The organism is Pseudomonas sp. FR229a (genome assembly GCF_030209115.1).
GTDB lineage: Bacteria > Pseudomonadota > Gammaproteobacteria > Pseudomonadales > Pseudomonadaceae > Aquipseudomonas > Aquipseudomonas moraviensis_A.
Window position 1 is genome coordinate 225,378 of sequence record NZ_JARVSP010000021.1, and the last position, 56,142, is coordinate 281,519.

Below are 56,142 nucleotides of genomic sequence, written 5' to 3' on the forward strand. Positions count from 1 at the left end.
GTGCACATCGAGCAGTTGCAGGGCGACCTGATTGACCTCGGTAACGCGCATTTCCGCGAGCAATTGCTGGCGCTGCTGCGGTTGGTCGAGCCAGGCCTTGAGCTGGTCGCTGGTCTGGATCTGCGCCTTGTCGAACATCTGCTTGAGCCCGGACAGGTCAAGCACGCACAAGGCCACGCCGGTGCCTTCGAAAATATCCTGATAACGCCGCCGGCCTTCATGCACCTGGCGCTGGCGCCGACGCATGTTGAGCAGGGCAATCACCGGCAACATCGAGAACGCCAGGCCGAGCAGGCATTTGCCGATGAACGCCGGCAGCAATTCTTCCAGCACGCGCTGGCGGTCGAACAGCCCGCGCAACTGCCAGTCGCTGCTGCTCAGCGGCACGGTCAGCACGGTGTTGGCGACATCGTCGGGGGTCAGCCCGCCAGCCTTGGCCGAGGGCAATCCGGCTTCGCGGCTGATGATCTGGTGATTGAGGCGGTTTTCCACCAGCCACAATGGGCGCAGGGCGGTGGCGTCCTGTTTGGTCAGCGAGTCGAAGAACGTCGGCGTCAGCCGCAACGCCCAGTAACCGCGGCTGCTGCCGCTGGCCTGATGCAACAGCAGGTGCACCACCGAGCCGTCATCGGCGTTGCTGAAGTAATGCGCCTGGGCGCGGCTGCGGCGTACCAGTTCGGTCAGGTAATCGGCGTCGGAGCTGTCGCTGGCGCTGTCGCTGATGATCCGGCCGGAGGGCGAGAGCAGGGCCATGCTGCGCAGATCGGGCAGCGAGCGCTGCAGTTTGCGCAAGAGCATCTGCTGTTCGTCGGCGGTTTGCGGTTGTTCGACGATCGGTAGCAGATTGAGGGCAATTTGCGCATTCAGCGCCATGTTCAGGCTGACTTGCGCGGCAAGGTCGGCGGTGTAGTCGATGGTGTACTGGCGCTGGTTCTTCTGGGTTTCACGCAATTGATCGAGCAGTTGCCAGAACAGCAACGCGAGCAATAACAGCACGAGGGTGGCCAGCGCCCCCTTCAATGTCCCGCGCAGGGGCGAGCCGGGCGCCGGTGGGGTGCTGCTCACAGAGGCTGGCGGAGTGACATTGGTCAAGCTGTGATCCTGCGATTTGGCTGGACTGGCGCGACGTGCACTATAAGCCGGACGCCCGAAGGGCGGCTAGCATGCCTTGAGTTGTGGCGAAGTGCCAGCCCCTCTCGGCTGGACTGCCACCGGTCATTCAGGTAGCTTTGCCGGTTAGACGGGGGCGTTCCAGCCCCTACAATCAGACTTTTTCCAGCGCGCACGCATTGATCGTGATCAAGTGAACGACGCGCACAGTCTGGCCAGGCATCGCCTGCGCTCCAATCATTCATCTGTCACTGACCCAAGGTTCTCCATGGCTCAATACGTCTTCACCATGCATCGGCTGGGCAAAGTTGTTCCGCCGAAGCGGGAAATCCTCAAGAACATTTCGCTGTCCTTCTTCCCCGGCGCCAAGATCGGCGTGCTCGGCCTCAACGGTTCGGGTAAATCCACGCTGCTGAAAATCATGGCCGGCGTCGATACCGAGTTCGAAGGCGAAGCCCGTCCCATGCCGGACCTGAACATCGGTTACCTGCCGCAAGAGCCGCAGCTCGACCCTGCCAAGACCGTACGTGAAGTGGTCGAGGAAGCGGTCAGCGTGATCAAGGATGCGCAAGCACGCCTGGACGAGGTCTACGCCGCCTACGCCGACCCGGATGCCGACTTCGACAAGCTCGCCGCTGAACAGGCCAAGCTCGAAGCGATCCTGCAGGCCAGCGACGGTCACAACCTCGAGCGCCAGCTGGAAGTCGCCGCCGATGCGTTGCGTCTGCCCGCCTGGGACGCGAAAGTGGAACACCTGTCCGGTGGTGAAAAGCGTCGTGTCGCCCTGTGCCGTCTGCTGCTGTCCGCCCCGGACATGCTGCTGCTCGACGAACCGACCAACCACCTGGATGCCGACTCCGTGGCGTGGCTGGAGCATTTCCTCCACGACTTCCCGGGCACCGTGGTCGCGATCACGCACGACCGGTACTTCCTCGACAACGTCGCCGGCTGGATTCTGGAACTCGACCGCGGCGCGGGCATTCCTTACGAGGGCAACTATTCGGGCTGGCTCGAAGCCAAGTCCGATCGTCTGGCCCAGGAGTCCAAGCAGCAGTCGGCTCATGAAAAAGCCATGAAAGAAGAACTGGAGTGGGTGCGCAAAGGCGCCAAGGCCCGCCAGTCGAAATCCAAGGCACGTCTGCAACGCTTCGAAGAAATGCAATCGCAGGAATTCCAGAAGCGCAGCGAAACCAACGAGATCTATATCCCGGCCGGTCCGCGCCTGGGCGACAAGGTCATCGAGTTCAAGAACGTCACCAAGGGTTACGGCGATCGCGTGCTGATCGACAACCTGTCGTTCTCCATGCCGAAGGGCGCCATCGTCGGCGTGATCGGTGGTAACGGTGCCGGTAAGTCGACGCTGTTCCGCATGCTCATGGGCAAGGAAACCCCGGATTCGGGCAGCATCGAAATCGGCGAAACCGTGCAACTGGCCTGCGTCGACCAGAGCCGCGAAGACCTCGACGGCAGCAAGACCGTGTTCCAGCAGATCTCCGACGGTTCCGACCAGATCCGCATCGGCAACTACGAGATCCCGTCGCGCACCTACGTCGGCCGCTTCAACTTCAAGGGCGGCGACCAGCAGAAGTTCGTCAAGGATCTGTCCGGCGGTGAGCGCGGTCGTCTGCACCTGGCGCTGACCCTGAAGGAGGGTGGCAACGTCCTGCTGCTCGACGAACCGTCCAACGACCTCGACGTGGAAACCCTGCGTTCGCTGGAGGAAGCCCTGCTGGACTTCCCGGGCGCCGCCATTGTGATCTCCCACGACCGGTGGTTCCTTGACCGCGTCGCCACGCACATCCTGGCGTACGAAGACGACTCGCAAGCTGTGTTTTTCGAAGGCAACTACACCGAGTACGAAGCCGATCGCAAGAAACGCCTCGGCGAAGCAGCGGCCCAGCCACACCGGGTACGTCACAAGAAACTGGCCTGATATCGGGTTGGTTGCAGAAAGAGCGGAGCCTTCGGGCTCCGTTTTTTTTGCCCGGTTTTTTTCAGCGGGACCGAGGTGTGGCCATCGCGAGCAGGCTCACTCCTACATTTGAAATGCGTTCCCCTGTAGGAGTGAGCCTGCTCGCAATAGCTGTATAACTGGTGGTGCATTGCTTGAATCCAGACTCCCCACTCAGGTGCAAAATCAGCTCAAAAAACCGCCTGATTTATATCCTGTGCACCATTTAATTTCATAACTGCGACATTTTGCTCTGTTCCTGTGCGCAACTCGTTTGTTACAGTCCGGCCCAATCTCCTCCAACGACAATAAATTTGCCGAGACTTTTCCCATGATCGAATCCGTCGAATCCTTCCTTGCGCGCCTGAAAAAACGTGACCCGGACCAGCCCGAATTTCACCAGGCTGTCGAAGAGGTCCTGCGCAGTCTGTGGCCGTTTCTCGAAGCCAATCCGCATTACCTGACCTCGGGGATTCTCGAGCGCATCTGCGAGCCGGAACGCGCCGTGGTGTTCCGCGTGTCGTGGGTCGATGATCAGGGCAAGGTGCAGGTCAATCGCGGCTTCCGTATCCAGATGAACAGCGCAATTGGCCCGTACAAGGGCGGCTTGCGTTTTCATCCGTCAGTGAACCTTGGCGTGCTGAAATTCCTCGCCTTCGAACAGACCTTCAAGAACTCCCTGACGTCGCTGCCCATGGGCGGCGGCAAGGGCGGTTCGGACTTCGATCCGAAGGGCAAGAGCGATGCCGAAGTCATGCGCTTCTGCCAGGCGTTCATGAGCGAGCTGTACCGCCACATCGGCGCCGACGTTGACGTGCCGGCCGGCGATATCGGCGTCGGGGCGCGGGAAATCGGTTTCCTCTTTGGTCAGTACAAACGCCTGAGCAACCAGTTCACCAGCGTCCTCACCGGCAAAGGCATGACCTACGGCGGCAGCCTGATTCGCCCGGAAGCCACCGGCTTCGGTTGCGTGTACTTCGCTGAAGAAATGCTCAAGCGCCGCGGGCAGACCGTGGAAGGCAAGCGTGTGGCGATTTCCGGTTCCGGTAACGTCGCGCAATACGCGGCGCGCAAGGTCATGGACCTCGGCGGCAAGGTGATCTCCCTGTCCGACTCCGAAGGCACGCTGTATTGCGAAGCCGGTTTGAGCGAAGAACAGTGGCGGGCGCTGCTGGAACTGAAGAACGTCAAGCGCGGGCGCATCCGCGAACTGGCGAGCGTCTATGGTCTGGAGTTCCGCGCCGGACAGCATCCATGGTCGCTGCCCTGTGACATCGCACTGCCTTGCGCGACGCAGAACGAACTCGATGCCGAAGCCGCGCGCACGCTGCTGGGCAACGGCTGCGTGTGCGTTGCCGAAGGCGCGAACATGCCGACCACGCTGGAGGCTGTGGATATCTTTATCGAGGCGGACATTCTCTTTGCGCCGGGCAAAGCTTCGAATGCCGGCGGCGTGGCCGTGAGCGGTCTGGAGATGTCGCAGAACGCCATGCGCCTGCTGTGGACAGCGGGAGAGGTAGACAGCAAGCTGCACGCGATCATGCAATCGATCCACCACGCTTGCGTGCATTACGGCGAAGACAACGGTCAGGTCAATTACGTCAAGGGCGCGAACATCGCCGGTTTCGTCAAAGTCGCCGATGCGATGCTGGCGCAAGGCGTGGTTTAAGCCGGTTCGATGCGGATCACTTCGATCAGTTGATCGCCGGCAGGTCGCTGCCACAACACTTCATCATTGAGCCGGGCGCCGAGCAAGGCCCGGCCCAGCGGTGAGGCCCAGTTGATCAGGCCCTGACTGGCGTCGGCCTGATCCTCACCGACCAATCGCACGCGGTGTTCTGTGTCGTGCTCGTCAGCAAAAGTCACCCAACTGCCGATCTGCACCTTGTCGGTGGAAGTCGCGGCGACAGCCACTTGGGCGCTGCTCAGGCGTTGAGTGAAATACCGCAGATCCCGTTGCAGATCCGCCAGTCGTTGCTTGTCGGCCTGCTCGCCCTTGGCCGTTTGCTCGGCATGCAGGCTTTGCAGTTCGGCGACCTTCGCCTGCAACTGCGCCAGGCCCTGCGGCGTGACGTAGTTGGGCTGCGTGCTGACCTGGCGTTCGACCGGCTGATCGGCCTGCGCGGCGGCGTTGTCTTCGTTGACGAATGCGCGACTCATGAAGTCCTCCTGTTAAAGGATTTGGGCCATGGTTGCCGGCATTTGGTTTCAACGGATGTCTGCAAGCGACCTATCGCGAGCGATAAGCCCGCCCGACGTCCTGATCCTTCTGCTGCTGCCAGGCGCGTTCGCGCTCATCCCAATGCTCGTTGCGGTATTGCTCGCGATCCTTGTTTTCCAGCATCGCCTGGCATTGGCGAAAGCCATCGATCCAGCCTTCGGCGTATTGCTGGTCCTTGAGATAGCGCGGCACGTTCTTGCGAAACTCGCCGCTGATCGAACCCGCCGCTTGCCGGCCACTGACGCAACCGTCATCGAAGCCGTCGGCGAAGGCCGGTGGATAACCCTTGGCGATCAAGTCTTCATGAGTGGTCTGGCAACCGCCCAGCGCCAGGACAACGCCCAACAACCCCACGCACCGCCACATCGCACTCTCCCGCGCCGGTTTTCGGCTGATACGGGAAGTCTAGAAGGGTATTGGTCAGGTGTCGGTGAAAGGCGTGTGAGTAATTCGTTGAACAGCACAGATCCCCTGTAGGAGTGAGCCTGCTCGCGATAGCAATCTATCAGTCGATGATAGAGCGACTGGAATACCGCTATCGCGAGCAGGCTCACTCCTACAGGGGCATGTCCGGGATCAGTAGTGATACCACTTCACTTCGAGCATGACTTCAGTTTCGGGTGTGGCGAGGTGGCTGAACTCGCGCTGCGCGCTCAAGCGCATACCGAGGTTGCGCGACAGCTCCCATTGCTGGTTCAGGCTCAGGCTGCGGCGCACTTCGCCGTTGAAGAAATAATCGCCCTTGGCCTCCAGGCTCAGGTTGCCCAGCGGGTTTTTCCACAGCACGCCGGTGTTGAAGCCGCCGGCCGGGGAAACAAACTCGGCGAAGTCATTGTTGTGTTCCACCCGTACCGTGCCAAGGGCAAAGCCGAGCACGTCTTCGCCCAACTGCCACGTACCGCCGCCGCCACCGTTGACGTGGCTGACCAGTGTTTCGTCATCATGCTTGCCCGGCACGCGCTCGAGGCCGCCGGTGACCTGCCAGGACAGCGGCTGCAGCAGCTCGTTGCGCGGTGTCAGCGAACGAATGGTTGCCAGATCCAGTTGCTGCAACTGCCAGTCATTGCCTTCGTACTGACGCAGCTTCAGTTGCAGGATCTCGATCTGTGCGCCGAGGGGAAAGCTTTCGGCGTTGTCGTTGAGGTCGTGATAGGCCATGCGCAGGCCATATTCGCCAAAGGCGCGATCACCGCGGGTACCGAGGCCGGCCTGCCAGGTGCGGGACTCGTGGCCATCTTCGGGCAGACCGGGTTGCGGAATTTCCAGCTCCGGCGCAGGGTTCTTGTTGATCGCGCGCAGCAGTTCGAAGCTGCGCTGCGCTCTCTGCGGGTCGCGTTCCTGGCCGTTGGCGCGGTAGCGCTCCAGACGATAGGCGGCATCGACGATCAACGCCTGACGCGCGCGCGGCAGCGCTTTGAACGTTGGCTCTTGCAGGACTTTTTGATCGGCGCTGACTTTCAGTACCCATTGCTGTTCTTCATCGCTCAACGGCTCGGCGCGGCTGAGCAGTTCACGTTCGCGGGACGGGCGATATTCGATGTGCTCGACCAGCCCGGCCTCTTTCACCGCTTTGACGGTGTCGGTGGGGATCGCGGTCAGCGGGAATTGTTCGGTCAGGCGCAGGCTCGGCCGCGCCACTTGCAGCAGCTCAAGCAAGCGATACGAGCAGTTTTCGTCGAAGAAGAAATAGTCGAACTGGATCTGCTTGAGCTCCCACACATGCTCGACCATGCGTGCGGTTTCTTCCTGGGTCAGGTTGAGCCGGTATTCCCACAGGTCGCGGTTTTCCAGGCTGCGGTATTCAGAGAGCTTTTCCTGATACGGCACGAGCGCAAACAGCCCCGGGTAGCCGCCCATCAAGCCTTTCCAGGCATACAGAATGCTGTTGTCCGAGCCCTCGATGTAGGCGCCGAAGTTGATCGCGTAGCTGAGCAGCGAGGTCTTGTCTGCCTGCACGTCCGCCTGGTCAATGCGCAGCAAGGTGTGGCCGAACATCGACGAAGGGCTGTTTAGATACGCCGCCGGGAAAATCATCACCGCGCTGTGCGGCGAGACGTCCTTGAACCATTTCCTGTATTCCGCGCACTCCGGCGCGGGCAGGTCGGCGAGATTGAGTTGTGCTTTCAGCCAGCGTGTACGCGCCGGGTAAACGCATTGGGCGTGTTGCTCGCCGAGGCTGGCCGGGGCGTACAGCGCCTGCACGGTGGAGGCCAGTTCGCGGTCCGGATGTTCGTTGCCATCGGGGGCGAGAAAGAATTTCTTGTCGCTGACATAGCTGCGCCAGCCGCCGAGCTTGGCGGTTTCGTAATGACCGAGGGAAATCCAGAAGCGGTCGTTGGCCAGTTGCTGCAAACGTTGAGGATCGATGTGAGGCGCGGCGGACAGCGGGGCGCAGACACAGAGCGCCAGCCAGGCAAGGCGTTTGAGCATAGTCGGCAACTTAAGTCGAAAGAAAAAATTCAATACCAACAAACTATAGGAGCTGACGAGTGCAACGAGGCTGCGATCTTTTGATCTTCAAAAGCAAAGATCGCAGCCTCGTTGCACTCGTCAGCTCCTGCAGCGCGTCATTTGGCAAAAAATAAAAACCCGCTCCCCGAAGGAAGCGGGCGGGGTCGAGCTTAAGCCTGAGTTGCGTACTTGGCCAGACGTGGGTCCGATTTCAGTACCGCCAGGGTGTTGGTATGCACGTCTTCAGCGGTCACGTCAGCTTTGCTGAAGATCTGCTGGAAGTGCTCGTGGGTCACTTGCGCGAAATGCGCGCGGTCTTCCGGTGCTACGCCCAGTACCACGGCATAGGTGGTCAGCGCTTCGCCGTTGCCTTTGGCCATGTCTTCGGACAGCTCGTTCATCATGCCATTCATGGCGAACCAGGATTTGCCGCCGTAGGTCAGCGACGCGTTGGTCGAGCAACCGTTGGTGCCGGAAGTCATACCGAACGTGGCGTTACCGGAAGTGCCGTTGGTGGTGGAAGCAAGGAAGTGCGCCGGGGTGCCACGCTGACCTTCGAACAGCATGTTGCCCCAACCGCAATCCGGGCCGCCCGGGGCTTGCGCCATTGCGTTGATGGATACAGCGGTGAAGAGAGTACCGAGAAGAATCCGTTTCATAGCTTTGTTCTCTTTATGTGCATACCAATGGACAGAGTTCTGGCCTTTCGTACTCTGCCCGAGGACAGCGCCGAAAGTGTCAGTGGGCCGGTATTAGTTCCAGCCGCGCAGTTTGGAGTTTAGGCACGTTCCAGCGGTTCCGTGACTTTTTGCAAAATATTTGGAATAAACCTCTGATTTATCGGGACACGCCGACCCGTCGCGCGCTTGTCTATGCTTTGTCATGTGGCGCGCCTTGCCAGTGGGGCACGGGCAGCGCCAGAATGCCGCTACCTGCCCCGCCTGATTGTTAAGGAAGCCCGATGCCTGATCCTGTTGCTGCCAGCCTGCGTCTTGCGCCCGAAGCGCTGACTCGTCCGTTTTCCGCTGAACAGTTCAGCTTCACTACCACCAATGATCTGGAGCCCTTTCGCGGTGTGCTCGGCCAGGAACGCGCGGTCGAAGCCTTGCAGTTCGGTGTGGCGATGCCACGCCCCGGTTACAACGTATTCGTCATGGGCGAGCCGGGCACCGGCCGCTTCTCGTTCGTCAAACGCTACCTGAAAGCCGAGGGCAAGCGCCTGCAGACCCCGGCAGACTGGGTCTACGTCAACAACTTCGATGAGCCGCGCGAACCGCGCGCACTGGAACTGCCATCGGGCACGGCGGGCTCGTTCATCGGCGACATCAACGGCTTGATCGACAACCTGCTGGCGACTTTCCCGGCCGTCTTCGAACACCCTTCGTATCAGCAGAAAAAAAGCGCCATCGACCGCGCTTTCAACCAGCGCTACGACAAGGCGCTGGACATCATCGAGCGCCTGGCCCTGGAAAAAGACGTCGCCCTGTACCGCGACAGCAGCAACATCGCTTTCACGCCGATGCTCGACGGCAAGGCCCTCGACGAAGCTGAATTCGCGCAGTTGCCGGAAGCCGAGCGCGAGCGTTTCCACGACGACATTTCCGGCCTCGAAGAGCGCCTGAACGAAGAACTCGCCAGCCTGCCGCAGTGGAAGCGCGAGTCGAACAATCAACTGCGTCAGCTCAACGAGGAAACCATCACCCTGGCGTTGCAGCCGTTGCTGGCGCCGCTGTCGGAGAAGTACGCGGAAAACGCTGCGGTCTGCGGTTACCTGCAGGCCATGCAGGTCTACCTGCTGAAAACCGTGGTCGAGCAACTGGTCGATGACAGCAAGACCGACGCCGTCGCGCGCAAGTTGCTGGAAGAGCAATACGCACCCAGCCTGGTGGTCGGGCATCCGGCCAGCGGCGGTGCACCGGTGGTGTTCGAGCCGCATCCGACCTATGAAAACCTGTTCGGTCGCATCGAGTACACCACCGATCAAGGTGCGCTCTATACAACCTATCGACAGTTGCGCCCGGGCGCGCTGCATCGCGCCAATGGCGGTTTCCTGATTCTCGAAGCAGAAAAAATGCTCAGCGAGCCGTTCGTGTGGGATGCGCTGAAACGCGCCCTGCAATCGCGCAAACTGAAAATGGAATCGCCGCTGGGCGAGATGGGCCGCTTCGCCACCGTGACCCTCAATCCGCAGCACATTCCGTTGCAGGTCAAAGTCATCATCATCGGTGCGCGGCAGTTGTATTACACGCTGCAGGACCTCGATCCGGACTTCCAGGAGATGTTCCGCGTTCTGGTCGACTTCGACGAAGACATCCCGATGGTCGACGAAAGCCTCGAGCAGTTCGCCCAACTGCTGAAAACCCGCACTTCGGAAGAAGGCATGGCGCCGTTGACCGCCGACGCGGTGGCGCGGCTGGCGACCTACAGCGCACGGCTGGCCGAGCATCAGGGACGTTTGTCGGCGCGTATCGGCGATCTGTTCCAACTGGTCAGCGAGGCCGATTTCATCCGCCATCTGGCCGGCGATGAGATGACCGATGCCGGGCATATCGAGCGAGCTTTGAAAGCCAAGGCCACCCGCACCGGGCGCGTCTCGGCGCGGATTCTCGACGACATGCTCGCCGGGATCATCCTCATCGACACCGATGGTGCGGCGGTCGGCAAGTGCAACGGGCTGACGGTGCTGGAAGTCGGCGACTCGGCGTTCGGTGTGCCGGCGCGAATTTCCGCCACGGTGTACCCGGGCGGCAGCGGTATCGTCGACATCGAGCGTGAGGTCAACCTCGGCCAGCCGATCCACTCCAAGGGCGTGATGATTCTCACCGGCTATCTGGGCAGCCGTTACGCGCAGGAATTCCCGCTGGCGATCTCGGCGAGCATCGCCCTCGAGCAGTCCTACGGCTACGTCGATGGCGACAGTGCGTCGCTGGGCGAGGCGTGCACGCTGATTTCGGCGCTGTCGAAAACGCCGCTCAAGCAGTGCTTCGCCATCACCGGTTCGATCAACCAGTTCGGTGAGGTGCAGGCGGTCGGCGGGGTCAACGAGAAGATTGAAGGCTTCTTTCGCCTCTGCGAAGCGCGCGGCCTGACTGGCGAGCAGGGCGCGATCATTCCTCAGGCCAACGTCGCCACGCTGATGCTCGACGAGAAAGTCCTCGCCGCCGTACGCGCCGGGCAGTTCCATGTCTACGCAGTGCGGCAGGCCGATGAGGCGTTGAGCCTGCTGGTCGGCGAGCCGGCCGGTGAGCCGAATGCCGATGGCGAATTCCCCGAAGGCAGCATCAATGCCCGCGTGGTCGAGCGCCTGCGCGATATCGCCGAGATGATCAGCGAAGAGGACTTGAAAGAGGCCGAGAAGGAACTGGCGCAAGAGGCCCTCGCCGAAGCCAAACCCGCTTAAGCCAAGCGCGGTCAAACTGTAGGAGTGAGCCTGCTCGCGATGGCGGAGTATCAGTCGACAAAAAGTTGCCTGACACTCCGCCATCGCGAGCAGGCTCACTCCTACATTTGTTTTGCAGATCAGGTTTTGCATTGATCTTCGGGGAATGCGTCACGACTCTGGCGCCAAACTTCACACAATGACCATTCGGCGCCTTCTGGTTCCATTTGGCTTGCGCAGGACACTTTTCTTCTATTCTCAGGTCAAGGATATCGACAGTATCACTGGATCGAGCCAGTCCTCCCGTGGGGCTGAATACCGGCTTTACCGAGGGTCGCCGCCATGTCGCGCAACCTCTGTCTCACCCGTCAATGCCTGGGTCTGGTGACCCGGATCGAATGCGCCGTCAAGCCGCTGGCCGGCGACAACGGCATGTGGACGCTGCTCTTCGCGGCCGGCATGGCCGGCGAACAACCTTCCGCGATCAAAGCCCAGGGCCCGTTTCACGGCCCGGTGGCGGCCGAGTCTATTCTCGACACCATCGTTGAAAGCCTGACCTTGCATGGTTACGAACTGGCCGATGATCCGCAGATCTGGAGCCTGCACCTGCAAGCTCAGTTGCGGCAGATCAACGGCGGTCGTGGGCGCAGCCTCAACGGTTAAGGCGCCGTCTGGTCCACCGGCGCCTTGTCGAGCTTGACCTCGAAGCCGTATTGCACGGTGGCGAGGTCGGTGCGCTGATAGGTTTCAACGCGAGTGGGGCGGCCATAAAAGTAGTGCACGCCGAGTAGCGCCGGGCCTTCTGTGCTGGCGTCATGGCTGACCGAGAGAATCTGCTTGAGATAGTGGCCGCTGTCGTCCTTGACGAAGAAACGCCACTCGTTGGGCGGGAAGGCTTTTAGGTCAACCACCAGCGTGTTGTCCTTGATCGCCAGGCCTTTGGGCAATGACTGCGCGTCGTAGGATTGCTTCGCCACCGTGGCCAGAAACAGCGGCATCGAGCCCACGGCGATCGCCGGGGTTTCCGGAAACAGATTCAGATCATAAGTAATCGTCGCTTGCAGCGGATCGACCTGGTACGCCTCGGGTGGCAGCTCGATCGGCTCGTCGAGTTTGCCGCCGCGCTTTTCCGTGAAGAAGGTTACCGGGCTGACGCCGGGGTTGAGTTCGTCGCCAAGCAGTTCGTCGTTGAAAGTGCGGCGGTGGGAAAACTCGATACGCGCCGCGCTCGGCTCTTCCACGGATTGATGAATGCGCACGCCGGCCTTCAGTTGTTCTTCGGTCAGGTCCGCGCCTTTGAGCCAGTTCGCGGCGAGATCGTCGTAAACCACCACCGGCAGGTCAAGCGGCTGCACGGCTTTGGCCGTGGTGTGCGGATCGAAAGTGCGAACCGGCAGGTCCAGGGGTTTGCGCGTCACTGTCGCCGAAGAGAAGTCGAGCACGCTGACTTCCAGTGTGTCGATCGGACCGTGGAAATACACCTTGTTGTAACGGCGCGGATGCTCTTTCTCGAAGGCTTGCTGATCGTCACTGAGCTGTTTTTCCAGGGCGTCGCTCCAGCTCTTCTGCTTCTGTAACTGGGTGAGTTGGTGCTGATAAAACTCGACCTGCTCCGGGCTTTCGTTGATCGAACCGGCGCGCACCAGGTATTGGCCGCTGGCGTCGCGGGCCTGAACGACGAGCGGATTGATGCGGGCCTCGGCGACTTCTGCGGCCAATGGCAGGCTGTTGCTGACTTCGACCTCGGCGTAGTTCTTCTCCAGCTTGAGCAGTTTGACGCTGAGGTTGTCATTGCTGCGGGTCTGGCCGACGTCTTTCTGCGTCAGGTCGAAGCTGTACAGCCGCCGGGGCGCGATCACTTCGACCTGGCCTTGCAGGCTGACCGGTTGTGGCAGGCTTTTCTTGTCGACGTTGAGGCCATCGATGAACGGATAGGTCACCGTCAGATCATCGGGGTTGGTCACGTTGGAGCTGGACGGGCTGAGCTGAATGCCCGGATCGGTTTCCGACCACTCCGGCTGCCAGGCGATCACGCGTTTGTTGCTCAGCGTCACCGAGTGCCACTCGATGCCGTGCGGGAACAGAAAACCGCCGGGAATGTTCAGGTTGAAAGGAAACACCGGTTGCAGGTCGGTGAGGTAATCCGAGCTGGCGTCCTTGTGCAGCACGAACAGGCCATTGATGAACGTATCGACCAGCGCCTGCGGGGTAGGGTAGTGCTTGAGCACGGCGAGGGCGTCGGCGCCGTATTCGGTGTGCGGCGTGATGTCGTCGAGCTTGAGTCGGGCCCGTTCCAGCAACAGCAGCGAACCGCCGAGTTCGGTGATGGCGTCCTTGAGCTTCGGATCGCTGATCGTGTCCAGTGACTGTTCGAACGCGGCAGTCTTTTCGTCGAGGTTGGCGACGTGCTTTTCATCGCCGGGCGAGCAACCACCGATGAGCAAGGCAAGGCAGATTCCGGCAGTCGTCAAGGCTGATCGCACATCCATTTCCACGCGTCCTGTCCACTGTCATTGGGCTGTCAATGCCTTGGACACTAGCAGAAAAACTTTGTCACACACACACACGCAGGTGGCGGATTTTCCGGCGGTTTCTGGCTGTCACAGCGGGCTGTTATACTCGCCGCCATTTCCAGCCCCTTGTGTGAGATTCAATGGAACGCTTTATTGAAAATGCAATGTACGCCACCCGCTGGCTGCTGGCGCCGATCTACATCGGCCTGTCCCTCGGTTTGCTGGCGCTGGCATTGAAGTTCTTCCAGGAAATCATCCATATCCTGCCCAACGTCTTCGCGATGGCCGAATCGGACCTGATTCTGGTGCTGCTGTCGCTGATCGACATGGCGCTGGTGGGTGGTCTGCTGGTGATGGTGATGATTTCCGGCTATGAGAACTTCGTCTCGCAACTGGACATCGACGAAGGCAAAGAGAAGCTCAGCTGGCTGGGCACCATGGACTCGTCGTCGCTGAAGATGAAAGTCGCAGCGTCGATCGTGGCGATTTCCTCGATCCACTTGCTGCGTATCTTCATGGACGCCAAGAATGTCGATCCCGAGCACCTGATGTGGTACGTGATCATTCACATGACATTTGTGGTGTCCGCGTTCGCCATGGGCTACCTCGACAAGGTCACCAAGCACTGATCAACCCTTCAAGTTACAAAGAACCGCCCGTCTGTTGCGAAACAGACGGGCGGTTTCGTTTGTGGCTTGTGCTTTCAAGCGCAGCGGCCTAACTCTGTAATGGTGCGATTCTCCACCGTTTGAGGTGCTTCCATGAACCTGCAAGAGTTGAACGCGTATGCCATCGCCGGCAAGGTCGATGAGTTGAATCTGATTTCCATGGAAGGCGGGATCTATCTGCTGGAAGCGCGCATGCACGGGGCGGCTCATCCGCTGCATGATCCGCTGGGCAAAACCCTGACTCTTCGTTCTGTCGAGCACGCGCGGGACATGCTGCATGCGTTTCCGGTGCTGCCGTTCAATCTGGTACACACCTCGGTGCACGATGAAATGTGCGGTTTGGGCGGTGGCATCAATGAAAGTCTGAAAGTGCCGCTGGCCTGGCGCTCGGCGCTGTAGGGCCGGCCCCAGGCCCAGGGTATCTGTGCTAGTCTGCTCGCCCTTTTGGTTCCGGGCGCGCCGGGACGCGCTGTGCACGCACGGCAAGTCCTGTGGCCGTCCGCACAGCGGAGCAGTGTCATGTCCGAAGTAAATCTGTCCACCGACGAAACCCGCGTCAGCTACGGTATCGGCCGCCAACTTGGCGACCAGCTGCGCGACAACCCGCCACCGGGTGTCAGCCTGGACGCGATCCTGGCCGGTCTGACCGACGCTTTCGCCGGCAAGCCAAGCCGTGTTGGCCAGGAAGAAATGTCCGCCAGCTTCAAGGTGATCCGCGAAATCATGCAAGCCGAAGCGGCTGCCAAGGCTGAAGCCGCGGCTGGCGAAGGCCTGGCTTTCCTCGCGGAAAACGCCAAGCGTGACGGCATCACCACCCTGGCTTCCGGCCTGCAATTCGAAGTGCTGACCCAGGGCGACGGCGCCAAGCCGACCCGTGAAGACCAAGTGCGCACGCACTACCACGGCACGCTGATCGACGGCACTGTGTTCGACAGCTCCTACGAGCGCGGCCAGCCTGCTGAATTCCCGGTTGGCGGCGTGATCGCTGGCTGGACCGAAGCCCTGCAACTGATGAACGCCGGCAGCAAATGGCGCCTGTACGTGCCGAGCGAACTGGCTTACGGCGCACAAGGCGTGGGCAGCATCCCGCCGCACAGCGTTCTGGTGTTCGACGTCGAGCTGCTGGACGTTCTGTAATCCCCAGCCTGCTTGATGGCAGGCCAATGTAGGAGTGAGCCTGCTCGCGAACGCGGTGTGTCAGTTGTTGATTGGCTGGCTGACACACCGCTATCGCGAGCAGGCTCACTCCTACAGTTTTGACCGCGTTTCATATTTCGATCTTGTTGTGCAGCTCATTGGTCGGGCGCAATGCCCGGGCATAGCAGAACAGGAACAGATTGCGCACCAGCTCCTTGAGCACCAGCGGCTCGCTGGAATTGAGGCTGCTGACGTCCAGATCACCTTGATCCTGCAGTTCATGCAAGGCTTCTTCTTCAAGCACCGCACAGACTTCGCCGGTTTCCCGATGGAGGATTCTGAGGTACGGGTGTGGGCGATCCAGCCAGGCGTCGATCAAATAAGTCATGGGTCTCATCTCCTTGAAAGGTTTCAATGAGAATAATTCTTATTCATCAAATAGCAAGTGCCTATTGGCGGATCGTGGATTTTTCCAGGTAAAGGTTGTGTCAGGTCAAAATGGCTGGCTGATGGCCATGCGCGGATTCATTGAGCTGAAGCGGGGAGGGCAGCGCTCCATCCCACGGCTGGCGCGGGATGGATGACACAAGGCTCAGACTTTTCTGACGAACTCGGATTTGAGCTTCATCGGGCCGATGCCGTCGATCTTGCAGTCGATGTCGTGATCGCCATCGCACAGGCGGATGTTCTTGACCTTGGTGCCGACCTTGACCACCAGCGAAGTACCCTTGACCTTGAGATCCTTGATCACGGTGATGGTGTCGCCGTCCTGCAGGACGTTGCCGACCGAATCTTTATTCACGGCATCATCGGCCGCCACTTCGGCTTCGCCGCTGGCAGACCACTCGTGGGCGCACTCGGGGCAGACCAGTTGGGTGCCGTCTTCGTAGGTGTATTCGGAATTGCATTTCGGGCAGGGTGGCAACGTGCTCACTAAGGTTCCTTGGGTATCAGGAGGGCTAAAGGGCGCACATTGTATAGGGTTTTAGGCTGCGAAGGGCATAGCGCAGAAACAACTGTGGGAGCGAGCCTGCTCGCGAAGGCGTCCTGCCAGACAACATAACTGTCAGCTGGCAGAACGCTTTCGCGAGCAGGCTCGCTCCCACAGGGGATGAATCAGTGCGTGCGGGCGACCGCGAACTCGCTGAGTTCAACCAGTGCATCGCGATATTCGCTGGCCGGCAGCGCTTCCAGGCACTTGATTGCACGGGCCACGTAATCGCGGGCCAGTTGCGCGGTGTATTCCAGCGAACCCGACGCCTCGACGGCGATGCGGATGCTTTCGAGGTCTTCGATCCCGCCTTTCTGGATCGCCTGACGCACGAGCGCTGCCTGTTCGGCCGTGCCTTCGCGCATGGTGTAGATCAACGGCAGGGTCGGCTTGCCTTCGGCCAGATCGTCACCGACGTTCTTGCCCAGGGTTTCCGCGTCGCCTTTGTAGTCAAGCAGGTCATCAACCAGCTGGAATGCCACACCCAGGTGATCGCCGAAGGTGCGCAGGGCTTCGCTCTGCTCGGCGGTGGCGCCGGCCAGGGCGGCGGCGCTGTGGGTCGATGCTTCGAAGAGCATCGCGGTCTTGCCGCGGATGACTTCCATGTAGGTTTCTTCGCTGGTGCTGGCGTCACGCACCTTGGACAGCTGCAACACTTCGCCTTCAGCGATGATGCGCGTGGCTTGCGACAGAATCTTCATGACCGGCATCGAGCCCAGTTCGACCATCATTTCGAACGAGCGCGAATACAGGAAATCGCCGACCAGCACGCTTGGAGCGTTGCCCCACATGGCGTTGGCGGTCGAGCGGCCACGGCGCATGCCGGACATGTCGACGACGTCGTCATGCAGCAAGGTCGCGGTGTGCAGGAATTCGATGGTGGCGGCCAGCAGGCGCATGTCGTCGCCTTCGCGACCCAGGGCCTTGCCACACAGCAACACTAATAAAGGACGCAGGCGTTTGCCGCCGGCCGAAGTGATGTAATCGCCGATTTTCGATACCAGCGGCACTCGAGACGTCAGCTGCTTCTTGATGATGCCGTCGACGGCGCTAAAATCGTCCGCCACCGCGCGGTAGAAAGCTTGGGGTTGCATCAGCGAGAGTCGCTCCAGAAGGGTTGCGCGGCATGCTAGGACCCCCACCCAGACCTGTCAAGGCACGATCAGGCACTGTGAAAGCTGCTGCGCTCGGCAATCCTGCGTCAAAAACAGGCTCGGAATGCTCATTTACAACCCGTAAACTCCGCTTCCTCGCCTGTTTTTTCCTTGTCTTGCCTTCGCTCGCGACGCTTTCACAGTGCCTGTCGGCCACTTGCGCGACGCAGATTGCTTGCGTACAATCGCGCACCCTGAACTTCCTGGGCAGCACCTGCCTTACGCAATTGCACTTGGGCCGTTCCAGCCCCATGCAGCCATGCCAGCCAATACCTCTTCTTATAAAGAGCTGGGTGAGCAGGATTATCGGAGAAATACCATGTACGCAGTAATCGTTACCGGCGGTAAGCAATACAAGGTCGCTGAAGGTGAATACCTGAAGATCGAAAAACTGGAAATCGCTACTGGCGAATCCGTGACTTTTGATCGCGTTCTGCTGGTCGCCAATGGCGACGACGTGAACATCGGCGCACCAGTTGTTGCTGGCGCAACCGTCAAGGCTGAAGTGATCTCCCAAGGTCGTCACGATAAAGTCCGCATCATCAAGTTCCGTCGCCGTAAGCACCACATGAAGCGTATGGGCCACCGCCAGTGGTTCACCGAGATCAAAATCACCGGTATTCAGGCTTAATTACAGCCTAATTCCTCACTAGGAGAATTGAACTCATGGCACACAAAAAAGCTGGTGGTAGTACCCGTAACGGTCGCGACTCAGAAGCCAAACGCCTTGGCGTGAAGATGTATGGCGGCCAGGTCATCAAGGCCGGCAACATCATCGTGCGTCAGCGCGGCACCCAATTCCACGCTGGCTACGGCGTTGGCATGGGCAAGGATCACACTCTCTTCGCTAAAATCGAAGGCGTGATCAAGTTCGAAGTAAAGGGCGCCTTCGGTCGTCGTTACGTGAGCGTAATCGCGGCTTAATCGCGAGATCGCTGGAGAAGCCCTGTCTTGCGACGGGGCTTTTTCGTTTGTGGGGTGAGTCTCTTGCAAAGCTGTTTGTATGGGCTGTCGGCGTGCGATGCAGGTCGTGTCTTGGGGTCGCTGCGCTCATTTTTGCAAGAGTCTTATGTCTTGATTGTTTTTCGGCTCGTCCGTACGGCGAGAGGCGTTGGTTATGAAGTTTGTTGATGAAGTATCGATTCGCGTAAAGGCTGGTGACGGTGGCAACGGTGCCATGAGTTTCCGTCGGGAAAAATTCATCGAGAACGGTGGCCCGAACGGTGGTGATGGCGGTGACGGCGGTTCCATCTACATGATGGCCGACGAAAACCTCAACACCCTGGTCGACTACCGTTACACCCGCCACTTCGATGCCGAGCGTGGCTCCAACGGCGGCAGCACCGACTGCACCGGCAAGAAGGGTGAAGATCTGATCCTGCGCGTGCCGGTCGGCACCACCGTGATCGACTCCGCCACTCAGGAAGTGATCGGCGACCTGACCAAGGCCGGGCAGAAACTGATGGTAGTGCAGGGCGGCTGGCACGGTCTGGGCAACACCCGTTTCAAATCCAGTACCAACCGTGCGCCGCGTCAGACCACGCCGGGCAAGCCGGGCGAGCAGCGCGACCTGAAACTGGAAATGAAAGTGCTGGCTGACGTCGGTCTGCTGGGCTTGCCGAACGCCGGTAAAAGTACCTTTATCCGTTCGGTCTCGGCGGCCAAGCCGAAAGTCGCCGACTACCCGTTCACCACGCTGGTGCCGAACCTGGGTGTGGTCAGCGTCGATCGCTGGAAGAGTTTCGTCATTGCCGACATTCCGGGTCTGATCGAAGGCGCTTCCGACGGTGCCGGCCTGGGCATTCGCTTCCTCAAGCACTTGGCGCGTACCCGTCTGCTGCTGCACCTAGTCGACATGGCGCCGCTGGATGATTCCAGTGCTCCGGACGCGGCTGAAGTGATCGTCAACGAGCTGATCAAATTCAGCCCGTCGCTGGCTGAGCGTGATCGCTGGCTGGTGCTGAACAAGTGCGATCAGATCCTTGAAGAAGAGCACGATGCTCGCGTCAAGGAAATCGTCGATCGTCTGGAATGGACCGGTCCGGTGTACGTGATCTCGGCCATCGCCAAGATCGGTACCGAGCGTCTGTGCCACGACATCATGCGTTATATGGAAGACCGTGCCGATCGCCTGGCCGCAGACCCTGCGTACAAGGAAGAGCTGGCCGATCTCGATCAGCGCATCGAAGATGAAGCTCGTGCGCAGTTGCAGGCGCTGGACGACAAGCGTGCCCTGCGCCGCAGTGGCGTGAAGTCGGTCCATGACATCGGCGACGATGACTGGGACGAAGAAGATGTGGATGACGAAGACGGTCCGGAAATCATTTACGTGCGTGACTGATCCGTTGCGATAAACTTGAACGCCGCTCAATCGAGCGGCGTTTTAGTATCCGGAAATCGATCGTTGGTCAGCAATCGCCACGATTAACGTCACGGGCAGTGCCAGGTCGCGCTGCCCTCAAGCTAAGGTTGAAGATGATGCGGAGCAAGGTGACAGGTGCGCAGCGTTGGGTCGTGAAGATCGGCAGCGCTTTGCTGACAGCTGATGGCAAAGGGCTGGATCGCGCGGCAATGAGTGTCTGGGTCGAGCAGATGGTGGCGCTGCATGAAGCGGGCGTCGAGCTGGTGCTGGTGTCCTCCGGGGCGGTGGCGGCCGGCATGAGTCGCTTGGGCTGGACCTCGCGACCCAGTGCCATGCACGAGTTGCAGGCGGCCGCTGCGATCGGTCAGATGGGCCTGGTGCAGGCGTGGGAATCGAGCTTCGCCGAGCATGGCCGGCACACCGCGCAGATTCTCCTGACCCACGACGACCTGTCTGACCGCAAGCGTTACCTCAATGCCCGCAGCACCTTGCGTGCGTTGGTCGAGTTGAAAGTCATTCCGGTGATCAATGAAAACGACACCGTGGTGACCGACGAAATCCGCTTCGGCGACAACGACACGCTGGCGGCGCTGGTGGCCAATCTGGTCGAGGCCGATCTGCTGGTGATCCTCACCGATCGCGACGGCATGTTCGACGCCGATCCGCGCAACAATCCTGATGCGCAGTTGATTTATGAAGCGCGCGCCGATGATCCGACGCTCGATGCGGTCGCCGGCGGTACCGGCGGTGCCCTGGGGCGCGGCGGCATGCAGACCAAGTTGCGCGCGGCGCGCCTGGCGGCGCGTTCCGGGGCGCACACCATCATCGTCGGTGGGCGGCTTGAGCGCGTGCTCGATCGCCTCAAGGCGGGCGAGCGCATCGGTACGCTGCTGTCGCCTGAGCGCGGCATGCTCGCGGCGCGCAAGCAGTGGCTGGCCGGGCATCTGCAAACCCGTGGCACTCTGGTGCTGGATGAAGGGGCAGTGTCGGCGTTGTCCAAGGGCAACAAAAGTCTGCTGCCGGTAGGGGTGAAACTGGTTCAGGGCAGTTTCCGGCGTGGTGAGATGGTGGTCTGCGTGGCGCCGGACGGTCGTGAGATCGCGCGGGGGCTGGCCAATTACAGCGCCCTGGAGGCGCAAAAAATCATCGGTCAGTCGTCGGATGCGATTGTCGGTTTGCTCGGTTACATGGCTGAACCGGAGCTGGTTCACCGTGACAACCTGATTCTGGTCTAGGGAAAATTCGATGCGCGTAGCGAAAGGATTGTTGGGCCTGTTGATGGCCATGCCGCTGTTGGCCTCGGCCGAAGAGATCGGTCAGGTGTCGACGGTGTTCAAATTTGTCGGGCCGAATGACCGGATCGTGGTCGAGGCGTTCGACGATCCGAAAGTCGAGGGCGTGACCTGCTACCTGTCACGCGCCAAGACCGGCGGGGTAAAGGGGGGTCTCGGTCTGGCAGAGGATCGCGCCGAGGCATCGATCGCTTGTCGTCAGGTCGGGCCGATCAAGTTCAAGGGCGAGCTGAAGGATGGCGACGAGGTATTCAAGGAGCGCACCTCGCTGGTGTTCAAGACCATGCAGGTCGTGCGTTTCCTCGACAAGAAGCGCAACACCCTGGTGTATCTGGTCTACAGCGATCGCCTGATCGAGGGTAGTCCGCAGAATGCTGTGACAGCGATCCCGATCCTGCCGTGGGTGCCTGTGCAGCCATAACACCGCAAAACCAATTGTAGGAGTGAGCCTGCTCGCGATAGCTGTGTATCAGTCAACAATTGCATCGACTGATACGCCGCCATCGCGAGCAGGCTCACTCCTACTTTTTTTGCCTGTAGCTTGTTGAATCCCAGGCAATAAAAAACCGACCCTGAGGTCGGTTTTTTAATGACTACGTCGATTAAGCGGCTTCTTTCAGCGCTTTGACGTGGCCATTCAGACGGCTCTTATGACGAGCAGCCTTGTTCTTGTGGATGATGCCTTTATCGGCCATACGGTCGATAACTGGCACAGCCAGAACGTATGCAGCTTGAGCTTTTTCAGCGTCTTTTGCGTCGATGGCCTTAACTACATTCTTGATGTAGGTACGAACCATGGAACGCAGGCTGGCGTTGTGGCTGCGACGCTTCTCAGCCTGTTTTGCACGTTTTTTGGCGGAAGGTGAGTTGGCCACCGTCGAGCTCCTCGAAAGACTTTTTAGGAAATAGCAAACAAAATAGGCCGCGAATCATGCCGATGAAGACTTGTCTTGTCAAGGGCACTTGAATCGTTCCGCTAAGTGGTAGGTATAAAGAGGCGGGATATTTATTTCCGGCGCTTGACCTGTAAACTCGCGAGCTTTGGCTCTGTGCTGTTGCGGCGCGGAGTATCGCACAAGTGGGCGCATTGTTCGCCTGCTGTTTATCGACAGGCACAAACTCTCTCAATGAATCTGCTCAAATCGTTGGCCGCCGTCAGCTCTATCACGATGCTTTCCCGGATTCTGGGTTTTGTTCGTGACACGCTGATCGCGCGGACATTCGGCGCCGGGATGGCCACGGACGCCTTCTTTATTGCTTTCAAACTGCCCAACCTGCTGCGGCGGATCTTTGCCGAAGGCGCTTTCTCCCAGGCTTTCGTGCCGATTCTGGCCGAATATAAAAGTCAGCAGGGCGAAGAGGCGACGCGCACCTTTATCGCCTATGTGTCGGGCCTGTTGACGCTGGTGTTGGCGGTAGTGACGGCGCTGGGCATGATCGCCGCGCCCTGGGTGATCTGGGCCACGGCGCCGGGTTTTACCGATACCCCGGAAAAATTCCAGCTCACCTCCGATCTGTTGCGGGTGACCTTTCCTTATATATTGCTGATCTCGCTGTCGTCGCTGGCCGGCGCGATCCTCAACACCTGGAACCGCTTCTCGGTGCCGGCGTTCGTGCCGACTCTGCTCAACGTCAGCATGATCGTGTTTTCGCTGTTCCTCACGCCGTACTTCGATCCGCCGGTCATGGCCCTCGGCTGGGCGGTGTTGGTCGGCGGTCTGGCGCAATTGCTGTATCAGCTGCCGCACCTGAAAAAGATCGGCATGCTGGTGCTGCCGCGCCTGAACCTGCGCGACAGCGGCGTGTGGCGGGTGATGAAGCAGATGCTGCCGGCGATTCTCGGTGTGTCGGTCAGTCAGATCTCGCTGATCATCAACACCATCTTCGCCTCGTTTCTGGTCGCAGGTTCAGTGTCGTGGATGTACTACGCCGACCGTTTGATGGAGTTGCCCTCGGGCGTGTTGGGTGTGGCGCTCGGTACGATTCTGCTGCCAACGCTGGCCAAGACCTACGCCAGCAAGGATCGCCACGAGTATTCACGCATCCTCGACTGGGGGCTGCGCCTGTGCTTTGTGCTGGTGCTGCCGTGCGCGCTGGCGCTGGGAATTCTCGCCGAACCGCTGACCGTTTCGCTGTTCCAGTACGGTCAGTTCAGTGGCTTCGATGCCGAGATGACCCAACGTGCTCTGATCGCCTATTCGGTCGGCCTGCTCGGGATTATCGTGATCAAGGTGCTGGCGCCGGGCTTTTATGCGCAACAGAACATCCGTACCCCGGTGAAAATCGCAATCTTCACGCTGGTCTGCACGCAGTTGTTCAACCTGGCGCTGATCGGGCCGCTGGCCCACGCCGGTCTGGCGCTGGCGATCAGTGCCGGTGCTTGCCTCAACGCCGGGTTGCTGTTCTATCAACTGCGCAAGCAGAAGATGTATCAACCGCAGCCGGGCTGGGGCAAGTTCGGTTTCAAACTGGTTGTTGCGGTGACGGTGATGTCCGCGGTGTTGCTGGCCGGCATGCATTTCATGCCCGCCTGGGATGAGGGGCACATGCTTGAGCGCTTCTTGCGCCTGGGCGCGCTGGTGGTGGCCGGGGTGGTGGCGTATTTCGGTATGTTGCTGCTGCTGGGTTTCCGCCTGCGCGACTTCAATCGCAAGGCCTTGAGCTAAGGTTTCAGCCTTTATCGACAGGCACGGGTCGACGGTTTTGTCGGCTCGTTCACTTTGCGTTACGGTGTTGCCTGTCGTCGGCCGTCGGGTGTGGTTATAATCGACCACTTTATGAGCAAGAAGCGCGTTATGCAGCTGGTTCGAGGCCTCCACAACTTGCGCCCCCAGCATCGGGGCTGCGTCGCCACTATTGGCAACTTTGACGGTGTTCACCGTGGTCACCAGGCTATCCTGGCCCGACTGCGTGAGCGTGCGCTCGAGTTGGGCGTACCCAGCTGCGTGGTGATTTTCGAGCCGCAGCCACGGGAGTTCTTTGCTCCCGACACCGCTCCGGCGCGTCTGGCGCGGTTGCGTGACAAGCTGCAATTGCTCGCCGCCGAAGGCGTCGACCGGGTTTTATGCCTGGCCTTCAACCAGCGCCTGAGCAAGCTCAGCGCCAGCGAATTCGTCGATACCATTCTGGTCGATGGCCTCGGCGTGCAGCATCTGGAGGTCGGTGACGATTTCCGCTTCGGCTGCGACCGCCTCGGCGATTTCGCTTTCCTCATGCAGGCCGGGCAGGTTCACGGGTTCACCGTCGAAGCCGCGCAAACTGTCGAACTGGATGGCATTCGCGTCAGCAGCACGCAAGTGCGCAACGCATTGGCCGCCGCCGATTTTGCCTTGGCCGAACGCTTGCTCGGCCGTCCGTACCGCATCGCCGGTCGCGTGCTGCATGGCCAGAAACTGGCCCGGCAATTGGGAACACCCACTGCCAACATTCAACTCAAGCGTCGTCGCGTGCCGTTCACCGGGGTGTATCTGGTGAATGTCGACATCGACGGCAAGACCTGGCCCGGCGTCGCCAATATCGGCGTGCGCCCCACGGTGCAAGGGGATGGCAAAGCCCACCTCGAGGTCCATCTGTTAGATTTTGCCGGCGATCTGTATGACCGGCGTTTGACGGTGGTTTTCCACCAAAAGCTGCGTGAAGAGCAGCGCTTCGCCTCTCTGGAGGCATTGAAAACGGCGATCAATGCGGATGTCGCCACCGCCCGTGCACTAGCCGCACCTAGCGCCCATCGCTAATGAAGAGCCTTAAATGACCGACTATAAAGCCACGCTAAACCTTCCGGACACCGCCTTCCCAATGAAGGCCGGCCTGCCACAGCGCGAACCGCAGATCCTGCAGCGCTGGGACAGTATTGGCCTGTACGGAAAGTTGCGCGAGATTGGCAAGGATCGTCCGAAGTTCGTCCTGCACGACGGCCCTCCGTACGCCAACGGCACGATCCACATCGGTCACGCACTGAACAAGATTCTCAAGGACATGATCATCCGCTCGAAAACCCTGTCGGGCTTCGACGCGCCATACGTCCCGGGCTGGGACTGCCATGGCCTGCCGATCGAGCACAAGGTTGAAGTGACCCACGGCAAGAACCTCGGCGCGGATAAAACCCGCGAGCTGTGCCGTGCCTACGCCACTGAGCAGATCGAAGGGCAGAAGTCCGAGTTCATCCGCCTCGGCGTGCTGGGCGACTTCGCCAACCCGTACAAGACCATGGATTTCAAGAACGAGGCCGGTGAAATCCGCGCCCTCGCCGAGATCGTCAAGGGTGGTTTCGTGTTCAAGGGCCTGAAGCCCGTGAACTGGTGCTTCGACTGCGGTTCGGCCCTGGCTGAAGCGGAAGTCGAGTACGAGAACAAGAAGTCCTCGACCATCGACGTGGCCTTCCCGATCGCTGACGAGGCCAAACTGGCTGCCGCGTTCGGTCTGGCCTCGCTGGGCAAACCTGCTGCGATCGTGATCTGGACTACCACCCCGTGGACCATCCCGGCCAACCAGGCGTTGAACGTGCACCCGGAATTCAACTACGCGCTGGTCGATATCGGCGACAAGCTGCTGGTGCTGGCTGAAGAGCTGGTGGAAGCCTGCCTGGCGCGCTATGGCGTGGAAGGTTCGGTCATCGCCACCACCACCGGTAAAGAACTGGAGCTGATCAACTTCCGTCACCCGTTCTACGATCGCCTGTCGCCGGTGTACCTGGCCGACTACGTCGAACTGGGCGCTGGCACCGGCGTGGTTCACTCCGCCCCGGCCTATGGCGTGGACGACTTCGTGACCTGCAAGAAATACGGCATGGTCAACGACGACATCCTCAACCCGGTACAGAGCAACGGCGTGTACGTGCCGTCGCTGGAATTCTTCGGCGGCCAGTTCATCTGGAAGGCCAACCCGGCCATCGTCGAAAAACTGACCGAAGTCGGTGCGCTGATGCACACCACCGTCATCGAACACAGCTACATGCACTGCTGGCGCCACAAGACCCCGCTGATCTATCGCGCCACCGCGCAGTGGTTCATCGGCATGGACAAGGAGCCAACCAGCGGCGACACCCTGCGCGTGCGCTCGCTCAAAGCCATTGAAGACACCAGGTTCGTCCCGGCCTGGGGCCAGGCGCGCCTGCACTCGATGATCGCCAACCGTCCGGACTGGTGCATCTCGCGTCAGCGCAACTGGGGCGTGCCGATCCCGTTCTTCCTCAACAAGGAAAGCGGCGAGCTGCACCCGCGTACCGTCGAGCTGATGGAAGAAGTCGCCAAACGCGTTGAAGTCGAAGGCATCGAGGCCTGGTTCAAACTCGACGCCGCCGAACTGCTCGGCGATGAAGCGCCTCAGTACGACAAGATCAGCGACACCCTCGACGTCTGGTTCGACTCGGGCACCACGCACTGGCACGTCCTGCGCGGTTCGCACCCGATGGGTCACGAGAGCGGCCCGCGTGCCGACCTCTACCTGGAAGGTTCCGACCAGCACCGTGGCTGGTTCCACTCGTCCTTGCTGACCGGTTGCGCCATCGACAACCACGCGCCGTACCGCGAACTGCTGACGCACGGCTTCACCGTCGACGAGTCCGGCCGCAAGATGTCCAAATCGCTAGGCAACGTGATCGCGCCGCAGAAGGTCAACGACACCCTGGGCGCCGACATCATGCGTCTGTGGGTCGCTTCGACCGACTACTCCGGCGAAATGGCGGTGTCCGAGCAGATCCTGCAGCGCAGCGCCGACGCCTATCGTCGTATCCGTAACACCGCGCGCTTCCTGCTTTCCAACCTGACCGGTTTCAACCCGGCCACCGACCTGCTGCCGGCCGAAGACATGCTGGCGCTGGATCGCTGGGCGGTGGATCGCACGCTGCTGCTGCAACGCGAGTTGCAAGAGCACTACGGCGAATACCGTTTCTGGAACGTCTACTCGAAGATCCACAACTTCTGCGTGCAGGAGCTGGGTGGTTTCTACCTCGACATCATCAAGGACCGCCAGTACACCACCGGCGCCGACAGCAAGGCACGGCGCTCGTGCCAGACCGCGCTGTTCCACATCTCCGAAGCGCTGGTGCGCTGGATCGCGCCGATCCTCGCCTTCACTGCCGATGAGCTGTGGCAATACCTGCCAGGCGAGCGTAACGAATCCGTCATGCTCAACACCTGGTACGAAGGTCTGACCGAGCTGCCGGAAGGCTTCGAGCTGGGTCGCGCCTACTGGGATCGCATCATGGAAGTGAAAGTCGCGGTCAACAAAGAGATGGAAATCCAGCGTGCGGCGAAAGCCGTCGGTGGCAACCTGCAGGCCGAAGTAACGCTGTTTGCCGAAGAAGCGCTGAGCGCCGATCTGGCCAAGCTGAGCAACGAGCTGCGCTTTGTCCTGATCACCTCGACTGCCAGCGTTGCGCCATTCGTGCAGGCTCCGGCCGATGCCGTGGTCACCGAAGTCAGTGGTCTGAAACTGAAGATCGTCAAATCGGCCTTCCCGAAATGCGCACGTTGCTGGCACTGCCGCGAAGACGTCGGCGTGAACCCGGAGCATCCGGAAATCTGCGGTCGTTGCGTCGACAACATCAGCGGCGCTGGCGAGGTTCGTCACTATGCCTGATGCCGTTGGCCGTTTCGGACGGCTGAGCTGGCTGTGGTTGAGCCTGCTGGTCCTGGTCATTGACCAGGCCAGCAAGTTCTACTTCGAAAGCAAGCTCGAAATGTTCCAGCAGATCGTGATCATTCCCGATCTGTTCAGCTGGACCCTGGCCTACAACACCGGCGCCGCCTTCAGCTTCCTCGCGGACAGCTCCGGCTGGCAGCGCTGGCTGTTTGCCCTGATCGCCATTGTGGTCAGTGCCGTGCTGGTGGTCTGGCTCAAGCGCCTGGGCCGCAACGACACCTGGCTGGCCGTCGCCCTGGCGCTGGTGCTGGGTGGCGCGCTGGGCAACCTGTATGACCGCATTGCCCTGGGCCATGTGATCGACTTCATTCTGGTGCACTGGCAGAACCGCTGGTATTTCCCGGCGTTCAACATTGCCGACAGCGCGATCACCGTCGGCGCGATCATGCTGGCGCTGGACATGTTCAAATCGAAGAAAACCGAAGAGGCCGCTCATGACTGAACCGCTATCGACTGAGCAACGCATCGGCCAGAACACCGAAGTCACGCTGCACTTTGCCCTGCGCCTGGAAAACGGTGATACCGTCGACAGTACGTTCGACAAGGCCCCGGCGACCTTCAAGGTCGGCGACGGCAACCTGCTGCCGGGTTTCGAAGCCGCACTGTTCGGCTTCAAGGCCGGCGACAAGCGCACCCTGACCGTCGAGCCGGAAAACGCCTTCGGTCAGCCGAACCCGCAGAACGTGCAGACCATCCCGCGTTCGCAGTTTACCGACATGGAGTTGTCACCGGGCCTGCTGGTGATCTTCAACGATGCGGCCAATACTGAATTGCCAGGTGTGGTGAAGGAATTCGACGACACGCAAGTGACCGTCGACTTCAACCACCCTCTGGCCGGCAAGACGCTGACCTTTGATGTCGAGATCATCAGCGTCAAAGCGATCTGAGTAATAATGCAAAACCAATGTGGGAGCGAGCCTGCTCGCGAATGCTGAATGACATTCAACGTTGGTGTTGTCTGACACACCGCTTTCGCGAGCAGGTCGAATCGTCACACCGTCGCTCCCACACTGTTTTCCACAGAATTCGTTATTTCTTGCGCGCAAGACACGAGGCACAGCATGCAAATCAAACTCGCCAACCCCCGTGGCTTCTGCGCCGGTGTGGACCGGGCGATCGAAATCGTCAACCGCGCCCTGGAAGTCTTCGGGCCGCCGATCTACGTGCGTCACGAAGTGGTGCACAACAAGTTCGTCGTTGAAGACCTGCGCAGCCGTGGCGCGATTTTCGTCGAAGAGCTCGATCAGGTGCCCGATGACGTCATCGTCATCTTCAGCGCCCACGGTGTTTCGCAAGCCGTGCGCAACGAAGCCGCCGGTCGTGGTTTGAAGGTTTTCGATGCAACCTGCCCGCTGGTAACCAAGGTGCACATCGAAGTCGCCAAATACAGCCGAGACGGTCGCGAGTGCATCCTGATCGGCCACGCCGGTCACCCGGAAGTCGAAGGCACCATGGGTCAGTACGATGCCAGCAATGGCGGTGCGATCTATCTTGTCGAAGACGAGAAGGACGTGGCCGAGTTGCAAGTGCGCAACCCGGAAAAACTCGCCTTCGTCACCCAGACGACGTTGTCGATGGACGACACCAGCCGCGTCATCGATGCCCTGCGCACGCGCTTCCCGGCGATCGGCGGTCCGCGCAAGGACGACATTTGCTACGCCACGCAAAACCGTCAAGACGCCGTCAAGCAACTGGCCGACGAGTGCGACGTGGTACTGGTGGTCGGCAGCCCGAACAGCTCCAACTCCAACCGTCTGCGTGAACTGGCTGAACGCATGGCGACCCCGGCCTACCTGATCGACGGTGCCGAAGACCTGCAACAGAGCTGGTTCGACGGCGTCGAGCGCATCGGCATTACCGCCGGCGCCTCGGCACCGGAAGTGCTGGTGCGTGGCGTCATTCAGCAATTGCAGGCCTGGGGCGCGACTGGTGCCGATGAGCTGGCCGGCCGTGAAGAGAACATCACGTTCTCGATGCCGAAAGAGCTGCGCGTCCGCTCGATCTGACGTTCCTGCTGCTGTCGCACAGCGCCTGTTCGGTCTCCTGACTGCTCAGGCGCACGCGACCGGTCGCCGCCAGCACGATCTGCCGCTGGCTGACCGGTGCGTGCGGCGAACAGATATGTATTGTCCCCGCCTGAAATCGCCGTCCCGGCATCAGCGGTTGCCCCAGATGACTGAACCGCACATAGCGGCTCACCCACCAGTTGCCGATAATCGGCACCTTCGCCTCACTGGCACGTTCAACCAGCAGCGGATTGCTGCTGTCCTCCGAACCCTTGCCGCTCAGATCCAGAATGATTCGCCAGCCACGGCTCCAGTCGCCGTCAATGCCATGGATCACCACGCTGTGATTGTGTGTCATAGCCAGCGTGCGGGCGTGGCGAATACCTTCGATCAGCGATTGCGCCGCATGATCGCGTTGAGTCGCTTCCTTGAGCGCAGCGAACGCCGGGCTGACCAGCAGCAGAACAATTGCGCCAATCGCCAGTCCCATAAGCAGTTCAATCAGGCTGAAACCGTGTTGCGGCATGAAAAATCCCTCCGTGGAGTGGTGTGAGCAGCGCAATCCGTGCGCCGCGCAGGGCAAATCAGTCGGCATGTGCCAAGCGAATGTTCTAGCGTGTAGAAGCAGGTATAGCCGACGGCAACGGAGGGCATCGATGGATCTTCGTACAAAAGGTTTCACGCTGGTCGAGTTGCTGGTCGCCATCGCGGTGTTCCTGGTACTGATCACGCTGGCGGTGCCGGCCTTTACCCGTACGATTCAGAGCAGCAAGGCGGATACCGAAGTCGGCGACCTGCAGCGCGCAATCAATTTTGCTCGCCTCGAAGCGATCAATCGCGGCGTGACCACGCGTTTGCGTCCGACCGCTGGCGGCAGTGTCTGGACCGGTGAGCTGGCGGTCTACGACAGTACCGGCAATCCGGCCAATGTGTTGCGGGTTGTTCCAGCGATGAGCAGCGGGGCGACTCTGACGCTACCTTTAGGAGTGACCGCACTGGATTTCAACAATCTTGGCGGTCTGGCGGCACCGTCGACGGCGGTGGTCATCGGTTACACGCTGGGCACGCAAAGCAGGACGCTGAACGTGTGTTTGAACGGACGCATTCAACTGGGTGGAAATTGCGGATGAGGGCAGGGAGCAAAATCGCACAGGAGGGCATGACGCTGATCGAAGTGCTGGTCGCGTTGCTGATTCTCACTGTCGGCCTGTTGGGCGCGGCGGCAGTGCAACTCAATGCGCTGAAGTACACCGACAGTTCGCGGATGACCAGTCAGGCGAGCTTTATTGCCTACGACATGATGGACCGCATTCGCGCCAATTCCGGCGCCGACTACACCACTACGCCGCCGACCTCGGGCAACCTCAGCGTGGCGCGGGATCAGGATCTCTACGACTTCACCACCAATATCGCCAACTTTGGCGGTCCGACCGCGACGGGCAGCATCACCCTCAACCAGCGTGTCTATACCATCACCATTACCTGGAGCGATGCGCGCGCTGCCAACGCTGCCAGTGCTCAGCGCAGTTTCGTGCTGACCAGTCGGGCGGCGGTCGATCCGGTGGCCACGCCATGAAGCATGCCAGCCGTGGTTTCGGTTTGATCGAGTTGCTGATCGCATTGGCTTTGGGTTTGATCGTTGTACTCGGTGTGGTGCAGATTTTCATCGCCGCAAAAAACACCTACGTCAGTCAGAACAGCGCCGCAGCAATGCAGGAGGACGCGCGTTTCGTCCTCAGCAAAATGATTCAGGAAATCCGCATGGTCGGCATGTTCGGCTGTCTCGGCACCATCACTGATTCGAGCAGCGCGGGCGACTTCAACGCCGCGCAACTCACCCCGATCAACTGGGATAACGCCAGTCTCAAGCTGACCATGGTCACCGCCGATGTCGGCAGCGGCGGGGGAACGCCGACCTGGACAGTGATTTCAGACTGTCGCAACAGCGCGGTCGCCTACAGCGGATTGCGCAGCCCGACCACGGGGCAAATCGCTTTCCCGATCCGCCGCCTGATCTACAGCTTCAGCAATAACCAGATCGTCATGGGCACCGGCAGCGGCAATCCCGCGCAGCAAGTGCTGGTGAACAACGTCAGCGCCTTCAACGTCACCTTCGGCCTGGCCAGCTCCGCGACCGACGTGGCGGCCTCCACTTACAGCAGCAATCCCGGCGATCCCGCGCGCATCCGCAGTGTGCGTCTGAGCCTGACCCTCACCGACCCGAACAACCGGGTGCGCAATCAAACCTTCAACGTGGTTGCGGCATTGCGCAATCGCTTGCAGTGAGGGGGCGGTGATGAGGATTTCCTTGCAACAACGTCAGGCACAGCGCGGCATGGTCTTGCTGGTCAGTCTGGTGTTTCTGCTGTTACTCACGTTGATTGGCTTGTCGTCGATGCAGAGCGCCAACCTGCAAGAAAAAATGGCCGGCAGCGTGAGCCTGCGCAATCAATCGTTCCAGTCTGCGGAAGCGGCGTTGCGTGTTGGCGAAAGCGCGGTGCAGCTGGACAGTTACTCGTTAGCCGTGTGCAGCGGCACGACCCAATGCCTGCCGCCGGCGGAGTCGTCAGTGGTCAGTTCGGCCGGCTTCAATTCGACCTCGGGGGTGACCTGGGTCGCCGCCGGTAATGGCTTCTATGGCGTGCAGAACATCGGCACGACCCTGACGGCAGTGAACGTGCCAAGTAACACCTCGGCGACGTTGTATCGAGTCACCGCAGTCGGCATCGCCGGCAATTCGCGTAGCGTGGTGGAGAGTATCTATGCGAAGTATTGAGCGCTGCGCCTCGCTGCTGATCGGCATGCTCCTGAGTTTCTATCTGGCGGCGCCGGCGTGGGCATTCACCCCTTCCGATTCGCCGCTGCTGAGCGCGGCTGCGGTGGCGCCGAACGTGATGCTGCTGATCGATGATTCGGGGAGTATGAACAGCATTATCTACGCCGCCGGATTCGACCCGAACGTCAACCGCACACCCGCCCGGCAGTGCAATGCTTTTCTCGGATTGTGCTCTGCACTCAATGCGCCGCAGATTACCGGCGACACAGTGTTTCTATCGAGCCTGCCGACTTCCGGTTGCTCGGGAGGCGCCTATGCGTTCTACAACAACAGCGTGGCGCCCTTGTGCCTCAAGCTCCCCGACCCCGTAGGCAACGAGAACACTCGGTATTCCGCCGATTACATTTCCTACATAGTCAGCCTGGCTAACAGCACCGGCACCCGCGACTTCACCACGGGGGCGATCCCCAACGATTACCGGATGAACGTCGCGCGCAACGTTTCCACCGCACTGGTCAGCAGCAACCGCACCCTGCGCATGGGCCTGTCGACGTTCAACCCGGCCACCAGCAGCAATCCGGGCAATGGTGGCTTCATCGCGCGCTCGATCACCGATCTGTCGCCGGTTACCGGCAGCGTGACCCAGGCCCAGGCGGACGCTAACTACAATGCGCTGATTTCATCGATCAACGGCTTGAATGCCGTGGCCAATACACCGTTGGCCGAGAGCTATTACGAAGTGACTCGCTATATGCGTGGCCTGGCGCCGTATTACAACGGCACGCCGGCGACCTATACCAGCCCGATTCAATATCGCTGCCAGAAAAACTACGGCGTGGTGATCACCGATGGCTTGCCGACCTACGACCGTACGTTCCCCACCAATGATCCACTGGGGGGCAGCCGTTTACCGAACTGGGATGGCGTGAATAACGATGGCGACAACCTCAACGGTGACGGCGAAGGCGACACCCTGTATCTGGATGACATTGCCAAATTCGCCTTCGACATCGACATGCGCTCGACCGGTACCGACGCCGCCGGCAAGAGCTGGAACGCGGTGGATTTTCCCCGGCAGAACATGAACACCTACACCGTCGGTTTCGCTGCGGATAACGACATGTTGTCCGACGCCGCCAGTTATGGGCAGGGCAGGTACTACCAGGCGACCGACAGCTCCGGGCTCAATGCGGCGTTATCGTCGGCATTGAGCGATATCACTTCCAAGGCCGGCTCCGGTGGCGCCGGCGTCGCCAGCAGCAGCACCTTGAGCAGTGGCAGCAGTTTTTACCAGACCACTTACGATCCCAAGGATTGGCGCGGTACGATCAGGTCGTTCGGCTTTACCTCGACCGGCACGGTAAACACCTCGGCGGCGCAATGGTCGACCGACACCTCGATCGTGCCCTCTGCCACGGCGTCGACTTTCCAGTCATGGAACACCGCGAGCAATGCGCCAATTGCGCTGGCATTCGGCAGCTTTTCCCCAGCCCAGCAGACCACGCTGAATCAGGGCCTGCCCACCGGTATCAACGGCAATGATCTGGTCGAGTGGAGCAAAGGTACCAACAAGGCCGGGCTCAAGGTGCGTAGTGCGCTGCTCGGCGACATCATCAATTCGCCACTGGTGCTCGCGTCGCCTTCGGACAAGACCGCATCCGATTTGACGGGTGACAGCAGCTACACCAACTACCTGACGACCAAGGCTGCGAACATGAATACCAGTCTGGTGGTGAACGCCAACGACGGTTTCGTCAACGTGATCAATTCGGCGAACGGCACCCGCCGTTATGCCTATATGCCCTCCAGCGTGCTGCCTTCCCTGCGACTGATCGCGGACACCAACTACGTCAACGGCGTCAGCCACAAATTTCTGGTGGATGGTCAGGTCGGCGTGTTCGATGCGCAGGCCGGAACCACCTGGAAAACCCTGGCCATTGGCGGAACGGGGGCCGGCGGCAAAACCTTCTATGGGCTGCAACTGTTCGATGCCTCGGCAGGTAACGTGATCAGGGCGCTGTGGGAAGTCAGTGCGCCGGCCACGGCCAACACGGCGAATGCGTTCAATGATCTGGGTTACGCCTATGCCAGGCCGGAAGTGGCACGCTTGGCCAATGGTCGCTGGGCGACTTTCATCGCCAATGGCTACGGCAGCAATTCGGGGGTTGCGGCTTTATATGTACTGGATGCGCTGGATGGTTCGCTGATCAGAAAAATCGTCGTCGACAGCACGGAAACCACCAACGGTCTGTCATCCGTGGAACTCAGGGTGAACTCTTCGAACGTGGTACAGGCGGCCTACGCTGGCGACCTGAAAGGACGCATGTGGAAATTCGACCTGAGCGCGACGGCGCCGGAAAGCTGGGGCGTGGCGTTTGCCGGCAAGCCTTTGTTCACCGCGCCGGGCGGGGCAACGCAGCCGATCACCGCGCAACCGCTGCTGGCGGATAACGCTCAGGGCGGCAAGCAGGTTTTCTTTGGCACCGGCAAGTTCAACGAAACCGCCGACAAGACCAACAAGGATCTGCAGGCGTTCTATTCAATCTGGGATGCAGAAGGTGGGGCCGGACAAATCACCGTCAGCAGTTTGCAGGCGCAGGCGATTACCGGTTCGTTCTCCGGCAGTTCCGGGCAGTTCCTGACCACCAGCCAGAATGAAACGACGTATCCGGGAGAGAAAGGCTGGTATTTGCCGCTGGTGTACAACAACGTGCTGACCGGCGAGCGCGTGATCAACCAGGCGAGCATTGTGTTGGGGCGAGTCGTTTTTACCACCGCCAGCGTCGATACCACTGACCCGTGTTCTAGCTTTGGTACGGGCAGACTGGTCGAACTGGATGCGTTCAACGGTAAGATGCTCAACTACGCCGTGATCGACACCACGGGTGACCGTTTGGTCGACAGCAATGACACGATATCCAGTGGCGTGGTATTCACCGGTGGCATTCCGACCCTTAACGTCATTTCCCGAGATGCCAAGACCAAGCTCGTGAGCGACACCAGTGGTGTCATCACCACAGTTGTGGAAAAGGGTGGCGGCGGCAGCCGTCGTATCATGTGGCGACAAATCCAGTAAGCGAGAATTTGAGGCATGCGCAGATCCAGCCGAGGTTTTACCCTGATCGAAATCATGATCGTCATCGCGATTATCGGGATCATCCTCACCATCAGCATTCCCAGCTACAACGAATACGTGAAGAAGGGCCGTCGCGCCGAAGTGGTCTCGCTGCTCTCGGAGCAGGCGCAGACCCTCGAACGCTTCTACACCCGCAACAATGTCTACACCGGCGTCACCGGGCTGAGCACGGGCAATGATTTCTACACCATCACTCCAACGCTGACCGACCAGACCTTTGTGCTGACCGCGATTCGTAAAACCGGATCGGCCATGGCCACCGACAAATGCGGTGATTTCACCCTGACCAATACCGGCGTGCGAAGCATGAACAACGCGACCACCGGAGTGACCACCAAGGATTGCTGGGGCCGCTGACGCACTCTCTTTCGGGCGCCTTTTGCGCCCACTGTCTTTTTTTACGGTTGGATCAAACATGACCAGGCAACAGCAAGTGGTGATTGTCGGTGGCGGGGTAATTGGCCTGCTCGCTGCCTACAATCTCGCCTCCGAAGTGCGCAGCGTAGTGCTGCTGGACCGCTCGAATGTCGGCCAGGAGTCGTCCTGGGCCGGCGGCGGCATTGTTTCGCCGCTGTATCCGTGGCGCTACAGCCCGGCGGTTACTGCGCTGGCGCATTGGTCGCAGGATTTTTACCCACAGCTCGGCGAGCGCTTGTTTGCCGGCACCGGGGTCGATCCTGAAGTCCACACCACCGGCCTGTACTGGCTGGATCTGGACGATGAAGCCGCAGCGCTGGCCTGGGCCGAGCGCGAACAACGGCCACTGCGGGCTGTGGATATCTCGGCGGCGCATGACGCGGTGCCGGTCCTCGGCAGCGGTTTCAGCCGGGCGATCTACATGGCCGATGTCGCCAACGTGCGCAACCCACGGCTGGTCAAGTCGCTGAAAGCGGCATTGCTGGCGCTGCCGAACGTGACGATTCATGAGCAGTGCGAAGTCAGTGGTTTCGTCCGCGAAGGCGAGCGCGTGGTTGGTGTGCAAACCTCCACTGGGGTGATCAGCGGCGACGAGATTGTGCTGACGGCGGGGGCGTGGAGCGGTGATCTGCTCAAGACGCTGAACCTGACGCTGCCGGTAGAACCCGTCAAAGGCCAAATGATTCTCTACAAGTGCGCGGCTGATTTTCTGCCGAGCATGGTGCTGGCCAAGGGGCGTTACGCGATTCCGCGTCGCGATGGTCATATTCTGATCGGCAGTACGCTGGAGCACGAAGGCTACGACAAGACCCCGACCGATGTGGCGCTGGAAAGCCTCAAGGCCTCGGCGATCGAGTTGTTGCCGGCGCTGGCGGATGCCGAAGTGGTCGGGCATTGGGCCGGGCTGCGGCCGGGTTCGCCGGAAGGCGTGCCGTACATTGGCCGGGTGCCGGGGTTCGAGGGTTTGTGGCTGAACTGCGGGCATTACCGCAATGGGCTGGTGCTGGCGCCGGCCTCGTGTCAGTTGTTTGCCGATGTGATGCTGGGGCGGGCTCCGATCATTGACCCGGCGCCGTATGCGCCTGAGGGCCGTATTTAGTCAGAGGCTGGTAGACCGCCTTCGCGAGCAGGCTCGCTCCCACAGGAATACCCATTCCAAATGTGGGAGCGAGCCTGCTCGCGAAAGGGCCCTTCAATCCAGACCCAACTTCTTCAGCCGATAACGCATCGACCGAAACGACAGACTCAACCGCTGCGCCGCCGCCGTGCGGTTCCAGCGGGTTTCCTCCAGCGCCTGCAGAATGAGTTTGCGCTCGACGCTCTCCAGATAATCCTCGAGATTGTCGATCTGCGTCAGATCAGCCGTCGCCCCATCCGCGGCGCAATTTCCTTCGCTCAAACGCAGATCCTGCGCTTCGATCGTGCGCTGTTCACACAAAGTGTGCGCGCGTTCGAGGACATTCTCCAGTTCGCGCACGTTGCCGGGAAAGCGATAGTTCTTCAGCGCCTCCAGCGCTTGCGGATGCAGGCGCGCTTCGGGTTGTCCAGTGTCCTTGGCCAGACGCTTGAGCACATGCATGGCGAGCGCCTCGATGTCGTCGCGACGTTCACGCAGGGAGGGCACGCGCAGTTCAATGACGTTGAGCCGGTAATACAGATCCTGACGGAAGCGCTCGGCCGCGACTTCGGCTTCAAGGTCTTTGTGTGTGGCACACAGGATGCGCACGTCGACCACCGTTTCCTGCTGGCCGCCGACGCTGCGCACGGCTTTTTCCTGAATCGCCCGCAGCAGTTTCACCTGCATCGGCAGTGGCAGATCGGCAACTTCATCGAGAAACAGAGTGCCGCCATGGGCCGCCTGGAACAGCCCCGGCTTGTCTTCGACGGCACCGGTGAAACTGCCTTTGCGGTGGCCGAAGAATTCGCTTTCCATCAGCTCCGACGGAATCGCCCCGCAGTTCACCGGCACAAAGGGCTGGCTCGCGCGCGGGCCTTGTTCGTGAATCAGGCGTGCGACCAGTTCTTTGCCGCTGCCGGATTCACCGCTGATGTACACCGGCGCCTGGCTGCGCGCGAGCTTGTCGATCTGCTTGCGCAGATTGGCCATCGGCGGCGAGTCGCCCAGCAAGCGTCGCTCGATTGCCGTACTCAGGCCACCGGCTGTCGGCATGCGCAGCGCCGAGCTGACCAGCTCGCGCAGTCGCGGCAGCTCCACTGGTTTGGTGAGGAAATCGAACGCGCCGGCCTTCAGCGCATTGATCGCCGTTTCCAGGCTTCCGTACGCGGTGATCATCGCCACCGGCAGATGCGGAGCGCGCTGCTGGATGTGTTGCACCAGCTCCAGCCCGGTGCCGTCGGGCAGGCGCATGTCGGTCAGGCACAGGTCAAAGTGCTCGCGCTGTAACAGCGCCTGAGCCTCGCCCAGGTTGCGTGCGCTGAAGGTCTCGAGTTTCATCCGTCCCAGGGTGATTTCCAGGAGCTCGCGGATATCCGGTTCGTCGTCGACGATAAGAATTTTTTGCCGTGGGCTTGTATTCAACTTTGTTTCCGTCCGTGAGCAAAGGTGATGCGAAAGCAGCCGCCGCCTTGGCGTGATTTGAAGTCTAGGCGTGCCTGGTTGCTTTCGCACAGCTCACGGGACAGATAAAGGCCAAGACCGGTGCCCTGGCTGCTGGTGGTGAAGAACGGTTCGAACAGATGCGCCTGCTCGTCGGCCGACACGCCGGGGCCGTTGTCCTGCACTTCGAGTACTGCCAACTGGCTGTCGGGGTCGACGAACAGCGCCAGCCAGACCTCGGCCTGCTCGTGCAACTGGGCACTGTGCCGCCAGGCGTTGCGGATCAGATTGTCGAGAATCTGCCGCAGCTGGTTGGGGTCCATCAGCGTGGTGAAGTCGCCCGAATTGATCCGTAGATGAATGTGCTGGCGCTCGGTGGCCTGCTCGCGGGTTTCGCCGACGAAGTCTTCCAGCCACGGCTTGAGGTCCAGCCGTTGCGGTGCGCTTTGCTGACGGCGGGACAATTGCAGGACGTTTTCGATGACTCGGTTCATGCGCTGGGAGTGATCTTGAATAATCTGCGTCAGACGCCGATCCGCGCTATCGAGTTCCTCGGACTCGGCCAACAGCTGCGCGGCATGACTGATTGCGCCCAACGGATTGCGAATTTCGTGGGAGATGCCCGCGGTCAAACGCCCGAGCGCAGCGAGTTTGAGTTGCTGCGCCTGTTGAGTGATTTGCGCCAGATCTTCGAGAAACACCAGGGTCTGCTGGTTCGGGCTCTGCTCGAGGGCGATGAAGCTTGGTTGCAGCTCGAGGCCGTTACCGGGGATTTTCAGGCTCTGCGGGCGCAAGGTCGGGTTGTTGCGCCACAGTTGCAGGCGATCGACCAGCGCGGGCGAATACTCATCGATCAAATGGCCTTGCAGGTGGCTATGGCCGAGCAGGCTCTGCGCGCTGTGATTGGCCAGTTGGACCCGGCGTAGCTCATCGAGCACCAGAATGCCAGTGCGCATGCGTTGCAGGATCAACGCGTTGAGCGCTTCCAGGCCAACCACTTCACTGGCGCGCTGTTCGGCGAGGGTTTCACTGACTTCGAGGCGGCGGATCAGCCCTTGCACCAGCAACGAGGCGGCAAAGCACAGCGCGCCGAGGGTGCCGGCTTGCAGGTAGGCGTTGGCGCTGAGGGGATGGCTGAAGCTCAGCAGAAAGCTCAGGCCGACAATGCCGATCGCCGCGATGGCGGCAATCAGCAGGCCGATGCGCCGGCGCAGCAGGGTATTGCTGATCGCCACCGAGACGACCAACAGATTGCCCAGCGCACTGGCGACGCCACCAGCGGCGTAGAACAGGCCGCACAACAGCAGCACATCGACCAACGCTAAAGTGAACAGTTGCGCCGGGCGCCGGGTGTTTTCGAGGAACACCACCAGCAGCATATTGATGATCAGATACAGCCAGCTGCCACCGCGCAGCAGATCGTCGTTGGCCGACGTCAGCAGGCGGTTGTCCATGTTGCTGGAGATCAGCAGCACCAGGGTGATGCCGACACTCAAGCGGTACAGGTGATAAAGGCGCAGCAGACGCTGAGCCTGTTTCTGGTCGGCGTTGGCGGCCTCAGCGACCACTGGCGCCCGGGCCTTGCTCAAGATGAGCCTGGCTGCAATACCATTGTTGCTGGTTACCCAGGGCGCGGTCGCGCGGCAGGTGCACGCCGCAATGGGCGCAACGCACCATCGGCGGGGCGTCCTGTTCGCGTGGCGATCGGGTGGACGAGGCGGGGGCCTTGAATTTGCGCCAGAGCCAGATGGCGGCGAAGATCAGGGCAATCCAGAACAATAAACGAAGCATGATGAGCTGCTTTTCGACTGATGATCCGGCAGTTTAGCCAAGGACCCGAGCAGCGCACAGCCTATTAAAGCGCGGCAATAAAAAAGGGAGATCCGCAGATCTCCCTTTTTCGTACAACCGGTGTGATCAGTCGAACACGCCGAAGGTCATGTAGCTGAACCACGAGCGGTCTGTGTCGCTGGATTCCGGCTCTGGCTCTTCGATCACGTCGCCATTTTCGTCTTTAGGCTTGAGCTCGTTCGGGATCGCGTCTTTCGCGTCCTGGAACTGCTTCTGCACGTCCTGGTTGGCGCGGGTCTCGCCCGGCGGCAGCGGTGGACGGGATTCGATCAGGCCCAACGTCGCCTTGCTCAGGAACGAACGGTTGTCGGCTTCGGCTACGCGTGGCACGAACTGGCCGTCCTGCAGGTTTGGGTGATCCGGGTAGTTGAGTTTCAGGGTTTCCAGACTGGTGGCCGCCAGATCGTCGAGGTGCAGACGCTGGTAGGCTTCGGTCATTACCGCCAGGCCGTCGCCGACCGATGGGGTTTCCTGGAAGTTTTCCACCACGTACTTGCCACGGTTGGCAGCGGCTACGTAAGCCTGACGGGTCAGGTAGTAGTCGGCCACGTGGATTTCGTAGGCGGCCAGCAGGTTGCGCAGGTAGATCATGCGCTGCTTGGCGTCCGGCGCGTAGCGGCTGTTCGGGTAGCGGCTGGTCAACTGGGCGAACTCGTTGTACGAGTCGCGGGCGGCGCCCGGGTCACGCTTGGTCATGTCCAGCGGCAGGAAGCGCGCCAGCAGGCCGACGTCCTGGTCGAACGAGGTCAGACCCTTGAGGTAGTACGCGTAATCCACGTTCGGATGCTGCGGATGCAAACGAATGAAACGCTCGGCGGCGGACTTTGCAGCTTCCGGCTCGGCGTTCTTGTAGTTGGCGTAGATCAACTCCAGCTGAGCCTGATCGGCGTAGCGACCGAACGGATAACGCGACTCCAGAGCCTTCAGCTTGGCTGTGGCGCTGGTGTAGCTGTTGTTGTCCAGATCAGTCTGAGCCTGCTGATACAGCTCGGCTTCGCTGAGGTTTTCGTCTACGACTTCCTTCGATGAGCAAGCAGCGGTCAATGCGAGGATGGCGATCAGCAGCAGGTGTTTCACTTGCATGGCGGCTTGCGTCCCTATGACGGCCGCTGTCTTGGGCGGGGCCGTCCTGTTATGATGAGCGCCCCGTTGAAAGCCTCGGGGCAAAAGACGCCGTATTTAACCACAAGCGCGCAGCCGAAACCAAAGGCTGTGCCGACGCCCAGTCCGAGCATGTCCGATAAAATTGAACTTCGCGCAGAGGTGCCGTCCGAATTGGGCGGCCAACGCCTCGATCAAGTCGCCGCCCAACTCTTCGCTGAGCACTCACGCTCGCGCCTTTCCGCCTGGATCAAAGAAGGTCGCCTGACTGTGGACGGGGCGGTGATCCGCCCGCGCGACATTGTGCATGGCGGTGCCATCCTTGAGCTGACTGCCGAGCAGGAAGCCCAGGGCGAGTGGATCGCCCAGGACATCGAGCTCGACATCGTCTATGAAGACGACGACATCCTGGTGATCAACAAGCCTGCGGGCCTGGTGGTGCACCCGGCTGCCGGTCACGCCGATGGCACCTTGCTCAACGCTTTGTTGCACCATGTGCCGGACATCATCAATGTCCCGCGTGCCGGTATCGTGCATCGACTGGACAAGGACACCACCGGTCTGATGGTGGTGGCCAAGACCATTCAGGCGCAGACCAAGCTGGTCGCGCAATTGCAGAGCCGCAGCGTCAGCCGCATCTATGAGTGCATCGTCATTGGCGTGGTCACCGCCGGTGGCAAGATCAACGCACCGATCGGACGCCACGGCCAGCAACGCCAGCGCATGGCGGTGATGGAAGGCGGCAAGCCTGCTGTCAGCCACTACCGCGTGCTCGAGCGTTTCCGTTCCCACACCCACGTGCGGGTAAAACTGGAAACCGGTCGGACCCACCAGATCCGCGTGCATATGGCGCACATCAACTTCCCGTTGGTCGGCGACCCGGCGTACGGCGGGCGTTTCCGCATTCCGCCTGCGGCCAACCCGACCATGGTGGAATCGCTCAAGCACTTCCCGCGTCAGGCCCTGCACGCGCGCTTCCTTGAACTGGATCACCCGACGAGCGGTGAGCGGATGAGCTGGGAATCGCCGCTGCCGGAAGATTTCGTCTGGCTGCTGACCCTGCTCAAGCAGGATCGCGAGGCGTTCGTCGGATGAACTGGCTGACGCCGGACTGGCCTGCGCCGGCCAGCGTCAGGGCCTGTGTCACCACCCGCGAGGGCGGTGTCAGTGAGGCGCCATTCGACAGCCTTAATCTGGGCGATCATGTCGATGATCGTCCTGAGGCCGTTGCCGAGAACCGTCGGCGTCTGACCGAGCACTTTTCTATACAGCCTGCCTGGTTGCAGCAAGTGCACGGGATAGCCGTGGTTCATGCTGATCCGGGCATTGTTGCGACGGCAGATGCCAGTTGGACGGCAACCCCAGGAATCGCCTGCGCGGCGATGACGGCGGATTGCTTGCCGGCCTTGTTCTGCAACCGTGCCGGCACTCGCGTCGCTGCGGCTCACGCCGGTTGGCGCGGTCTGGCAGCGGGTGTGCTTGAGGCAACCCTCGACAGTCTTGATGTTGCACCTGAAGACATTCTGGTCTGGCTCGGCCCGGCCATCGGCCCGCAGGCTTTTGAAGTCGGTGCGGAAGTACGCGAAGTCTTCATCAATCAATTGCCTGAAACGGCCACAGCCTTCGTGCCAAGCAGCAATGCCGGCAAGTTCATGGCTGATATCTATCTGCTGGCGCGCCTGCGTCTGGCTGAACGGGGTGTCACGGATGTTTATGGTGGCGGTTTCTGCACCGTGACCGATCCGCGCTTCTTTTCTTACCGCCGTGCGTCGCGCACCGGTCGTTTCGCCTCCCTTGTTTGGCTCACCCGCTAAACTCTCTGATCTGCATCAACTCTCCGACGCTTGAATCTCCCAGAATCGACCGCATCTACAGTGGTATCTGGCAGGTTTCTTTATTCAGGATGGTTTCTTAGGTCCGGCCTGCTCAAAAGGAAGGTGACCCATGCGTATAGACCGTTTAACCAGCAAATTGCAGTTGGCCCTGTCCGACGCCCAGTCGTTGGCGGTTGGCCACGATCATCCGGCCATCGAGCCGGCGCACTTGATGCAGGCCATGCTTGAACAGCAGGGCGGTTCGATCAAGCCGCTGCTGATGCAAGTAGGCTTCGACGTCAACAGCTTGCGTAAAGAGCTGACCAAAGAGCTCGACCAATTACCGAAAATCCAGAACCCGACCGGCGACGTGAACATGTCGCAGGATCTGGGGCGCCTGCTCAATCAGGCTGACCGTCTGGCCCAGCAGAAAGGCGACCAGTTCATCTCCAGCGAGCTGGTGCTGCTCGCCGCGATGGACGAGAACAGCAAGCTCGGCAAGTTGCTGCTCGGCCAGGGCGTGAGCAAGAAAGCCCTGGAAAACGCGATCAATAACTTGCGTGGCGGCGAAGCGGTGAATGACGCCAACCACGAAGAGTCGCGGCAGGCGCTGGACAAGTACACCGTCGACCTGACCAAGCGCGCCGAGGACGGCAAGCTCGATCCGGTGATCGGCCGTGACGACGAAATCCGTCGGACCATTCAGGTTCTGCAACGCCGTACCAAGAACAACCCGGTCCTCATCGGTGAACCTGGCGTGGGTAAAACCGCGATCGCTGAAGGTCTGGCCCAGCGCATCATCAACGGCGAAGTGCCGGACGGCCTCAAGGGCAAACGCCTGCTGTCGCTGGACATGGGCGCACTGATCGCCGGTGCCAAGTATCGCGGTGAGTTCGAAGAGCGCCTCAAAGGCCTGCTCAACGAACTGTCGAAGCAGGAAGGGCAGATCATTCTGTTCATCGACGAACTGCACACTATGGTCGGCGCCGGTAAAGGCGAAGGCTCGATGGACGCCGGTAACATGCTCAAACCCGCGCTGGCCCGTGGCGAGTTGCACTGCGTCGGCGCGACCACGCTCAACGAGTACCGCCAATATATAGAGAAGGACGCGGCGCTCGAGCGGCGTTTCCAGAAAGTCTTGGTGGACGAGCCAAGCGAAGAAGACACCATCGCCATTCTGCGCGGCCTCAAGGAACGTTACGAGGTTCACCACAAGGTGGCGATCACTGACGGCGCGATCATCGCCGCGGCCAAGCTCAGCCATCGCTACATCACTGACCGGCAGCTGCCGGACAAGGCCATCGACCTGATCGACGAGGCCGCCAGCCGCATCCGCATGGAGATCGACTCCAAACCGGAAGTACTCGATCGCCTCGAGCGGCGCCTGATTCAGCTGAAAGTGGAATCCCAGGCACTGAAGAAAGAAAGCGACGACGCGGCGAAGAAACGTCTGGAAAAACTCCAGGAAGAAATCGAGCGTCACGAGCGTGAGTATTCCGATCTGGAAGAAATCTGGAACTCGGAAAAAGCCGAGGTGCAGGGCTCTGCGCAGATTCAACAGAAGATCGAACAGTCGCGTCAGGAACTGGAAGCGGCGCGCCGCAAAGGTGACTTGAACCGCATGGCCGAGTTGCAGTACGGGGTGATCCCGGATCTGGAGCGCAGCCTGCAGATGGTCGACCAGCACGGCAAGAGCGAAAACCAGTTGCTGCGCAGCAAGGTGACCGAGGAAGAGATTGCCGAAGTCGTGTCGAAGTGGACCGGCATCCCGGTGTCGAAAATGCTCGAAGGCGAGCGCGACAAGCTGATGAAGATGGAAAGCCTGTTGCATAAACGGGTAATCGGTCAGGAAGAGGCGGTCGTGGCCGTGGCCAACGCCGTGCGGCGTTCCCGTGCCGGGTTGTCCGACCCGAATCGTCCGAGCGGCTCGTTCATGTTCCTCGGCCCGACCGGTGTCGGTAAAACCGAGCTGTGCAAGGCGCTGGCCGAATTCCTCTTCGACACGGAAGAGGCGATGGTGCGGATCGACATGTCCGAGTTCATGGAAAAACATTCCGTGGCTCGTCTGATTGGTGCGCCACCGGGCTACGTCGGCTATGAAGAGGGCGGTTATCTGACCGAAGCGGTGCGTCGCAAGCCGTATTCGGTGATCCTCATGGATGAAGTCGAGAAGGCGCACCCGGATGTGTTCAACATCCTCCTGCAAGTGCTCGAGGATGGCCGTCTGACCGACAGTCACGGGCGTACGGTGGACTTCCGCAACACGGTGATCGTGATGACGTCCAACCTCGGCTCGATGCAGATCCAGGAGCTGGTCGGTGATCGTGAAGCGCAGCGTGCCGCGGTGATGGACGCGCTGACGTCGCACTTCCGGCCGGAGTTCATCAACCGCGTCGACGAAGTGGTGATCTTCGAGCCGCTGGCACGCGACCAGATCGCCGGGATTACCGAGATCCAGTTGGGTCGTCTGCGCAGTCGTCTGGCCGAGCGCGAGCTGAAGCTGGAGCTGAGTCCGGAGGCGATGGACAAGCTGATCGCCGTCGGTTACGACCCGGTGTATGGCGCGCGTCCTTTGAAACGGGCGATCCAGCGCTGGATCGAAAACCCGCTGGCGCAGTTGATCCTGTCGGGACATTTCATGCCAGGCGACACCGCCACTGGCAAGGTCGAGAACGACGAAATCGTTTTCGGCTAAGCCTCAGCAGCAATGAAACCGGGAAGGCCTCGCATTGCGAGGCCTTTTTTTCGCCAGGCTGTTGAACTCAAAGGAAAAGGCTTGTAAAGTGCGCCCCGCAGTCAGTCACCGGCAGCGTTTCAACCCACCGGGTTGGAATCTGAAATAAGTTGCAAATCATTAACTTGAAAGCAATTTAGGGGGTTGACAGAGGTGTTCTAGGTTGTAGAATAGCGCGCCTCAGACACACGAACGCAGCGATGCGAACGGGTGGCGAGAAGCAACAAGGCTTCACCGTTGTAACTTGAAATATGTAGTTCCGTGATAGCTCAGTCGGTAGAGCAAATGACTGTTAATCATTGGGTCCCAGGTTCGAGTCCTGGTCACGGAGCCAATTTCAAATCGGGGTATAGCGCAGTCCGGTAGCGCGCCTGCTTTGGGAGCAGGATGTCAGGAGTTCGAATCCCCTTACCCCGACCATATTTGGGTCGTTAGCTCAGTTGGTAGAGCAGTTGGCTTTTAACCAATTGGTCGTAGGTTCGAATCCCACACGACCCACCATTTTTGAAACCAGTTAGCGCTGGGATCGAATCTTAAGATCAGAGGCCAAAAGCGCTGATCGAAGAAGGCGATCTTTGAAAGGTCGCCTTTTTTTTACCGGGGTATAGCGCAGTCCGGTAGCGCGCCTGCTTTGGGAGCAGGATGTCAGGAGTTCGAATCCCCTTACCCCGACCATATTGAAAATCCTCGTATCGAAAGATACGGGGATTTTTTTTGCCTGCCGAAAGGCGAATCCCTTCAAGTCGTCATACAACCTGCCGATAGCCCGCTAACAAGAGGGGACTGCCAACGCTTCGCCCCTTGAATCTGGCCATTACAAGAATAAGGGCGTTCGTCATGTTGCTTCGTCAGTTGAATATTGCTCCCCGGGCTGCCCTGGGATTTGCCCTGATCGCGGTGTTGGTGGCCTTGCTCGGCGTGTTTGCGCTGGGGCAGATGTCGAGCATTCGCGACAGTGAGGTAGCGGTGGAGAACCGCTGGTTGCCAAGTATTCGTGGCGGCGACGAGATCCGCGAACTGATGCTGCGCATCCGCACCATTTCCCTGCGCATGGCGCTCGATCAGGATCCGGCCAACATCGCCACCTATCGCGGCCAGATGGACACCCGCGACAAGGAGCTGAGCGAGAAGATCGCCGCCTACGACAAACTGGTCGACACTGCCGAGGGTCAGCAGCTGTATGACCAGTTCAAGAAAACCTTCGCCGCCTATCGCACCGGCATTGCCCAGTCATTCACTCTCGCCGAGCAAGGCAAGCGTGACGAGCTGACCAAATTGCTGCTGGTCGACATGAAGACCGTGGTCGACGGCTCCGGCAAGCAACTCAACGATCTGGCCGATCTGTTCGCCCGCCAGGTCGCCGCCGAAAGCGAGAAGTCCGCCGCGCATTACGAAACCTCGCGGACAATCGTAACCCTGTTCATCGCCCTGGCAGCACTGGCCACGGTGGCATTGGCGATGTTGCTCACACGCAGTATCGTGCGCCCGCTGAGCAGCGCCGTAAGCGCCGCGGAAAGCGTCGCGCAGGGCGATCTGACCCGCCCCATCGAAACCCATGGCAACGACGAAGTCAGCCGCTTGCTCAAGGCCCTGGCGACGATGCAGCAGAACCTGCGCGAGACCCTGCAAGGCATCAGTGGCTCAGCCACGCAGTTGGCCACCGCCGCTGACGAACTGAGCGCCGTCACCGTCGACAGCACCCAAGGCCTGCAGCAGCAGAACAACGAAATCGAACAAGCCGCCACGGCGGTCAATCAGATGACCGCTGCGGTGGAGGAGGTCGCGCGCAACGCGGTATCGACGTCCGATGCCACGCGTCAATCCAGTCAGTCGGCGCAGTTGGGTCAGGAGCGCGTCAGCGAAACCGCCAGCGCTATCAGCGCCTTGGCCAGTGATGTGCAGAACACCGGCGAATTGGTGCAGTCGCTGGCCAATCAGTCGCAAGACATCGGTAAGGTTCTGGACGTGATTCGCGCCATCGCCGAGCAGACCAATCTGCTGGCGCTCAACGCGGCCATTGAAGCGGCACGCGCGGGTGAAAGCGGTCGAGGTTTTGCGGTAGTGGCCGATGAGGTGCGCGCACTGGCGTATCGCACCCAGCAATCGACGCAGGAAATCGAGCAAATGGTGCAAGGCATGCGCAGCGGCTCGAGCCTGGCGCTGGATTCAATGCAGGCCAGCGCTTCCCGTGCGGCGAGCACGCTGGTCCTGGCTGAGCGGGCGGGCGAGGCGCTGGTGACGATTACAGCTTCGGTGCACCAGATTCACGAGCGCAACCTAGTCATCGCCAGCGCCGCTGAAGAACAGGCGCAGGTGGCGCGGGAAGTGGATCGCAATCTGGTGAATATTCGCGACCTGTCGGTGCGTTCGGCTGCGGGTGCTGACCAGACCAGCGCATCGAGCCATGAACTGTCGCAACTGGCCAATGCCCTGCAAGGCATGGTGCGACGCTTCCAGCTCTGATGAACAGAGATCAATTGTAGGAGTGAGCCTGCTCGCGATAGCGGTGGTTCAGGCATTGCATGAGTGAAGGATAGATCGCCATCGCGAGCAGGCTCACTCCTACATATATCGTGGTTGTCTGCTGAATTGCGCACAACACAAGACAATGTGGGAGCGAGCCTGCTCGCGAAGGGGCCGGATCATTCAACGACAGTGTTGACTGACCCACCGCTTTCGCGAGCAAGCTCGCTCCCACAGGTTTGCGCTTTAGTGCAATTTCAGACGCGGCTCGGTGCCACGGCCAATCTTGCTGCCCAGCATCAGCATCGCCGTGCGGAACGGACCATACAGCGCCATCTGGTGCATGCGGTACAGCGACACGTAGAACATCCGTGCCAGCCAGCCTTCGAGCATGACGCTGCCGGTCAGGTTGCCCATCAGGTTACCCACAGCGGAAAAACGCGACAGCGAAATCAGCGAGCCGTAATCGGTGTACTTGTACTCCGGCAGGCTCTTGCCTTCGATGCGCAGTTTCAGCGACTTGGCCAGCAACGACGCCTGTTGGTGCGCAGCTTGTGCACGCGGCGGGACGTTGCGATCGGTGCCCGGCTGCGGGCAGGCCGCGCAGTCACCGAAGGCAAAGATGTTTTCGTCGCGGGTGGTTTGCAGGGTTGGCAGTACTTGCAGCTGATTGATGCGGTTGGTTTCCAGACCGTCGATGTCCTTGAGGAAACCCGGTGCGCGAATACCGGCGGCCCAGACTTTCAGGCTGGCCTTGATCTCGTTGCCATCGGCGGTAATCAGGCTGTCGGCGGTGACTTCGCTGACCGCGGCGTTGGTCATCACATTGACCCCGAGCTTCTCCAGGGTCTTGTGTACCGGCCCGCTGATGCGCTCTGGCAGGGCAGGCAGCACTCGCGGGCCGGCTTCGATCAGCGTGATGTGCATGTTTTCCGGTTTGATCCGGTCCAGACCATACGCCGCCAGTTCATGGGCGGCGTTGTGCAGCTCCGCGGCAAGCTCCACGCCTGTGGCGCCGGCGCCGACGATGGCCACGCTGATCTGCTCGACCACATCGGTCTGCCCGGCGTGGGCGCGCAGATAGTGATTGAGCAATTGCTGATGGAAGCGCTCGGCCTGTTTGCGCGTATCGAGGAACAGGCAGTGCTGCGCCGCACCCTGGGTGCCGAAATCGTTGGTGGTGCTGCCGACGCTGATTACCAGCGAGTCGTAAGCCACTTCACGCGCCGGCACCAGCTCGACGCCGTTTTCGTCGTAGGTGGCGGCCAGCTGGATCTTCTTCTGCGCGCGATCGAGCCCGCTCATGCGCCCGAGCTGGAACTCGAAGTGGTTCCATTTCGCCTGGGCGACATAGTTGAGTTCGTCTTCGGAAGAGTTCAGGGAACCGGCAGCGACTTCGTGCAGCAGCGGTTTCCAGATGTGGGTCAGGTTCGCGTCGACCAGCATGACGCTGGCCGTGCCGCGTTTGCCCAGAGTCTTACCCAGACGGGTAGCCAACTCCAGACCGCCGGCGCCGCCGCCGACAATGACAATACGATGGGACATAGGGATAACTCGCAAGGTTTTTAAAGGAAATCGGTGCGGTTACCCGAGGGAGCGCAAGGCAGCTCATAACGTCAGGTAACTGATAAATCGGCTCAACAGGCCCAGACCAATGGTCACTGCCAGCACCAGCACCAGGAGCATCCACGGCCGGAAAGGCCGGCGCTCGACACGGTGTTGGGACAGTTGCAGGTACTCTTCGACATGCTTTTGGTCTTCGGGGTTCAGGCGGCTGGTCATATTTGCCTCGTCAGGTAGACGTTACTGAATGAGCAGAAGCTACAGCGGTGTTCAGCCGGGGTGGAACGGCGCATAGCCGCTGTCCGGAACCGGTTCGACGCGTACTTCATCGTCGAGGCGAATGATGCCGCTTTGTAACACCCGGGCGGTGATCCCGCCATGCCCGCGCACGGCTTGAAAAGTGCCCGGACCGAGATTGTTCTGCAAACGTGCGCAGGGCTGACACCAGCCAGTGGTTTCGAGTATCGCCTGCCCGATGCGAAAGCGCCGCCCCTTCAGGCTAAACAAATTGATTCCGCTTATAACGAGATTGCGCCGCAGATCTTCAGGCCCGATCGGTTGATCGTCGGGACGGCCCATCAAGGCGTTGATCACCGCCAGGTGTTCCCATTGAATCAGCGTCACCTGACGCGCGTTGCGCACGCCCGGTCTGGCGTGGTCGCCGGTGAGTCCGGCTTCCAGTCGCGCCTCGACCGCGTCGAGCTCAAGCATCGGCCCACGCGACGCCGGACGCACGCCGATCCAGCGCACCCGACCTGTTTGCGGGACCTCGGCAATCAGTTGCTGCAGCGGCGTCACAGGCTGATACCCACGTCGAACACAATGCTGCGTCCGAGGTTGCTGCGCAGAAAGTCCGGTGCGTCGGGATGAGCAAACAGCACCCTGGCGAATGTCGGGCCGACCAGTGACAGCGAGCGCCAGCCCTGGCGCAGGTATTCGGTCGGTGGCGGGAAATGACTGTTGAGGTCCAGCACTTCGCGTTTGAGGCTGGCGAAGGCGATGATGTCCAGTTCACCCAGATCCATGCCGCGTTCCTTGTAGTTGTGCGCCTTCTTGCGCAGGGTCGGCGCCAGACGCAGGAGGAATTCATTGGCCGGGATGCGTTTCGGCTTGGCTTCGCGGCGCACCAGTTGGCTCAGGGAGAACGCGCTGCGTCGGCGCTGCAATTCATCGCGCCATTCATCGTTGAGGCGACGGCCTTCGTCGAGGACGAAAAAAACTTCGAAGTTGGCATCGCGGAACAGCACGTCCGGCGGTTCACCGGCCGGCGCGAATTCGTCGGCACGGTAGGGGATGTTCAAGCCTTGCAGCAGGCGCTGGCAGACCCAACGCTCACGCTCCCATTTGCGGGCATTGGACAGGAACGCGTTGGCTTGCTCGGCCGCGATGGTCAGCAGGCGTAAATAATCTGAATCATCCATAAGCCCAAGCTTAGCGTCCAAATGCGACAGGCAGATAGCTTTGCATTGGCCCAGATATAAACGCCGTGCGATTGCGCCCTTGTAGGAGCTGCCGAAGGCTGCGATCTTTTGCTTTTATAAACAAGATCAAAAGATCGCAGCCTTCGGCAGCTCCTACAAAAAGCGTGTCGAGTAGCAGGTGAGGGAATCATGATCGGTGCCGAACTGCTGTCCTCGGCAAGCCTGACGCTCGGCTGGCTGATTTATCTGCCGGTGCTGCTCTGGGCGATCATGCGCGCGCCGTGGGTCGAGCTGTTCAGCGACAGTCGTCGTCAGCACTTGCTGTTCGGAACGGTGTTCGCGCTGTTCCTGCTGTGGCTGGTGCGCAGGGATTTCGATACCGGCGTGTCCTATCACTTCATCGGCATGACGGCGGTCACGCTGCTGCTCGATTGGCCGCTGGCGATCGTCGGCGGGCTGATCGCGCAGATCGGTCTGGTGCTGTTGGGCCGACAGGATCTGGCTGCGGTCGGCGTCAATGGCGCGTTGCTGATCCTGTTACCGGTATTGATCACCGAGTGCGTGGCGATTCTGGTCGAGCGAGCGCAGCCACGAAATCCGTTCGTTTACATCTTCTGTTCCGGCTTCTTTGCTGCTGCGTTGTCCGGGCTGGTGTGCCTGATCCTGAGCCTGACGCTGCTGTGGTACGACGGTCTGTTCGCCATGCCGGAGTGGCTGGAAGATTTCGTCGGCTACCTGTGGCTGCTGCTGTTTCCCGAAGCCTTCATCAACGGCATGGTCGTCAGTGCGTTGGTGGTGTTCTGCCCGGAGTGGCTGGAGACCTTCAACCGCACCCGCTACCTCTCGGCACCATGGAAGGATGACGATCCGAAGTCTTGATCCACATCGAACCGCCATGCTCGCGGGCTTATGCGACCCCGATCAGCGATCAGTGACGCGGATCGAAATCGCCGGAAAACAACTCGTCTTCGGCGTCAGGGGCGACCGGAATCTTGTGCTCTTCCGAGGCCCAGGCGCCGAGGTCGATCAGTTTGCAGCGGTGCGAGCAGAACGGACGGAATTCGTTTTCCGGGATGAATTCGACGGGGGCGCCGCAGGTTGGGCATTCAACGGTTGGGATCTGGCTCATGCTTGGCCTCCGGATAAAGTCAGATAAAAGTGATGCAGACGCTCGACCTCGCTGTGCAGCCAGGCGAGGTCTCGGTCGTTGACGATCACGTCGTCGGCACGGCTCACGCGGTCTTCACGGCTCGATTGCGCCTTGAGGATCGCTTGCACTTGTTGTTCGCTGGTCTGGTCTCGCTGCAGGGTGCGTTCGATCTGCAGTTGCTGTGGCGCATCGATGACCAGGATACGTTGGGTCATCGCGTATTGCCCGGACTCGATCAGCAACGGTGAAACCAGAATCGCGTAAGGCGATTTTGCCTGCGCCAGATGATGAGCGATCTCTTCGCCGATCAACGGGTGCAGCAGCGCTTCGAGCCAACGCCGTTGTTCAGGGTCTTCAAAGATCAGTTTGCGCAGAGCGGCACGGTCGAGTGTACCGTCGGCCTGCAGCACGCTGGGGCCGAAATGTTCGGCGATCTTCGCCAGCGCCGGACGTCCCGGCTCGACCACCCAGCGCGCGGCGTGATCGGCATCCACCACATGCACACCGAGGTCGATGAAGTGCTGGGCCGCCGCGCTTTTGCCGCTGCCGATGCCGCCGGTCAGGCCGAGAATCCAGGGTTTTTCCACAGGGGTATTCATTTCAAACCGACAGACTGCCAATAGAAGTCGGTTATTTGACCACCCCAGAGCAAGGCAATCCAGCCGGCAATTGCCAGAAAGGGCCCGAACGGGATCGGCGTCGAGGTTTCCTGAGCGCGCAGACGCAGCATGACGACGCCCAAAATCGCCCCCACCAGCGATGACAACAGAATGGTCAGCGGTAGAACCTGCCAGCCACCCCATGCACCGAGCAAGGCCAGCAGCTTGAAATCGCCATGGCCGATGCCGTCCTTGCCGGTGAGTAGCTTGAACAGCCAGAACACCGACCACAGCGCCAGATAACCCGCGACCGCGCCCCACAGCGCATCGGACAACGGCACGAATACGCCGAAGCTGTTGACGATCAGCCCCAGCCACAGCAACGGCAGCACCAGCACATCGGGCAGCAGTTGATGCTCGCAGTCGATCAGGCTCATCGCCAGCAAGCCCCACGTCAGCAAGATCAGCAGACCCGCCGGCCAGCCGAAGCCAAAGTGCCAGGCGATGAAGGCCGAGAGCAGGCCGCAGGCCAGTTCGGTCAGCGGGTAACGTCTGCTGATCGGTGCCGAGCAGGCCGAGCAGCGCCCGCGCAGCAACAGATAACTGAGCAGCGGAATATTTTCCCAAGGGCGGATCCGGTGTCCGCAATGCGGGCACGCGGAATGCGGCAGCATCAGGTTGTAGGTCGGCGCAGGTGTTTCGATGGGCAGGCCGAGCACATCATGGGCCTGCTGGCGCCAGTCGCGCTCGAGCATTTTCGGCAGACGCCAGACCACAACATTGAGGAAGCTGCCGACCACCAGACCAAGCAGCAGCGCGGTGAGCACAAAGGCCAGCGGGTACACGGCAAACAGTTCGTCGATAGGCATGTCAGATCGCTGAGCCGAGTTGGAAGATCGGCAGGTACATGGCCACCACCAGTCCACCGACGATGACCCCCAGCACCACCATGATGAACGGCTCCATCAGGCTGGTGAGGTTGTCGACCATGTTATCGACTTCGGCCTCATAGAAACTGGCAACCTTGTCGAGCATGTCATCCAGTGCCCCGGACTCCTCGCCGATGGCGGTCATTTGTACCGCCATGTTGGGGAATACACCGGTGCTGCGCATCGAGAAATTCAGCTGCATGCCGGTCGACACGTCCTGCCGGACCCGCAGCACCGCACGCTTGAACACCACGTTGCCGGTGGCGCCGGCGACCGAATCGAGCGCTTCCACCAACGGCACACCGGCTGCGAATGTAGTCGACAAGGTGCGGGCAAAACGTGCAACGGCGGACTTGTACATCAAGGTGCCCACCAGCGGCAGCTTCAGCAGCCAGGCATCGCGACGGTCGCGCAGGGCCTGCGAAGTCTTCAGCGCGTGGCGAGTGCCGAAAAACGCCGCGACCAGGGCAAAGAGAATCGCCCACCACCACTGCTGCATGAACTCCGACAGGCTGATGATCATCAGAGTGAAGCCCGGCAATTCGGCGCCGAACCCGGAAAACACCGACTGGAACTGCGGCACCACTTTGACCAGCAGAATACCGGTCACCACTGCCGCCACCAGCACCACGGCAGTAGGGTAAGTCATCGCCTTCTTGATCTTGGCCTTGAGCGCTTCGCTTTTTTCCTTATAGGTCGCGACGCGTTCGAGCAAGGTATCGAGGGCACCGGACTGCTCGCCAGCGTCGACCAGATTGCAGTACAACTCGTCGAAGTATTGCGGTTTTTTGCGCAATGACGTGGCGAAGCTGTTACCGGCGGCGACCTCCTGTTTGACCTCGTCGACGAGTTTGCGCATGGCCGGGTTTTCGAAGCCCTCGCCGATGATGTCGAAGGACTGCAACAGCGGCACGCCGGCCTTCATCATGGTCGCCATCTGCCGGGTGAACAAGGCGATGTCCTGCGGCTTGATGCGTTTGCCGAAGCTCAGCAGGGAGGCGGATTTCTTGCGCACCTTGCCCGGGTTGATCCCCTGTTTGCGCAGCTGCGCCTTGATCAGTGCGGGATTCTGCCCACTCAACTCGCCGCTGACTTTGCTGCCTTTGCGGTCCGTGCCTTCCCAGGCGTAAACGCTGACTTTTGCTGCCTTGACCGCCATGTTCAATCCTTGGTGACCCGGTTGATTTCCTCAAGGCTGGTGATGCCTTGCATGGCCTTGTGCAGCCCGGAGGTGCGCAGGTCGGCGAAACCGTCGCGGCGCATCTGGATGTCGATCTCCAGCGAATTGCCTTCGGCCATGATCAGCCGTTGCAGGTCCGGTGTGTTTTTTACCACTTCATAAATCCCCACGCGTCCTTTGTAACCGCCATTGCAGTGATCGCAACCGACCGGCTCGTAGATCGTGAAATGACCGATGCGTTCCTCGGGGAAGCCTTCCTTGAGCAAGGTTTCGTGCGGGATCTCCAGCGGCCGCTTGCAGTGCGCGCACAATTTGCGCGCCAGACGCTGGGCGATGATCAGGCTCACCGAGGTGGCGATGTTGAAACCGGGAATGCCCATGTTGTGCAGGCGCGTGAGGGTTTCCGCTGCGCTGTTGGTGTGCAGGGTCGACAGCACCAGGTGACCGGTCTGCGCAGCCTTGATCGCGATCTCGGCGGTTTCCAGGTCGCGGATCTCGCCGACCATGATCACATCCGGGTCCTGACGCAGAAACGAACGCAGGGCTTGAGCGAAATCCAGCCCCTGGCGGGGAT

At 60.4% G+C, this 56,142-nt stretch carries 54 protein-coding genes and 4 tRNA genes (2 of these 58 running past the window's edge); 34 read left to right on the forward strand and 24 right to left on the reverse strand.

The window, feature by feature from the left end:
- Positions 1-1,092: the start of a cyclic di-GMP receptor MorA gene (morA, locus tag QRN33_RS17470; RefSeq protein ID WP_042610513.1), read on the reverse strand. The gene continues 2,757 nt to the left of window position 1, outside the view; only the first 1,092 of its 3,849 coding nucleotides appear in the window; the start codon lies at positions 1,090-1,092; its stop codon lies beyond the left edge, outside the window.
- 286 nt (positions 1,093-1,378) lie between these two features.
- Between morA and ettA the strand changes: the two genes are divergently transcribed.
- Together ettA and gdhA are read left to right on the forward strand one after the other, a co-directional pair.
- Complete coding sequence (ettA, locus tag QRN33_RS17475; RefSeq protein WP_016773108.1) at positions 1,379-3,043, forward strand: energy-dependent translational throttle protein EttA; 1,665 nt, start codon at positions 1,379-1,381, stop codon at positions 3,041-3,043.
- A 349-nt stretch (positions 3,044-3,392) separates the two neighbouring features.
- On the forward strand, positions 3,393-4,730 hold the full coding sequence (gdhA, locus tag QRN33_RS17480) for an NADP-specific glutamate dehydrogenase (protein ID WP_285409434.1): 1,338 nt from the start codon (positions 3,393-3,395) through the stop codon (positions 4,728-4,730).
- On the opposite strand, the gene QRN33_RS17485 is transcribed toward gdhA, so the two are convergent.
- The 4 genes from QRN33_RS17485 to QRN33_RS17500 form a co-directional block, all read right to left on the reverse strand.
- Complete coding sequence (locus QRN33_RS17485; RefSeq protein WP_064364102.1) at positions 4,727-5,221, reverse strand: GreA/GreB family elongation factor; 495 nt, start codon at positions 5,219-5,221, stop codon at positions 4,727-4,729. The two genes, gdhA and QRN33_RS17485, sit on opposite strands and share 4 nt — an antisense overlap.
- Positions 5,222-5,291: 70 nt before the next feature.
- A complete protein-coding gene (locus tag QRN33_RS17490) occupies positions 5,292-5,648 on the reverse strand; it encodes a hypothetical protein (RefSeq protein ID WP_285409435.1) in 357 nt (118 codons plus the stop codon).
- Between the two features lie 210 nt (positions 5,649-5,858).
- The gene (locus tag QRN33_RS17495) at positions 5,859-7,712 is read right to left on the reverse strand and encodes an Lnb N-terminal periplasmic domain-containing protein (protein ID WP_285409436.1); all 1,854 of its coding nucleotides are present in this window, start codon (positions 7,710-7,712) and stop codon (positions 5,859-5,861) included.
- 191 nt (positions 7,713-7,903) lie between these two features.
- The gene (locus QRN33_RS17500) at positions 7,904-8,392 is read right to left on the reverse strand and encodes a DUF3015 domain-containing protein (RefSeq protein WP_016773112.1); all 489 of its coding nucleotides are present in this window, start codon (positions 8,390-8,392) and stop codon (positions 7,904-7,906) included.
- A gap of 302 nt (positions 8,393-8,694) precedes the next feature.
- Here QRN33_RS17500 and QRN33_RS17505 point away from each other — a divergent pair, with 302 nt between their 5' ends.
- Positions 8,695-11,133 carry a Lon protease family protein gene (locus QRN33_RS17505; protein ID WP_042610508.1) on the forward strand — a complete coding sequence of 813 codons (2,439 nt, stop codon included), beginning with the start codon at positions 8,695-8,697 and terminating at the stop codon, positions 11,131-11,133.
- A 321-nt stretch (positions 11,134-11,454) separates the two neighbouring features.
- Complete coding sequence (locus QRN33_RS17510) at positions 11,455-11,775, forward strand: PA4575 family protein (RefSeq protein ID WP_016773114.1); 321 nt, start codon at positions 11,455-11,457, stop codon at positions 11,773-11,775.
- Here QRN33_RS17510 and QRN33_RS17515 read toward each other — a convergent pair.
- Positions 11,772-13,601: a hypothetical protein gene (locus QRN33_RS17515; RefSeq protein ID WP_285409437.1), complete on the reverse strand. Its 1,830-nt coding sequence runs from the start codon at positions 13,599-13,601 to the stop codon at positions 11,772-11,774. The two genes, QRN33_RS17510 and QRN33_RS17515, sit on opposite strands and share 4 nt — an antisense overlap.
- A 164-nt stretch (positions 13,602-13,765) precedes the next feature.
- On the opposite strand from QRN33_RS17515, the gene QRN33_RS17520 reads away from it, so the two are divergent.
- From QRN33_RS17520 to bamJ, 3 genes are all read left to right on the forward strand, one after another.
- The gene (locus tag QRN33_RS17520; RefSeq protein ID WP_016773116.1) at positions 13,766-14,254 is read left to right on the forward strand and encodes a TIGR00645 family protein; all 489 of its coding nucleotides are present in this window, start codon (positions 13,766-13,768) and stop codon (positions 14,252-14,254) included.
- 132 nt (positions 14,255-14,386) lie between these two features.
- The gene (locus QRN33_RS17525) at positions 14,387-14,692 is read left to right on the forward strand and encodes a DUF6482 family protein (protein ID WP_042610506.1); all 306 of its coding nucleotides are present in this window, start codon (positions 14,387-14,389) and stop codon (positions 14,690-14,692) included.
- A 120-nt stretch (positions 14,693-14,812) separates the two neighbouring features.
- Positions 14,813-15,430 (forward strand): BamJ family beta-barrel-assembly machinery protein, encoded by a 618-nt coding sequence (bamJ, locus tag QRN33_RS17530; RefSeq protein ID WP_016773117.1) that lies wholly within the window; start codon positions 14,813-14,815, stop codon positions 15,428-15,430.
- 130 nt (positions 15,431-15,560) lie between these two features.
- Here bamJ and QRN33_RS17535 read toward each other — a convergent pair whose 3' ends face one another.
- From QRN33_RS17535 to QRN33_RS17545, 3 genes are all read right to left on the reverse strand, one after another.
- Complete coding sequence (locus tag QRN33_RS17535; RefSeq protein ID WP_016773118.1) at positions 15,561-15,818, reverse strand: PA4570 family protein; 258 nt, start codon at positions 15,816-15,818, stop codon at positions 15,561-15,563.
- Between the two features lie 204 nt (positions 15,819-16,022).
- Positions 16,023-16,364, reverse strand: coding sequence for a zinc ribbon domain-containing protein YjdM (locus tag QRN33_RS17540; protein WP_285409438.1), 342 nt, complete (start codon positions 16,362-16,364; stop codon positions 16,023-16,025).
- Between the two features lie 182 nt (positions 16,365-16,546).
- Positions 16,547-17,515: a polyprenyl synthetase family protein gene (locus tag QRN33_RS17545; RefSeq protein WP_016773120.1), complete on the reverse strand. Its 969-nt coding sequence runs from the start codon at positions 17,513-17,515 to the stop codon at positions 16,547-16,549.
- A gap of 379 nt (positions 17,516-17,894) precedes the next feature.
- Between QRN33_RS17545 and rplU the strand changes: the two genes are divergently transcribed.
- The 5 genes from rplU to QRN33_RS17570 all read left to right on the forward strand — a co-directional run bounded on the left by rplU (position 17,895) and on the right by QRN33_RS17570 (position 21,650).
- The gene (gene rplU, locus QRN33_RS17550) at positions 17,895-18,206 is read left to right on the forward strand and encodes a 50S ribosomal protein L21 (protein ID WP_007924746.1); all 312 of its coding nucleotides are present in this window, start codon (positions 17,895-17,897) and stop codon (positions 18,204-18,206) included.
- 35 nt (positions 18,207-18,241) lie between these two features.
- Complete coding sequence (gene rpmA, locus QRN33_RS17555; protein WP_016773121.1) at positions 18,242-18,499, forward strand: 50S ribosomal protein L27; 258 nt, start codon at positions 18,242-18,244, stop codon at positions 18,497-18,499.
- Between the two features lie 193 nt (positions 18,500-18,692).
- The gene (gene cgtA, locus QRN33_RS17560; RefSeq protein WP_016773122.1) at positions 18,693-19,916 is read left to right on the forward strand and encodes an Obg family GTPase CgtA; all 1,224 of its coding nucleotides are present in this window, start codon (positions 18,693-18,695) and stop codon (positions 19,914-19,916) included.
- Between the two features lie 137 nt (positions 19,917-20,053).
- The gene (gene proB, locus QRN33_RS17565) at positions 20,054-21,172 is read left to right on the forward strand and encodes a glutamate 5-kinase (RefSeq protein ID WP_042610505.1); all 1,119 of its coding nucleotides are present in this window, start codon (positions 20,054-20,056) and stop codon (positions 21,170-21,172) included.
- Positions 21,173-21,182: 10 nt separating this feature from the next.
- Complete coding sequence (locus tag QRN33_RS17570) at positions 21,183-21,650, forward strand: CreA family protein (RefSeq protein ID WP_042610504.1); 468 nt, start codon at positions 21,183-21,185, stop codon at positions 21,648-21,650.
- Positions 21,651-21,831: 181 nt separating this feature from the next.
- Here QRN33_RS17570 and rpsT read toward each other — a convergent pair whose 3' ends face one another.
- A complete protein-coding gene (rpsT, locus tag QRN33_RS17575; RefSeq protein ID WP_003228351.1) occupies positions 21,832-22,104 on the reverse strand; it encodes a 30S ribosomal protein S20 in 273 nt (90 codons plus the stop codon).
- A 252-nt stretch (positions 22,105-22,356) separates the two neighbouring features.
- On the opposite strand from rpsT, the gene murJ reads away from it, so the two are divergent.
- The 6 genes from murJ (at position 22,357) to ispH (ending at position 29,877) form a co-directional block, all read left to right on the forward strand.
- A complete protein-coding gene (gene murJ / locus QRN33_RS17580) occupies positions 22,357-23,895 on the forward strand; it encodes a murein biosynthesis integral membrane protein MurJ (protein ID WP_016773124.1) in 1,539 nt (512 codons plus the stop codon).
- A 129-nt stretch (positions 23,896-24,024) separates the two neighbouring features.
- On the forward strand, positions 24,025-24,963 hold the full coding sequence (gene ribF / locus QRN33_RS17585) for a bifunctional riboflavin kinase/FAD synthetase (RefSeq protein ID WP_285409439.1): 939 nt from the start codon (positions 24,025-24,027) through the stop codon (positions 24,961-24,963).
- A 13-nt stretch (positions 24,964-24,976) separates the two neighbouring features.
- Positions 24,977-27,808, forward strand: coding sequence for an isoleucine--tRNA ligase (ileS, locus tag QRN33_RS17590; protein ID WP_042610502.1), 2,832 nt, complete (start codon positions 24,977-24,979; stop codon positions 27,806-27,808).
- Positions 27,801-28,313, forward strand: coding sequence for a signal peptidase II (gene lspA / locus QRN33_RS17595; RefSeq protein ID WP_042610501.1), 513 nt, complete (start codon positions 27,801-27,803; stop codon positions 28,311-28,313). Before ileS ends, lspA begins: the two co-directional genes overlap by 8 nt.
- A complete protein-coding gene (gene fkpB, locus QRN33_RS17600) occupies positions 28,306-28,758 on the forward strand; it encodes an FKBP-type peptidyl-prolyl cis-trans isomerase (RefSeq protein ID WP_016773128.1) in 453 nt (150 codons plus the stop codon). Before lspA ends, fkpB begins: the two co-directional genes overlap by 8 nt.
- Positions 28,759-28,932: 174 nt before the next feature.
- Positions 28,933-29,877: a 4-hydroxy-3-methylbut-2-enyl diphosphate reductase gene (gene ispH / locus QRN33_RS17605; protein ID WP_042610500.1), complete on the forward strand. Its 945-nt coding sequence runs from the start codon at positions 28,933-28,935 to the stop codon at positions 29,875-29,877.
- On the opposite strand, the gene QRN33_RS17610 is transcribed toward ispH, so the two are convergent.
- Positions 29,834-30,403, reverse strand: a complete 570-nt coding sequence (locus QRN33_RS17610; RefSeq protein WP_285409440.1) for a GspH/FimT family pseudopilin — start codon at positions 30,401-30,403, stop codon at positions 29,834-29,836. The genes ispH and QRN33_RS17610 overlap by 44 nt on opposite strands.
- A 130-nt stretch (positions 30,404-30,533) precedes the next feature.
- Here QRN33_RS17610 and QRN33_RS17615 point away from each other — a divergent pair, with 130 nt between their 5' ends.
- From QRN33_RS17615 to thiO, 7 genes are read left to right on the forward strand one after another with little or no spacing between them, the layout of a single operon-like run.
- Complete coding sequence (locus QRN33_RS17615; protein WP_042610498.1) at positions 30,534-31,007, forward strand: GspH/FimT family pseudopilin; 474 nt, start codon at positions 30,534-30,536, stop codon at positions 31,005-31,007.
- Positions 31,004-31,453 (forward strand): type IV pilus modification protein PilV, encoded by a 450-nt coding sequence (pilV, locus tag QRN33_RS17620; RefSeq protein ID WP_064364111.1) that lies wholly within the window; start codon positions 31,004-31,006, stop codon positions 31,451-31,453. The genes QRN33_RS17615 and pilV overlap by 4 nt, the downstream gene beginning before the upstream one ends.
- Positions 31,450-32,163 carry a PilW family protein gene (locus QRN33_RS17625; protein WP_285409441.1) on the forward strand — a complete coding sequence of 238 codons (714 nt, stop codon included), beginning with the start codon at positions 31,450-31,452 and terminating at the stop codon, positions 32,161-32,163. Before pilV ends, QRN33_RS17625 begins: the two co-directional genes overlap by 4 nt.
- 10 nt (positions 32,164-32,173) lie before the next feature.
- The gene (locus QRN33_RS17630; protein WP_042610495.1) at positions 32,174-32,653 is read left to right on the forward strand and encodes a pilus assembly PilX family protein; all 480 of its coding nucleotides are present in this window, start codon (positions 32,174-32,176) and stop codon (positions 32,651-32,653) included.
- Positions 32,640-35,729, forward strand: a complete 3,090-nt coding sequence (locus QRN33_RS17635) for a pilus assembly protein (RefSeq protein ID WP_285409442.1) — start codon at positions 32,640-32,642, stop codon at positions 35,727-35,729. Before QRN33_RS17630 ends, QRN33_RS17635 begins: the two co-directional genes overlap by 14 nt.
- A 15-nt stretch (positions 35,730-35,744) precedes the next feature.
- Complete coding sequence (locus QRN33_RS17640; protein WP_042610493.1) at positions 35,745-36,146, forward strand: type IV pilin protein; 402 nt, start codon at positions 35,745-35,747, stop codon at positions 36,144-36,146.
- A 58-nt stretch (positions 36,147-36,204) separates the two neighbouring features.
- Positions 36,205-37,305, forward strand: a complete 1,101-nt coding sequence (gene thiO, locus QRN33_RS17645; protein WP_285409443.1) for a glycine oxidase ThiO — start codon at positions 36,205-36,207, stop codon at positions 37,303-37,305.
- A 93-nt stretch (positions 37,306-37,398) separates the two neighbouring features.
- Here thiO and QRN33_RS17650 read toward each other — a convergent pair whose 3' ends face one another.
- The 4 genes from QRN33_RS17650 to QRN33_RS17665 form a co-directional block, all read right to left on the reverse strand.
- Positions 37,399-38,745: a sigma-54-dependent transcriptional regulator gene (locus QRN33_RS17650; protein WP_083353593.1), complete on the reverse strand. Its 1,347-nt coding sequence runs from the start codon at positions 38,743-38,745 to the stop codon at positions 37,399-37,401.
- The gene (locus QRN33_RS17655) at positions 38,742-40,331 is read right to left on the reverse strand and encodes a sensor histidine kinase (RefSeq protein ID WP_285409458.1); all 1,590 of its coding nucleotides are present in this window, start codon (positions 40,329-40,331) and stop codon (positions 38,742-38,744) included. The genes QRN33_RS17650 and QRN33_RS17655 overlap by 4 nt, the downstream gene beginning before the upstream one ends.
- On the reverse strand, positions 40,321-40,554 hold the full coding sequence (locus tag QRN33_RS17660) for a PP0621 family protein (protein WP_039761661.1): 234 nt from the start codon (positions 40,552-40,554) through the stop codon (positions 40,321-40,323). The genes QRN33_RS17655 and QRN33_RS17660 overlap by 11 nt, the downstream gene beginning before the upstream one ends.
- 126 nt (positions 40,555-40,680) lie before the next feature.
- Positions 40,681-41,697, reverse strand: coding sequence for an outer membrane protein assembly factor BamD (locus tag QRN33_RS17665; RefSeq protein ID WP_064364119.1), 1,017 nt, complete (start codon positions 41,695-41,697; stop codon positions 40,681-40,683).
- Positions 41,698-41,847: 150 nt separating this feature from the next.
- On the opposite strand from QRN33_RS17665, the gene rluD reads away from it, so the two are divergent.
- From rluD to QRN33_RS17705, 8 genes are all read left to right on the forward strand, one after another.
- Entirely contained in the window at positions 41,848-42,810 is a 963-nt protein-coding gene (gene rluD / locus QRN33_RS17670; RefSeq protein ID WP_042610487.1) for a 23S rRNA pseudouridine(1911/1915/1917) synthase RluD, read from the forward strand.
- Positions 42,807-43,529, forward strand: a complete 723-nt coding sequence (pgeF, locus tag QRN33_RS17675; RefSeq protein ID WP_285409444.1) for a peptidoglycan editing factor PgeF — start codon at positions 42,807-42,809, stop codon at positions 43,527-43,529. Before rluD ends, pgeF begins: the two co-directional genes overlap by 4 nt.
- 130 nt (positions 43,530-43,659) lie before the next feature.
- On the forward strand, positions 43,660-46,224 hold the full coding sequence (clpB, locus tag QRN33_RS17680; RefSeq protein WP_285409445.1) for an ATP-dependent chaperone ClpB: 2,565 nt from the start codon (positions 43,660-43,662) through the stop codon (positions 46,222-46,224).
- 297 nt (positions 46,225-46,521) lie between these two features.
- Positions 46,522-46,597 (forward strand) — tRNA-Asn (locus QRN33_RS17685).
- A gap of 9 nt (positions 46,598-46,606) precedes the next feature.
- Positions 46,607-46,683, forward strand: a tRNA-Pro gene (locus QRN33_RS17690).
- A 5-nt stretch (positions 46,684-46,688) separates the two neighbouring features.
- Positions 46,689-46,764: transfer RNA gene (locus tag QRN33_RS17695), tRNA-Lys, on the forward strand.
- Positions 46,765-46,861: 97 nt separating this feature from the next.
- Positions 46,862-46,938, forward strand: a tRNA-Pro gene (locus tag QRN33_RS17700).
- A gap of 162 nt (positions 46,939-47,100) precedes the next feature.
- Positions 47,101-48,726, forward strand: a complete 1,626-nt coding sequence (locus QRN33_RS17705; protein ID WP_083353592.1) for a methyl-accepting chemotaxis protein — start codon at positions 47,101-47,103, stop codon at positions 48,724-48,726.
- A gap of 246 nt (positions 48,727-48,972) precedes the next feature.
- Here the strand turns inward: QRN33_RS17705 and QRN33_RS17710 are convergent, their stop codons facing one another.
- The 4 genes from QRN33_RS17710 to QRN33_RS17725 all read right to left on the reverse strand — a co-directional run bounded on the left by QRN33_RS17710 (position 48,973) and on the right by QRN33_RS17725 (position 51,710).
- On the reverse strand, positions 48,973-50,271 hold the full coding sequence (locus tag QRN33_RS17710) for an NAD(P)/FAD-dependent oxidoreductase (RefSeq protein WP_252873381.1): 1,299 nt from the start codon (positions 50,269-50,271) through the stop codon (positions 48,973-48,975).
- Positions 50,272-50,334: 63 nt separating this feature from the next.
- Positions 50,335-50,508, reverse strand: a complete 174-nt coding sequence (locus QRN33_RS17715) for a DUF3094 domain-containing protein (RefSeq protein ID WP_007909875.1) — start codon at positions 50,506-50,508, stop codon at positions 50,335-50,337.
- A 51-nt stretch (positions 50,509-50,559) separates the two neighbouring features.
- Positions 50,560-51,087, reverse strand: coding sequence for an MOSC domain-containing protein (locus QRN33_RS17720; protein ID WP_065615663.1), 528 nt, complete (start codon positions 51,085-51,087; stop codon positions 50,560-50,562).
- Positions 51,084-51,710, reverse strand: coding sequence for a DUF1780 domain-containing protein (locus QRN33_RS17725; protein WP_007909887.1), 627 nt, complete (start codon positions 51,708-51,710; stop codon positions 51,084-51,086). The genes QRN33_RS17720 and QRN33_RS17725 overlap by 4 nt, the downstream gene beginning before the upstream one ends.
- Before the next feature lie 189 nt (positions 51,711-51,899).
- Between QRN33_RS17725 and QRN33_RS17730 the strand changes: the two genes are divergently transcribed.
- Positions 51,900-52,589, forward strand: coding sequence for an energy-coupling factor ABC transporter permease (locus QRN33_RS17730; RefSeq protein ID WP_123420003.1), 690 nt, complete (start codon positions 51,900-51,902; stop codon positions 52,587-52,589).
- Between the two features lie 49 nt (positions 52,590-52,638).
- Here the strand turns inward: QRN33_RS17730 and yacG are convergent, their stop codons facing one another.
- The 5 genes in view from yacG to pilB are tightly spaced (at most 2 nt apart) and all read right to left on the reverse strand, a layout consistent with a single transcriptional unit that may run on beyond the window.
- The gene (yacG, locus tag QRN33_RS17735) at positions 52,639-52,839 is read right to left on the reverse strand and encodes a DNA gyrase inhibitor YacG (RefSeq protein WP_042610482.1); all 201 of its coding nucleotides are present in this window, start codon (positions 52,837-52,839) and stop codon (positions 52,639-52,641) included.
- Positions 52,836-53,459 carry a dephospho-CoA kinase gene (gene coaE, locus QRN33_RS17740; protein WP_042610481.1) on the reverse strand — a complete coding sequence of 208 codons (624 nt, stop codon included), beginning with the start codon at positions 53,457-53,459 and terminating at the stop codon, positions 52,836-52,838. Before coaE ends, yacG begins: the two co-directional genes overlap by 4 nt.
- The gene (locus QRN33_RS17745) at positions 53,456-54,328 is read right to left on the reverse strand and encodes a prepilin peptidase (protein ID WP_123420002.1); all 873 of its coding nucleotides are present in this window, start codon (positions 54,326-54,328) and stop codon (positions 53,456-53,458) included. The genes coaE and QRN33_RS17745 overlap by 4 nt, the downstream gene beginning before the upstream one ends.
- 1 nt (position 54,329) lies before the next feature.
- Positions 54,330-55,547, reverse strand: coding sequence for a type II secretion system F family protein (locus QRN33_RS17750; protein ID WP_065615667.1), 1,218 nt, complete (start codon positions 55,545-55,547; stop codon positions 54,330-54,332).
- 2 nt (positions 55,548-55,549) lie between these two features.
- Positions 55,550-56,142 carry the 3' end of a type IV-A pilus assembly ATPase PilB gene (gene pilB, locus QRN33_RS17755; RefSeq protein WP_042610478.1) on the reverse strand. Its footprint extends 1,108 nt past the window's final position, so the window shows 593 of its 1,701 coding nt (coding positions 1,109-1,701); its start codon lies off the right edge, out of view; it ends in the stop codon at positions 55,550-55,552.

Bases quoted from the DNA above. Each gene is read 5' to 3' on its own strand.
- QRN33_RS17745 (WP_123420002.1), bottom strand. From the start codon at position 54,328: ATGCCTATCGACGAACTGTTTGCCGTGTACCCGCTGGCCTTTGTGCTC.
- QRN33_RS17535 (WP_016773118.1), bottom strand. From the start codon at position 15,818: ATGACTTATTTGATCGACGCCTGGCTGGATCGCCCACACCCGTACCTC.
- QRN33_RS17500 (WP_016773112.1), bottom strand. From the start codon at position 8,392: ATGAAACGGATTCTTCTCGGTACTCTCTTCACCGCTGTATCCATCAAC.
- QRN33_RS17750 (WP_065615667.1), bottom strand. From the start codon at position 55,547: ATGGCGGTCAAGGCAGCAAAAGTCAGCGTTTACGCCTGGGAAGGCACG.
- QRN33_RS17715 (WP_007909875.1), bottom strand. From the start codon at position 50,508: ATGACCAGCCGCCTGAACCCCGAAGACCAAAAGCATGTCGAAGAGTAC.
- QRN33_RS17610 (WP_285409440.1), bottom strand. From the start codon at position 30,403: ATGCCGCAACACGGTTTCAGCCTGATTGAACTGCTTATGGGACTGGCG.
- rpmA (WP_016773121.1), top strand. From the start codon at position 18,242: ATGGCACACAAAAAAGCTGGTGGTAGTACCCGTAACGGTCGCGACTCA.
- QRN33_RS17730 (WP_123420003.1), top strand. From the start codon at position 51,900: ATGATCGGTGCCGAACTGCTGTCCTCGGCAAGCCTGACGCTCGGCTGG.
- ileS (WP_042610502.1), top strand. From the start codon at position 24,977: ATGACCGACTATAAAGCCACGCTAAACCTTCCGGACACCGCCTTCCCA.
- QRN33_RS17665 (WP_064364119.1), bottom strand. From the start codon at position 41,697: ATGCAAGTGAAACACCTGCTGCTGATCGCCATCCTCGCATTGACCGCT.
- QRN33_RS17510 (WP_016773114.1), top strand. From the start codon at position 11,455: ATGTCGCGCAACCTCTGTCTCACCCGTCAATGCCTGGGTCTGGTGACC.
- QRN33_RS17545 (WP_016773120.1), bottom strand. From the start codon at position 17,515: ATGCAACCCCAAGCTTTCTACCGCGCGGTGGCGGACGATTTTAGCGCC.
- coaE (WP_042610481.1), bottom strand. From the start codon at position 53,459: ATGAATACCCCTGTGGAAAAACCCTGGATTCTCGGCCTGACCGGCGGC.
- clpB (WP_285409445.1), top strand. From the start codon at position 43,660: ATGCGTATAGACCGTTTAACCAGCAAATTGCAGTTGGCCCTGTCCGAC.
- QRN33_RS17615 (WP_042610498.1), top strand. From the start codon at position 30,534: ATGGATCTTCGTACAAAAGGTTTCACGCTGGTCGAGTTGCTGGTCGCC.
- QRN33_RS17660 (WP_039761661.1), bottom strand. From the start codon at position 40,554: ATGCTTCGTTTATTGTTCTGGATTGCCCTGATCTTCGCCGCCATCTGG.
- bamJ (WP_016773117.1), top strand. From the start codon at position 14,813: ATGTCCGAAGTAAATCTGTCCACCGACGAAACCCGCGTCAGCTACGGT.
- proB (WP_042610505.1), top strand. From the start codon at position 20,054: ATGCGGAGCAAGGTGACAGGTGCGCAGCGTTGGGTCGTGAAGATCGGC.
- QRN33_RS17505 (WP_042610508.1), top strand. From the start codon at position 8,695: ATGCCTGATCCTGTTGCTGCCAGCCTGCGTCTTGCGCCCGAAGCGCTG.
- rplU (WP_007924746.1), top strand. From the start codon at position 17,895: ATGTACGCAGTAATCGTTACCGGCGGTAAGCAATACAAGGTCGCTGAA.
- QRN33_RS17570 (WP_042610504.1), top strand. From the start codon at position 21,183: ATGCGCGTAGCGAAAGGATTGTTGGGCCTGTTGATGGCCATGCCGCTG.
- ribF (WP_285409439.1), top strand. From the start codon at position 24,025: ATGCAGCTGGTTCGAGGCCTCCACAACTTGCGCCCCCAGCATCGGGGC.
- QRN33_RS17485 (WP_064364102.1), bottom strand. From the start codon at position 5,221: ATGAGTCGCGCATTCGTCAACGAAGACAACGCCGCCGCGCAGGCCGAT.
- lspA (WP_042610501.1), top strand. From the start codon at position 27,801: ATGCCTGATGCCGTTGGCCGTTTCGGACGGCTGAGCTGGCTGTGGTTG.
- QRN33_RS17710 (WP_252873381.1), bottom strand. From the start codon at position 50,271: ATGTCCCATCGTATTGTCATTGTCGGCGGCGGCGCCGGCGGTCTGGAG.
- QRN33_RS17640 (WP_042610493.1), top strand. From the start codon at position 35,745: ATGCGCAGATCCAGCCGAGGTTTTACCCTGATCGAAATCATGATCGTC.
- QRN33_RS17515 (WP_285409437.1), bottom strand. From the start codon at position 13,601: ATGGATGTGCGATCAGCCTTGACGACTGCCGGAATCTGCCTTGCCTTG.
- thiO (WP_285409443.1), top strand. From the start codon at position 36,205: ATGACCAGGCAACAGCAAGTGGTGATTGTCGGTGGCGGGGTAATTGGC.
- pgeF (WP_285409444.1), top strand. From the start codon at position 42,807: ATGAACTGGCTGACGCCGGACTGGCCTGCGCCGGCCAGCGTCAGGGCC.
- yacG (WP_042610482.1), bottom strand. From the start codon at position 52,839: ATGAGCCAGATCCCAACCGTTGAATGCCCAACCTGCGGCGCCCCCGTC.
- cgtA (WP_016773122.1), top strand. From the start codon at position 18,693: ATGAAGTTTGTTGATGAAGTATCGATTCGCGTAAAGGCTGGTGACGGT.
- QRN33_RS17495 (WP_285409436.1), bottom strand. From the start codon at position 7,712: ATGCTCAAACGCCTTGCCTGGCTGGCGCTCTGTGTCTGCGCCCCGCTG.
- ispH (WP_042610500.1), top strand. From the start codon at position 28,933: ATGCAAATCAAACTCGCCAACCCCCGTGGCTTCTGCGCCGGTGTGGAC.
- fkpB (WP_016773128.1), top strand. From the start codon at position 28,306: ATGACTGAACCGCTATCGACTGAGCAACGCATCGGCCAGAACACCGAA.
- QRN33_RS17635 (WP_285409442.1), top strand. From the start codon at position 32,640: ATGCGAAGTATTGAGCGCTGCGCCTCGCTGCTGATCGGCATGCTCCTG.
- QRN33_RS17625 (WP_285409441.1), top strand. From the start codon at position 31,450: ATGAAGCATGCCAGCCGTGGTTTCGGTTTGATCGAGTTGCTGATCGCA.
- ettA (WP_016773108.1), top strand. From the start codon at position 1,379: ATGGCTCAATACGTCTTCACCATGCATCGGCTGGGCAAAGTTGTTCCG.
- QRN33_RS17490 (WP_285409435.1), bottom strand. From the start codon at position 5,648: ATGTGGCGGTGCGTGGGGTTGTTGGGCGTTGTCCTGGCGCTGGGCGGT.
- QRN33_RS17705 (WP_083353592.1), top strand. From the start codon at position 47,101: ATGTTGCTTCGTCAGTTGAATATTGCTCCCCGGGCTGCCCTGGGATTT.
- pilV (WP_064364111.1), top strand. From the start codon at position 31,004: ATGAGGGCAGGGAGCAAAATCGCACAGGAGGGCATGACGCTGATCGAA.
- QRN33_RS17525 (WP_042610506.1), top strand. From the start codon at position 14,387: ATGAACCTGCAAGAGTTGAACGCGTATGCCATCGCCGGCAAGGTCGAT.
- gdhA (WP_285409434.1), top strand. From the start codon at position 3,393: ATGATCGAATCCGTCGAATCCTTCCTTGCGCGCCTGAAAAAACGTGAC.
- QRN33_RS17630 (WP_042610495.1), top strand. From the start codon at position 32,174: ATGAGGATTTCCTTGCAACAACGTCAGGCACAGCGCGGCATGGTCTTG.
- murJ (WP_016773124.1), top strand. From the start codon at position 22,357: ATGAATCTGCTCAAATCGTTGGCCGCCGTCAGCTCTATCACGATGCTT.
- QRN33_RS17725 (WP_007909887.1), bottom strand. From the start codon at position 51,710: ATGGATGATTCAGATTATTTACGCCTGCTGACCATCGCGGCCGAGCAA.
- rluD (WP_042610487.1), top strand. From the start codon at position 41,848: ATGTCCGATAAAATTGAACTTCGCGCAGAGGTGCCGTCCGAATTGGGC.
- QRN33_RS17520 (WP_016773116.1), top strand. From the start codon at position 13,766: ATGGAACGCTTTATTGAAAATGCAATGTACGCCACCCGCTGGCTGCTG.